Raw genomic sequence first — 57,671 nt, forward strand, 5'->3', positions numbered from 1 at the left:
TGCGCTGAAACCCGCAACCCTTCGACTGATCGGCATGGGTCTTCTGAAAAACCCGATGATCGTGTCGATCTCTGCCGGTTTGATATGGTCAGCCCTGCAGGTCCCCGTGCCTGCGCCGTTGAATGACTTCCTGACAATCCTCGGAGGTGCGGCGACACCGGGTGCGTTGTTTGCCATCGGCGCATCTTTGGCGGGCAAATCGGCCGAACGCGTGCAAATCGCCGCCTGGCTGAGCTTTTGCAAACTGATTGCGCATCCGATCTGCGTGGCCATTGCCCTGATCTGGCTGATCCCTGTCGCCGCCTTCCCCGCTTCGGTTGCAATCGCCGCTGCCGCCCTTCCTGTTGCAGGCAACGTGTATATGCTGGCAGCCCATTATGGGGTCGCACCGCATCGGGCCTCGGCCGCGATTTTGTTGTCGACGATTACCAGCATCCTGACGATACCGCTTGTCATTGCCTGGGTGGGCACTCCCTGATCTTCACCTTTTCGAAAAATACTCTCGCCGACGGCACCTGCACTTTACGGCAGGGCCTGTGACCGTTAGCCATGGGTCGAACCCAATACGAGGACAATACCTGATGGAAACCCTTTCCGAGAATGCCTGTTTCGGCGGCGTACAGGGCGTTTATCGCCATGCCTCAGCCGCGTGCAAATGTGACATGACCTTTGGGCTGTTTTTGCCGGCCGAGGCCAAGGACGGCCCGGTTCCTGTCCTGTGGTATCTGTCTGGCCTGACCTGCACCCACGAAAACGCCATGACCAAGGCCGGTGCGCAGGCCTGGGCCGCGGAACAGGGCATTGCCGTGGTATTTCCTGACACATCACCCCGGGGCGAAGGCGTCGCAGATCACGAAGACTATGATCTGGGCCAAGGCGCGGGTTTCTACGTGAACGCAACCCAGACCCCATGGGCACCGCATTTCAACATGTGGGACTACGTTGCCGAGGAACTACCCGCCCTGCTGGCTGAAAACTTCGCCATCGACAGTGATCGGCAAGCCATCACCGGTCACTCCATGGGCGGGCATGGCGCGTTGACGCTGGCGATGAATCTGCCCGGCCGGTTCCGGTCGGTTTCGGCTTTTGCACCGATCTCCAACCCGACTGGCGCAGATTGGGGCCGCAAGCAACTTGGCGCTTATCTGGGCGATGATGAAGCGGTTTGGGCCAAACATGATGCGTCCTTGCTGATGAAGGAAAAGGGCTTTGACGGCCCAATCCTAATCGATACCGGAACCGATGATCAGTTCATCGATCTTCTGCGCCCGGAAAAGCTGGCGCAGGCCATCGCCGAGCGCCGTCAACAGGCGATCTGCCGCCTGCAACCTAGTTATGATCATTCGTATTTCTTCGTGTCCACATTCATGGAAGACCACATAACCTTCCATGCCGAGGCCCTGTACGGAGACTGAGGAATGAGCAAGTTTGACTATGACCTGATCATCATCGGGTCCGGCCCTTCGGGTCGTGCTGCGGCAATTCAGGCGGGCAAACTGCAACGCCGTGTTCTGGTGATCGACCGCAAGGACCGGTTGGGAGGTGTTTCCGTTCACACTGGAACAATCCCGTCAAAGACCTTGCGCGAAACTGTTCTGAACCTGTCCGGCTGGCGCGAGCGCAGCTTTTACGGGCGCTCCTACCGGGTCAAGGACCAGATCCGCGCCGAGGATCTGAAGGCGCGATTGCACATGACTTTGGACCACGAGGTCGATGTGCTGGAGCACCAGTTCAACCGCAACCACGTGGAGACCCTGAACGGTCTGGCGAAATTCATCGGCCCGCACGAGCTTGAAGTTGCGACCGACGCGGGCGAAACAACGCGACTGACCGCCGCCAAATTTCTGATTGCCACGGGCACCAAAACATATCGCCCCGATTACGTTCCCTTCAACGGCAGAACGGTTGTCGATGGCGACGAGTTTTTGGAGATGGCCGAAATTCCACGTTCACTCTGCGTGATCGGTGCCGGGGTTATCGGTGTGGAATACGCCACCATGTTTTCGGCTCTGGACGTGCGTGTCACTCTGATCGAACCGCGCGAGACGTTCCTCGACTTCATCGACAAGCGCCTAATTCACGACTTCACCCATCAGATTCGCGAAAACGGTGTCGATCTTCGTCTTGGTTCGGCGGTCGAAAAGATCGAGGATGCCGGCGGGCATGTCGAGATCACGCTGGACAATGGACGCCACGTTCGGGCCGAGATGCTGCTGTTTGCCGCCGGTCGCATGGGCGCGACCTCGGCCCTTAATCTGGACGCGGTCGGGCTGGCAACCGACCATCGCAACCGGATTGAAGTGAATCGGAAAACCTATCAGACCGCTGTGCCTCATATCTATGCCACCGGCGATGTGATCGGGCATCCGTCGCTGGCCTCGACCTCGTTGCAACAGGGCCGCGTCGCCGCCTGTCACGCACTCGAGACGCCCACACTGCCAGAAAGCCCCTGGTATCCTTACGGCATCTATTCTGTTCCCGAGATTTCCACCTGCGGCATGTCCGAGGAAGAGTTGCAGGAACGCGGTATTCCCTACGAAGTCGGCGTGGCCCGATTCCGAGAGACTTCGCGCGGGCATATCATGGGGCTCGAGCATGGCATGTTGAAAATGCTGTTCTCGTTGAAAACCCGCCGGGTTCTGGGGGTTCAGATCGTCGGGGAAGGTGCGACCGAACTGATCCACATCGCACAGGCGGTGCTGAACCTGAAAGGCACGGTGGACTACTTTGTTCAGAACACGTTCAACTATCCGACGCTGGCCGAGGCCTACAAGATCGCCGGTCTGGACGCGTTCAACCGGATGCCCATCCCCGAAGAGTTCAAGGTCCGTAAGAAATCTACTGAACCCTCCAAGAAAGAGGCAACAAAGGCGTGACGACCCTTTACGTCGATGGCGATGCCTGCCCCGTAAAGGCTGAGGCTGAACGAGTGGCCACGCGGCACAAGGTGCCCATGGCGCTGGTGTCGAACGGCGGACTTCGTCCATCGGCGAACCCCTTGGTGCAGATCGTCATCGTCGCCGAAGGGGCCGACGAGGCAGACAAGTGGATCGCCGAACGGTGCGGGCCGGGGGATGTGGTGATCACTTCAGACATTCCTTTGGCTGCGAAATGCGTTGAAGCAGGCGCACGGGTTCTGCGCCCCAATGGCGAAGCGCTCACTGCCGCCAATATCGGGCAGCAACTTGCCATGCGGGACCTGATGGCGGATCTGCGGGCCGCCAATCCCCTGGGTTCGGGAGGCGGCGGAAAACCGTTTGGAAAAGCGGACCGGTCGCGGTTTCTAGACGCGCTGGAACGTGAGTTGCGTGCAGCAATCAGGAGCTAGTGCCCTTGCTGGGTGCGGCCACGTTGCAAACGCGCTTCTCTCTGTGGTGTCAGGCGGCACGACGTGCTGGATTTGGGCGGACCGGCTGCGTGACACAATGGAATCCCAAACTGTCACTCTGACGCAATTGCGCCGCGCGAAAACCGGAAGACCCTGCACATTGCCGTTGCAGCGACCGCGCAATTACAATCACATACGCCCATGACTCTGCCAACGATCACATCAGAGCAAAACGGCGACGGCCTGCGCATATCAGTGGCCGGTGATCTGGTGACTCAGTCGTTGGAACACATCGAGCGCGCCTTTGCCGCGATGCCCCCGTCAGGCAAAGACGTGACCTTGGACCTGTCAGCCGTTGACTCTCTGGATACCGGCGGCGCATGGCTGGTGGCCGATCTCGCGCGCCGATACAAGGCTGCGGGGGCTGAAACGCAGTTTTTGGGCGCTTCTCCCGCTCATTCCGCGCTGATCGATACCGTATCCCGAAACATGCCGAAAAAGTCCAGCACGGTGGAGGGGCGCCGCAGCTTTGTCGACTGGGTCGGTCATCTGGGTGAGAAAACCGTTGGCGCAGGAAAAGATGCCCTGTCGATTCTGGAATTCACGGGGCTGACTTTGCACCGCCTGACCCGGACACTGGTGAAACCATGGCGGCTGCGCCGCGCGGCGTTGGTCACCCATATGGAGGAGACCGGCTTCAAAGCCCTGCCAATTGTTGGATTGATGGGTTTCCTGATCGGCGTGGTTCTGGCGTTTCAGGGGGCGACGCAGCTCAAACAGTTCGGCGCCGAAATTTTTGTGGTCGAACTGATCTCGATCTCGGTTCTGCGGGAACTGGGCATCCTGCTGACGGCCATCATCGTTGCGGGTCGGTCCGGCTCGGCCTTTACCGCGTCTATCGGGTCAATGAAGGTACAGGAAGAAATCGACGCCATGCGCACGTTGGGCCTGGATCCGATTGAGGTACTGGTGGTACCGCGTGTGCTGGCGCTGTTGATCATGTTGCCGATCCTCGGCTTCGTCGCCGACATGGCCGGCCTGATCGGCGGCGCATTGATGAGCTGGATCGACCTTGGTGTTAGCCCGGGAATGTTTCTGACGCGCCTGAAGGAAAATACAGGTGTCTGGCAACTGGCGGTCGGACTGATCAAGGCCCCGTTTTTCGCCTTTGTGATCGGCATCATTTCCTGCTGGCAGGCAATGCAGGTGAAAGGATCAGCCCAAAGCGTGGGCCAGCGAACGACCGCGTCCGTCGTGCAGTCCATTTTCTTGGTGATCGCCATCGACGCCCTGTTTTCGATCTTCTTCTCCGAGATCGGGGTCTGACATGGACGGTACGGCCCCTCAGAAATCCCAACAGACGAATACCCAGCGCGAAGCGGTAATCCGAGTGCGCGGATTGAGAAACCAGTTCGGACCGCAGGTTGTGCATGACGGCCTGGATCTTGATGTCTGGCGCGGTGAGGTACTGGGCATTGTCGGGGGTTCGGGCACCGGGAAATCGGTGCTGTTGCGAACCATTGTGGGGCTGAACAGACCCGCCGCTGGTAGTATCGAGGTTCTGGGTGTCGATGTACTGAACGCGCCCGATGAAGAACGTCAGCGGATCGAAAAACGCTGGGGGGTGGCCTTTCAGGATGGGGCTTTGTTTTCGTCGCTCAGCGTGCTGCAGAATGTCATGGCCCCGCTGCGTGAACACACCGGGATCAGCGAAAAGCTGATGGAGGCATTGGGAAGCCTGAAGATAAGTCTTGTCGGATTGCCACAACTGAGCTGCGGCAAGTTTCCGTCCGAGTTATCAGGCGGTATGCGCAAACGCGCGGCCTTGGCACGGGCTCTGGCACTGGACCCCGAGATCGTGTTTCTGGATGAGCCGACCGCCGGGCTGGACCCGATCGGGGCTGCTGCCTATGACGATCTGATCGGTGAATTGCAGCAGGCGCTTGGGCTGACGGTCTTCATGGTAACGCATGATCTGGACAGCCTTTATGCGATTTGCGACCGCATTGCCGTGCTTGCAGAAAAACGCGTGCTGGTTGAAGGTCCGATTGAGGATATGGTCAAAGTAGATCATCCTTGGGTGCAGGAGTATTTCACAGGCCCCCGCGCGCGCGCAGCGCAACAGAAGGGGCAGGACAGGTAGAGGCGATGGAAACTCGGGCGAACTATATCCTGATCGGCGCGTTTACCCTGGCGGGCATCTTGGGCGTGTTTGGGTTTTTCCTGTGGCTGGCCAAGTTCGAGGTCAATCGCCAATACGCCTATTACGACGTTCTGTTCGAAAACGTGTCAGGTCTGTCAGCAGCTGGCGGCGTCAGTTTCAATGGTCTGCCCGTTGGTCAGGTGGTTTCGCTCAGGCTGGATGAGGGTGACCCCTCAAAAGTCCGCGTTAAGCTCGAGGTGGACGCCGACATTCCCGTAACATCGGAAACCGTCGCCCAGCTTCAGTCGCTTGGCGTCACGGGAGTTGGCTATGTCGAACTGACCGGGGGATCGGTCAATGCGCAGCGGCTGCCGGAAAACAGCGTCATCAAAAGCAAGCGCAGCACGATACAGTCACTGTTCGAAGGAGCCCCGAAGGTTCTGGATCAGGCGATCGTGCTTTTGGAAGACCTGAGCGCCGTGGTGGACGAAAAAAACCGCAAGGCAGTCTCGGATATTCTGAACAATCTGGCGTCAGCGTCCGGGCGGCTGGATAACACTTTGTCGGATTTCGAAAGCCTTTCAAAAGACATCAGCGGAGCCGCAAAGAACATCGGCGCGTTTACCGATCGGCTGGACCAGTTGGCAGACACCGCGGACACCACCCTGAAGGCGGGCACGGACACGCTGCAAAGCATAAAAACCGCCTCAGATTCAGCTGTCGGCGCATTGGATGAGGCCAAGACAACTCTGGCCACGGCCGATCAGGTGTTGAAGCAGGACATCAAGCCGTTCCTGGATCGTGGCTCACAACTGGCCGAACGTCTGATCGGCCTGTCTGACGAGGGCAGCGTGGCACTGGGCGTAATTTCGGAAACGGTGCTGAACGCAAATTCGACCTTGGCCACGATCTCATCGACAATGGACACGGCCAATGGGGCGCTCGCTTCGGCCGAGCGTGCCTTTGATTCAGCCAACCGTGTCATGGACGAAGATGTTTCGGTCGTCGTGGAAGACATTCGGAACGCAGCCAATCAGGTGGCGGAGACAGTTTCAAATGTCACGGAGCGGATCGACAAGATATCTGACGACATTCTCAATGCCTCGAAATCCGCATCCGAATTGCTGGAAACGATCGATGGCATCGTGCAGGACAACCGCCGGCAGGTCTCGGATTTCCTGCGGGTCGGATTGCCGCAATTCGTCCGCTTCATCGAGGAATCCCAGCGTCTGGTCATCAGTCTGGATCGCCTGGTCGACAAGGTCGAGCGTGACCCGGCGCGCTTCCTGCTGGGCACACAAGCTTCGGAGTTTCGCCAATGATTAAACGCCTCTCTCTGGCTCTGATGATCGGGGCGCTTGGCGGTTGCACGGGGTTGGGTACGCTGAAACAGGCGTCGAAGCCGAACGATCTGTATCTGCTGACGCCCAAAAGCACGTTTTCGTCATCGCTGCCGCGCATCAGCAAGCAGATCGTCGTCGAGGAGCCAACGGCAACGGCGGCCGTCAACACCGACCAGATTGCGGTGCAGCCTAACCCGTTGCAGGTCCAATACCTTCCACGTGCCAGATGGGTCGACCGTGCGCCGTTGATCGTTCAGGCCCTTTTGGTGGAGAGCTTTGAAAACAGCAACAAGGTGGCCGCAGTTGGTCGGTCCACAGTCGGTCTGCGCGCTGATTATGTGATTGTACCTGATCTGCGCGAGTTTCAGGGGATCGTGGTCGCCGATACCGAGAACACCAAAACCGTGCGTGTCGAAGTGCGGATGAACATCAAGATCATCGACGATTTCGACGACAAGATCATCGCTTCGAACTCGTTCCAGGAATTTGTCGTCTCAGCCAGCGACCAGACGCCAGATCTGGTCGAGGCTTTTGACGTCGCACTGGGAAAAACCATGCGCGACGCCGTGGAATGGAGCGTCCGCAGGATCAACAATCACGCGGCCAGTAACCCCCGCGCATTCTGATCCTGCACCAAAGACTACTCGGACAGCGACTCGGCCAGACGCATCAGCGTCACGGCTTCCGCACGGTAGCCGAACGGGTCATCGCCTTTGGCTGCATTTGCCAGTGAAATGGCGTCGTCGTAGGACCAGGTGCCCAAATATTCACCGCCGCGCAACAACTGGCCAAACCCGGCAATCGCAGTTGAAAAGCGTGCATCATCGGTCGGCACCCCCTGCCCCGGCAGGATAGGTTGCTCGATCATCTGGCTTTGGCTGGCACCGGGGACCTTGTAACGCAACTTGAAGAACCCGATCTCATCCAAGCCGTCCGGCGCGGTTTCAATTGCATAGCGCAGCGGTCCGTTTCGAATGGCGTCCGAGCCTGTGGGCGTCACCTCGTAGATGGCGGTCACGCTATGGCCCGCACCGATATCTCCGGCGTCCACCTTATCGTTTGAAAAGTCCTCGCGCCGCAGGGCACGGGTTTCATAGCCGATCAGACGGTATTCAGCGATTTGTGCAGGATTGAACTCGACCTGTATCTTGACGTCATTGGCAATGGGGAACAGCGCCCCGGTCAGTTGATCGACCAGAACTTTACGCGCCTCGCCCAGCGTATCGATATAGGCCGCCTGGCCGTTTCCATATTGCGCCAGCGCCTGCATGGTCGCGTCATCCAGATTACCCCGGCCAAAACCAAGCACGCTGAGATAGGTTCCGCTGTCCCGTTTGCGGGCAATGAAATCCTTCAGCGCGTCCGGGTCGGACAAACCGACATTGAAATCCCCATCCGTCGCCAGGATCACGCGCGTGACGTCCCCGTCATCTGCCATGGACTCGGCAACCTGATAAGCCTGCTGCAACCCCGCCTGACCGGCCGTCGATCCACCCGCCTGCAACTGATCAAGGGCGTTCATGATCTTGGTCCGATCCGCCGCTGTGGTCGGCTCCAGAACCTGACCCGCACTGCCGGCATATGTCACGATCGAGACCTGATCTTCGGGACGAAGCTCGGACAACAACAGGCGGAAGGATTGCTTGAGCAGTGGCAACTTGTTCGGCTGCTGCATGGACCCCGACGTATCGATCAGAAAAACAAGGTTCAGCGGCGGCCGATCTTCAATCTGCGGCAACGCGCCCTGAATACCGATATGCACAAGCTGAGTACCCTCGTTCCAGGGCGTCGGTGTCACCGTGATCGTCGGCCGGAAAGGCGCATCTCCTTCGGGAGCAGGATAAGTGTAGGGGAAATAGTTCACCATCTCTTCGACCCGCACCGCATCTTTGGACGGCAGCCGACCGTTCATCAGAGAGGATCGGACGATGCCATAGGACGCCGTATCCACATCAATTGAAAACGTAGAGACCGGATCGTCAGTGGTGATCTTCAACGGGTTGGTTTCGGTGTTGGAAAATGTTTCTGTGTTTTGGTCTTGTTCGGCAACCGGTGCAAGCATGCGTTTCGCAGAATGTTCGGACGCGCCGGTCGCATATCCCAGGACGACACCGCCAACGAGCGCCTCAGCCATGCCCCTCTCGGGTTTTGCAGGCGGCACGATGGCCTCTGCTGCAGGAACATCGGCAATCGGCTCCTCCAGCAGGGGCTGGGGCACAGCATGGGCAATATCCGCCTCCGGTTCTGAACCCACTTGTGGAGATGACGCGTTGCTTTCGCTGCGGGACAATGGATTGACCACGAGGTCCTGCGCCTGCGGTACAATCAGGATCAGGGCAACAGCGGCTATCGCAGTGGTCGCGGTCAGCACGCCACGGTGGGAGAGGGCATTCAACATGGATTTCGCTCCTTCAGTCATGCGGGCCAAGAGGCCTCGCTTGACAGTGGGACGCGCCCCGTTGCCCGATCCTTGGGCGCGGTAGAAATTTTTTTGCGCCATGGCCAGGTTTTCAGCCCGGCGCCGGGCATCCGGTGCGGGGGTTGCCGCATCCATCAGCGCCTTGAGATCATCCAGATCGTCGGTCATTGCGCCAACTCCTCTTGCCGCATTGCCTTCAGGCGTTTGCGGACATCCGACATCCGCCAGGATATCGTACCTTCCGAGACACCCAGGACCTGAGCCGCCTCGGCATGGGTCATTTCATCCTCAAGCGTCAGTGCCAGTGTGTCCTGCAGCTCCTGCGGCAGCGACCGCATAGCCCGTTGCAGCCAGTCCAGGGCTTTTGTGGTTTCTGCCGCCTCCGCGCGGCGCATTTGTTCGACATCGCCCCACCCCGCCGCGGCTTTTTCATGGCTTGCCCGGCGCCGTCGCGCATCTTCTGCCGCGTTGACCACGACGCGGTACAGCCACGTGGTGAACTTTGCCTGTGCCCGAAACCCCTTGATCTTGGCCGGTAGAGCGGCACAGATATCCTGCGTCAGATCCTCGGCCCTGTCCGCGTGACCGGTCAGCCGAAATGCCAATCGGAAGACAAGATCATAGTGGCGCGCCAACAAGGTGGCGAACGCGTTCGCGTCGCCTTTAGCTGCCGCCTTTGCCAGGTTTTCGTCAGACGTCGTCATCCGCATCACGTTGATAAGACGGATACCAGGCGTCAATCCTTGGCGCGTTCCGAAAAAGAATCAAAAATGAGCGGCCGAGGCTGTTTTCCAGTCTTCTGCAAACATCTCGGGTATCGCTTCAGTCAGCAGAGCACCGTCGTCGATGAACGAATACAGTTCGGCATACGTTCGCTCGCACTCATCCGCCGTGCGGCGGTGAATATCCGAAGGACGCAGGTCAGCAACCTTTTCTTTACCCATCGCGCCAAGCAATTCGCGAAAGCTCTCCAACGTGGCGTCATGATACCGGTGAACGCGCTGACGCTTCTGCGGGACGTTCACGGCCCGACCCCGGACCGGATCCTGTGTCGCCACGCCCGAAGGACAGCGGTTGGTGTTGCAGTGCAAGGCCTGGATACAGCCCACCGCGAACATCATGGCCCGCGCCGCGTTACACATGTCCGCCCCCAACGCAAATTTCTCGATCATGTCATAACCAGTCGCTACCTTGCCCGAGCAGATGACGCGTATCTGGTCGCGCAAACCTACGCCGCGCAGGCAGTTGTTCACAAAGATCAGAGCCTCATTCAGAGGCATGCCCAACCGATTGGTAAACTCGACCGGGGCCGCCCCGGTGCCACCCTCCGCACCGTCAACGGTAATGAAATCGGGCAGAATACCGGTCTCCAGCATGGCCTTGCAGATCGCCATGAATTCGGACGGTTTGCCGATGCACAGCTTGAACCCCACCGGTTTGCCACCCGACATTTCCCGCAGGTGCTGAACGAAATGCATCAGGCCCGTCGGGCCTTCAAACGCAGAATGCGTGGGGGGTGAGATGACATCCTGGTGCACCGGCACACCACGAATCTCGGCAATCTCTTCATCAACCTTGGCCGCGGGCAGAACGCCACCATGCGAAGGCTTTGCCCCCTGTGACAGCTTGATTTCTATGGCCTTGACCACCTCTTTTTTTGCTTTTTCGGCAAAGAGATCCTTGTCAAAACCACCCTCCGGGGTGCGGCATCCGAAATAACCGGTCCCGATCTGCCAGATGATATCCCCACCTTCGGCCAGATGGTGCGGCGACAGCCCGCCTTCGCCGGTGTTATGCGCAAACCCACCATCCCTGGCTCCGCCGTTCAGCGCCCGGATCGCGTTGGCGCTGAGGGCCCCAAAGCTCATGGCAGAAACATTCAGTCGGGACGCGCTGTAGGGTTGGTCACATTGCGGCCCGCCCAGCGTTACCCTTTCTTCGCTTTCGGGCACGTGTTTGGGTGCAAGTGAATGGGCAGCGCGTGTGTAGCCAACGGTGAGGATATCGTATTGTGTTCCGAAGGCCTGCGTATCCACCTGACCCTTGGCTCGGGAATAGACCAACGACCGGACGATCCGGTTGTAAGGCCGACCGCTTTCATTGGTTTCCACGAAATACTGGCGGATTTCCGGGCTTACGAATTCCAGCATATAGCGGAAGTGCCCAAGGACCGGATAGTTGTTCAGCACATTGTGCCGGGTTGTCATCAAGTCATATGCCCCAACCACGGCATAGGGCACCAGCAGGACCAGCAGCCAATGGATTGGAGACCAGAAAAATCCCAGCAGCAGGGTCAACGGCAAAACGACGAAACTGAGTGCGAAAAAAAGCCTGCGAACGATCATTTTCGGTCTCCTTGCGCTTGGCTGGCCGGGGTTTTCTTGGCTTAACGAGAGGCTTTTTGGTTATGGATTGCAAGCCCTTGTATGTCCTGCATCCTGATCAGACGAAAATGTGATGATCTGCGATGGGTCCCGACTTTGGTTGATCCCACACCAGCCAGTCTGTATGCCGAAACAGACACCAGAACAGGCCCGATCCTTGGCAGAGCGAGCAAAACAGGCAACATACCGGCACCACGCGCTTATGTTCACTGCCGTATTCGTAGGCGGAGCGGCAGGGTCACTGCTGCGCGAGGTGTTTGCCGTCAACTTACCCGGGTTGCCCTACCTAACCTCGACCTTCGGGATCAACGTGGTCGCGTGCTTTGTTCTGGGCTGGCTGTATTCCGCCCGCCACCGTGTCCACGCGCATGTGCTGCATCTGGGTGCGGTCGGGTTTTGCGGGGGGCTTTCGACCTTTTCCTCCTTCGTCGCTGATCTTGAAGTCATGGCAATGTCCAGCGGCTGGATGGCCGCTGTCGCCGCCGTGGCGGAAATTGCTATCGGTCTGGGTGCCGCAATTCTGGGTGAGATGACGGGGCGGCGGTTCCAGTCAGGTGGTTCCCGGACATGACCGACCTGTATTTGCACGCAATGTTTGGCCTGGGTGGGGGGCTTGGCGCCGTGATGCGGCATTGGCTTGCGCTCAAAGTCACGCACCAACTGCCATTGTCCACCCTGATCGTGAATATTCTGGGCAGTCTCTTTTTGGGCCTGTGGATAGGGTATCTAGGCGGCGCCGCAGACATGGGCGAAGAAGAAAAACGGCTGGTTTTTGGGTTTTGCGGCGGGTTCACGACCTTTTCCAGCTTCGCCTATCAGTCGCTGGAGCTGCACCGCGAACGTACAATCGTCTTGGCAGCCGGGAATATCCTGCTCAGCCTTGTTTTGTGCTGGGCGAGCTTGTGGCTGGGTCTGACGGTCATGCGCTAATGTGCGTGAACACTGACTTCCGTTCCCGGTTTCGGCGCCCGACAAAAGAATACCAGTGGGATCGTCGCCAATGCCAGAAGCCCAAGGTTGTTGAATACAGTCAGATAAGAGATCATCTCAGCCTGCAGCGCGATCTCCTGCCCCAGAATTGCCGCCCCTTGCGGGCTGTCCGGTGTCAGGCCAAGCGGCTTCAGATATGCCTGTGCGGCGGGATTGTACGGCGTCACGTTCTGGCTGAGGGTCGCGGTATTCGTCTGCAGACCACGCACGACCCAAGTACCAACCAGCGATATGCCAACTGACGAGCCCAACTGCCGGGTCACGTTGAACAGCCCCGAGGCTTCGTCCTGGCGGGCCTTGCTAATGCTTTCGAAGGCAAGAATGGACATGGGTACAAAAACCAGTCCCATGCCCAATCCGCTGACCGCACCCGGCCAGGCCAATTGCCAGAAACCGGCATTCAGATTGAGCGCGCCCAGCATGAAGTTCCCGATGGCTGTCAGCAATAAACCCAGACCGGTCAAAAGCCTGGGATCGAACCGTGTAACCAGCACGGAACCCGTCAACACCATCGACAATCCCGCCGCAATCCCACGCGGGATGAACAAATGCCCGGACTCGATGACCGGAAAGTCCAGAAGGTTCTGGACAAAGGTCGGCAGGATCGCGATCCCTCCGAACAGGGAAATCGCAAAACCTGCGATGATCAGATTGCACAGCGCGAAATTGCGATCCGCAAACAGCCGCAGGTCGACAACCGCGTTTTTGGCGGACAGGGCATGAACAATAAAACCCAGCGCGCCCAGAACCGAGGCGATCAACGCGACCTGAATGACCCGAGAGGACAGCCAATCCTTGGTCTCGCCCTGATCGAGTATGAATTGAAGGCATCCGATCCCGACCGCCAGCAGCGCAAGACCTTTCCAGTCAATCCGGACGTCTTCGGTCTTGTCATCAGGCAGTTCCCCGGCCAGCAGCAACAGTGCCATGGCCGCCACGGGAAGGTTGACGAAGAACACCATGCGCCACGAGAAATACTCGGTCAGGATTGCACCGACTGTAGGCCCAAGAACCGGCGCGACGACCACACCCAACCCGAATACAGCCATTGCATTTCCGCGTTTTTCCTTTGGAAACGCATCAAACAGGATGGATTGCGATAGGGGGATCAGGAACGCTCCGAACATGCCTTGCGCCAGACGGAACGCGACAATGGTCTCAAGGCTCCAGGACAGGCCACACATCACCGACATGGTGGCGAACCCGGTAACAGCGGTCAGGATCAGGCGGCGGCGGCCCACTCGCCGCGCAACAAACCCGGTCAAGGGCATAACCACAACAGCCGAGACGATATAGCTGGTCAATATCCATGTCGCCTGATCGGTGGTCGCTCCGAATGCCGCCTGAATATGAGGCAGAGCGACGTTGACGATCGTGCTGTCCAGCACCTCAAGGATGGCGCTCAGCAATACGGCGATAACGATCACCGGATTCACATGGCTGGCGACCTTAGATGTCACTTTTCAGCCTGATCAGTCGTTGTGTCCACGGTCACTTTACTGCTGCCACCGACGCGCAAGGGTGCGTCGGTCGGATCCAGCGCGATGCGCACGGGAAATCGACGTGTAACCTTGACCCAGTTCCCGCTGGAATTCTCGGACGGCAATAGAGAGAATGTATCCCCCGACCCCCGACCGATCGAGGCGACCTTGCCGGTCAGCGACACGCCCGGCAACATATCGATCCTGACGGTCACGGGCTGACCCGGACGAATGCGCGGCAATTCAGTTTCCTTGAAATTGGCATCCACCCACCAATCAGAAGACTCGACAATAGAAAATTGCGGGGCGTTGGCAGATACAGCTGAGCCGGGCCGTAGGGTCAGATTGGCGATCCAGCCGTCTGCCGCAGCGTAAACTTTGGTCCAGTTCAGGTTCGCCTTCGCAATTTCAAGCTGCGCCTGTGCCGCCAGCACATCGTCCTTTTTCGCCGCCAATCCGCTGCGCAATGCCAGAAGGCTGGACTGGCTTGTCGTCAGCCGTGCCGAGGCCTGCGCGGCATCGGTCGTGGCCTGATCCAGCGAGACCTGCGCGACATCCCCGCTGGCGAACAACGCCTTTGAGCGCTCGAAATTCTTCTGTGCAGTATCAAATGCGGATTGCGCCGACTTCACTGATGCTTCGGCTGCCGCGATCTGGGTTGAATAGGACTGGGCCTGCTGCCTGGCACTGTCCAGATCGGCCTGGGCCTGATCGACCGACGCGCTAAATTGTGTGGCATCGATTTCAAACAAAAGATCGCCCGCTTTGACCTTTTGGTTTTCTACGACAGAAAGGCCGGACACCTGCCCTGTGACCTGCGCAGCAACATAAATGATGTTGGCACCGATATAGGCGTCCTTGGTCGACGGGTAACGCTCCTCATGGCGCCAGTACAGAAGAAGTCCGGCGGCAATCGTGCCCAGCATGGCAATTACAGCCACGGTCTTCAGGGATTTCATGTGATCCGTTCCAAATGAGTGCTGAAGTTAAGGATCCGTCACATCGGGATCGTGTGCATCCGCACAGACAGATTTCCCAGAATCCAGACAGTTCCAAGGATGATGATGAGCAGGACCAATGTCGAAAACAGGACCAGATCCAGATCCTCGCGGCTGCTGCGGCGACGGTCGATGTGCAGAAAATAGACCAGTTGAACAATCAACTGCACCAGACCCAGAAGGCCAATGGTCAGATAGACCCCGGGTGTTTCGATACCGTACCGATAGGCGATCATGAATACGGCTAGGGTCAGCACCAGCGACCCGCCATACCCTATCAGATATCGGCGCCGTTCGCGGCGGAACATCTCGGTCTGCTTATCCATAAGTCAGCCCTCCGAAGTAGACGATGGTGATGATGCCGATCCAGATCAGGTCAAGGAAATGCCAGAACAGCGCCAGCCTTATGACGCGCGAGATCACCTTGTCGGTCATCCCCATCACCCGAAGCTGAATGCCCAGCACGACGAGCCAGACACAGCCAGCGGCCACATGCAACCCGTGCAACGGGACCAACCCGAAGAAGGCAGACAGAAACCCGCTGCGCTGTGGCACCCCACCCTTTTCCGCCATGGCCATGAAGTCGCGAACCTCAAGCACCAGAAAGCTGATGCCCAGCAGCAATGTCAGGCAGAACCAGAATATGACACGCACGCGCGGCCGGTTGTATTTCAACGCCAGCATGGCCAGACCAACCGTCAGACTGCTGGTCAGCAGGATCATGGTCTGGGCGAAGATGCTGTAAAGGTCGAACAGTTCATGCGGTCCGGGGCCACCCGCCTGCGCGTCGATCATCGTGATATAGATCGCGAACATCAGGCCGAAATAGACCAGATCGCTCATCAGGAAGACCCAGAATCCGAATGTTACGACCTCGCTCGATTTATCGGCGCTGGCGTGGTTTTCACCCAGATTCAGACCCGGATAGCTGTGTGAGGGTGCGCGTCTCATGTCGCAGCCTCCAGATCGGGGCCGGCAAGACCGCGGTTTTCCGAGGCGGTTTCCAGATCACGGTTCACGGGTTGGGATTTGCGCACCAGATTCAGCCAGGCTTCGTGCTGTTTGCGGACCTCTTCGGCCGGGATCACCTCCTCGGTGTCAGTGTTAAAAGTCCAGATGACGACCGACAGGATCATCAGAACGGTCATCAGGATGGCCAGCCACCAGATCCACCAGACCAAAGCGAACATCCAAACACCGCTGAGCACGCAAAGCACAAAACCGATGGCTGTATTGCGGGGCATCTCGATGTCTTCATAGGCATCCGCGGATGGGTAGGCCGTTCCGTTTTCCTTGGCTGCGGCAAAGTCATCCCGGTCGGACACCTGCGGAATGATCGCAAAATTGTATGCCGGCGGCGGTGCCGGTGTCGCCCATTCCAGCGTTCGCGCGTCCCACGGGTCGCCAACCGGTACACGTGTCTTTTCGCGATCCCTGATACTGACCCAAAGTTGCACCAGCACCGACAGAAGCGCCATCAGAATGACGAGCGAGCCGACAACCGCGACGATCATGTAGGGGTGGAAGCTCGGATCCTCCCAACTGAAGGACCGGCGCGGCATACCCATCAGGCCAACAAAGTAAAGCGGCAGGAAAGTCAGCATGAAGCCAACGGTCCACAGGGCCACAGACACCCTGCCCCAAAACTCGCTTAGCCGAAAGCCAAACGCCTTGGGGAACCAGTAATTGTATCCGGCCAACAGGCCAAACAGCACACCCGGCAACAGCACGTTGTGGAAATGAGCCACCAGAAACAGGGTATTGTGTACCTGATAATCCACGGTGGGATTAGCCAGTATCACGCCGCTAAGCCCGCCGATGACAAACAGCATCAGAAACGACAGGCCATACAGCATCGGAACCGAGAACCGGATACGGCCACGGTACAGAGTCGCCATCCAGTCATAGACCTTTACGCCGGTCGGGATGGCAATCAGCATGGTCGCGATGCCGAAAACCGCGTTGATCAGGGCGCTTTGGCCCATGGTGAAGAAGTGGTGCAACCAGACGGTAAAGGACAGCACCGCAATCGACATCGTGGCGATAACCAGTGAGTTATATCCATACAACCGTTTGGCCGAAAAGGTCGCGAAGATCTCGGAATAGATACCATAGGCGGGCAGAACCAAAAGGTAGACCTCGGGGTGGCCGAACAGCCAGAACAGGTTGGCATAGTTCATCATGTTGCCGCCAAGGTCGTTGGTGAAAAAGTGGAAGTCGAGATAGCGATCGGCCGCCAGCAACAGCGCGGCGACCCCAAGCGGCGGCATGGCGAAGATGATCAGGATCGAACTGCAGATGATCGTCCAGCAGTACATCGGAAGCCGCATGAACGTCATTCCGGGCGCGCGCAGTTTGTAAATCGTGACGGCAAAGTTGATGCCCGTCAGCGTTGTGCCGACGCCCGAGACGACAATGGCCCAGATCCAGTAATCCGGTCCAACGCCCGGATTGAAGGTTGCACCCGTGTAGGGCGGATAGGCCGTCCAGCCGCCCGTCGAGAACTCACCCACAACCAACGACACCATCAGCATCATGCCAGCCGAAACGGTCAGTCCCAACCCGATCTGGTTCATCACCGGAAACGCCACATCCCGCGCGCCAATCATCAACGGGACTAGATAATTTGCGACCCCAAAGACAAACGGAACGGCGACAAAAAACACCATTATCGTACCATGGGTGCTGAACAGTTCCGCGAAATGTTCAGCCTCAAGAAATCCGTCGCCCGGTCCCGCCGCTTGCTGGGCGCGCATGACAACGCCCTCCAACACGCCGCGCGCCAACATGACGATGGCGAAGACGATATACATGATGCCGATCTTCTTGTGGTCCGCACTGGTCAGCCAGTCCCGCCACAACGGTCCCCAAAGGCGGAACCACGTCAGCAGGCCCAAAACCGCAATGGCACCGACGATCACGATGCCCGCCGCCACATTGGCCACGATTTCATTGGCGTTGGGATCCCGGATCAGTCCGCTGATCGGAAAGGCATCCCAGTCGAGGCGGCCAAAGAACCCTGATCCGACCGTCGTCATTGACTGACCTCCTGCCCGAACTGCGCGGTTCCCGGCTGTTGATCCCGAGGCAACGGTTCGCCGCTGTGGTATCGGTGAAGAATGGACATGAACAGATCTTTGTCATCCAGAGTAAAATAGAGCGCGTTTTCCGGCATTTTCGCCGTGCCAAGCGCCGCCTGAACCTCATCCCGGTCAGTTCGCTTGGCCAAAGTCCGATAGGTTTCAGGGTCAAGCGGGATACCATTGGAACGCACACTTTCCACCCATGCATTGAAATCGTCAGGCTGCATCGCCAGCGTCTGAAACTTCTGTTTTGTAAAACCCCGACCATTGTACTGAGTGTTTTCCCCCTGCATCCGTTCAGGATGGTCAGCAACAAGGTGCAGTTTGGTTGTCATCCCCGGCATGGCATAGATCTGACCCGCCAAGGCCGGGATCATGAAGGACTGCATTACAGTGTCGGTTGTCAGCGTCATCGCCACCTGCTGCTTGACCGGGATGCCCAGCTCTCCGACACTTGCAATGCCCAGGTCGGGGTAGATGAACAGCCATTTCCAGTCGAGCCCGACAACCTGCACCTCCAACGCGGGCGCATCACCGAAAGGCGCGGCATAAGGGTCAAGACGATGGGTCGCCTTCCACAGGTAGAAGGACAGTATCGCCACTATGACAACAGGCACCCCCCACATCAGGAATTCCAGCCTGGACGAAAAGTCCCATTTTGGTCGATACTCGGCAGTGCTGCCCTTGTGGCGGCGGTAACGCAGGGCGATCAAGGGAACCAGCACGAGGACAGGAATAACCGCGACCATGATCAATATTGTCGCGCGCAGCAGATGGGTTTTCTGAAACGCCGCAATTGGCCCTTGCGGGTTCATGAAACTGCCGCTTGCTCCAGCCAATTGGGCCGAGGCAAACAAAACCACCAATGCCGCCAGTATAGAAACTGGCGCAGGAGAGATCCTGAAACTGGTCACGCCTGCCCGTCCTCTCATGCCGTTGTTTTCCGCCCAACTATCGACACTGTCACAGATTTTCTCAAGGTTTTTTACCGTACCGGAGATTGATCGGCGCGCTGGCGGCTCAACCAAAGCCGACAAACGGAGGCCATGGCTGTTGACTTGCACTGCGCCAGAGTTGAAACCGGAGTGGTGATGAAACTGTTTGTTTTTGTTCTTTCCCTTCTGTGCCTGCCAGCCGTAACGTTAGCGCAGGATCGCGCCGCGGTTGAAAAACAGTTTCGAACCTGGCTGAACACCACGGTCTGGCCTCAGGCCCGCGCCAAAGGCGTTTCGCGTCGCACGATGGAAGCGGCTTTTGAGGGCGTGACCCTGAATTGGGATCTGCCCGACCTCGTCCCTCCCGGTACGAAGGCAAAAACTCCCAGACAGCAAAAACAGGCCGAGTTCGGGTCCCCGGGGCGTTACTTAAACGCTGGTTCCGTAAACGGCGCCACATCGGAAGGGCGAAGAATGGCGGCCCGCCATTCCACCACACTGGACCAGGTCGAAAGACAGACGGGTGTGCCAGGCCGGATCATTCTGGCGATATGGGGTCGTGAAAGCGGGTATGGTCAGGTGCCGATCCGGTACGACGCGTTCGAGGTTCTTGGCACCAAGGGGTTCATGAGCACACGCGCCGAGTACTTCACAGCCGAACTGGTCGCCGCCCTGCAGATCGCGCAGGCCGACCACATGCCTGCGCGCACCATGAAAAGCAGTTGGGCCGGGGCGCTTGGGCAGCCACAATTCATGCCGTCGAACTTCCTGACCTATGCAGCAGATGGAAACGGCGACGGACGCACCGACATCTGGGGTTCGGCGGAAGACACAATCGCGTCAATCGGGAACTATCTGCACCGTCATGGCTGGATCTCTGGTCGGGACTGGGGGTTCGAGGTTGATGTTCCCGGGTCGGTCTCCTGTGCGCTTGAAGGCCCGGATCAGGGTCGCCCCATCCATGAATGGGAGGCGATGGGGATCACGCGCGTCTCCGGCAAACCGTTTCCGGCCCACGAAAGGGACGGCGTTGGGTATCTGATGATGCCGGCGGGACGGTTCGGGCCTGCCTTTGTCGTGACACCCAATTTCTATGTGCTCAAAGAGTACAACAAAAGCGACCTCTACGCCCTGTTCGTGGGCCACGTCGGCGACCGTATTCAATATGGGGTCGGCGATTTCACCGGGCGCTGGGGCAAGGTCGGCGGGCTTTATCGATCAGACGTTGCCACGATGCAAAGGGCGCTGGAGAAACAGGGGCACGATGTCGGTGGAGCGGACGGATTGCCGGGGTTCAAAACGCGCCGGTCAATCGGGCGCTGGCAGTCTTCGACAGGTCAGTCCCCTACCTGCTTTCCGCAGGCGCACATGAAAGCGGACCTGAGGGGCTGAGCGTCATTCGATCGGCACCAAGGGTGTAGCGATTCGCTGTCTCCCGGCCTTGGATGCGCAGGTCTTGGCGGTTTTCCAAAGACACATTCTGGATACAGGTTCACGAAAATGTCACGGACCCCCCGGGGTTCCTTCCTAAAATTTCCGACGCACCCACGGTTTAGGAAGTAATCCACCTTTGGTTGTTCAAACGAACGACCAAGGCTTTAACCTTTTCGAAAACAATGTCACCTTCTGCCGCAGTGAAAGGCGACTTTCGCAAACAGTTCCCGACTGCGTACCGAAAGACTGCGACGCGGTGTTCATTGCGATCAGTAACAAGACATATGGACCCCTCCCGGTTTTGTTCGGAGTCGGACAACCAAGGCAGGCGCGCGCCAACCCTATTTGGGTTTTGCGCCTTTGCTTCAAAAAACGGGAGTACATAACATGAAAAAGACTATTCGGATGTCGCTGGCGGGGCTGTTGTCCTCGACCATTATCGCAGGCGCGGCCTCTGCCGCCGGAACCCATCCTGTAACCGGTGAGGCACTGGCCGACGACCAGACCTTTACCTATCGCATTCTGGACGAACACAGTTCGGTCGATCCGCAGGTTGTCGAAGATGTCTCGGGCGCGGAAATCGTTCGCGACCTGTTCGAAGGTCTGATGAACCAGGACGAAGACGGCAACCTGGTGCCTGGTGTGGCTACGGAATATTCCGTCAATGACACCAAGGACGTCTACACCTTCACACTGCGCGACAATGCAAAGTGGTCGAACGGCGATCCGGTCACGGCCGGTGATTTCGTTTATGCCTGGAAGCGCGCGGTCGATCCTGAACTGTCCTCGCCCTACGCCTGGTTCATGGAACTGATGTCGATCGAGAACGCCGCTGCAATTATTGCCGGTGAAAAGCCCGTGGATGAACTGGGCGTCAAGGCAATCGACGACAAGACTCTGGAAGTCCGCCTGAGCGCCCCACTGCCATATTTCCCGCAGATGACCACACATTCGACCACCTTCCCTGCCCCGCAGAAAGTGATCGAAGAGTTCGGCGATGCATGGACCAAACCCGGAAACATCGTATCGAACGGTGCCTATGTACTGACCGAGCATTTGCCGCAGGAACGTTCGGTTCGCGAACGCAATGAAATGTACTGGGACAACGACAACACCATCATCGACAAGGTTGTGTCACTGGTGATCAACGACGAAAACGTCGCCCTGACCCGGTATCTGGCTGGTGAACTTGACCGCACCGAAATTCCCGCCGGTCAGTACCCGCGCCTGAAAGAGGAACACCCTGAAGAAGCCATCAGCTTCCCGCGTCTGTGCAACTACTATTACACGTTCAACCTGTCCGAGGGTGGCCCTGAGGCATTCAAGGACCCCAACATCCGTCAAGCCTTGTCTCTTGCCGTCGACCGCGCAATCATCACTGAAAAGGTCATGGCGGGCGGACAGCCGCAGGCATACACCTTTGCGCCCGAGGCCACTGCCGGCTTCACAGTCCCGGCTGTAGAAATGGCTTCGATGACCCAGCCAGAACGGGACGAGCTGGCCAAGGAACTGCTGGCCGAAGCAGGATTTGGCCCCGACAATCCGCTGAGCTTCGAGATGGTCTACAACACCTCGGAAGACCACAAAAAGGTTGCAGTGGCACTGAGCCAGATGTGGAAACAGAAACTGGGTGTTCAGGTCGAACTCGCCAACATGGAGTGGAAAGTCTTCCTGGAAGAGCGCGGCAACCAGAACTTTGATCTGGCTCGTGGCGCATGGTGTGGCGACTATAACGAAGCGTCCACTTTCCTTGACCTGCTGCAATCCGATTCCGGTTATAACGACGGCAAGTACAATAACGCGCGCGTCGACGAGTTGCTGGCCGAGGCCAAAACCTCGAACGATCCGGCACCGCTTTACACGGAAGTCGAGCGCATTATCGCGCAGGAAACCCCTGTGATCCCGATCTACCACTACGCCGGTGTCTACATGATGGACAGCGACGTCGGGAACTGGCCGGTGAACAATGTCGAGCAGAACTGGTATTCAAGAAACCTCTACAAGCTCGCTGAATAATCGTTTTTGAACCGCGCCCTGTCCCGGTCACATCCGGGGCAGGGCCAATAAAAATGGGGGCATGAAATGCTTGCCTATAGTTTGCGGCGATTGCTCGTCGCCATTCCGACGATCCTGTTGCTGATCGTCGCCTGTTTCTTTCTGATGCACTTCGCGCCCGGCGGGCCCTTCACCTCGGAACGGCCGCTGCCGCCGCAGGTTCTGGCCAATATCGAGGCGCGGTACGGGTTGGACCAGCCACTGTGGAAGCAGCTGTGGGACTACCTTTACAACATCGTCGTGCATTTTGACTTCGGCCCGTCCTTCAAGTTCAAGGACCGGGACGTCAACGACATCATCGCGCAGGGTTTCCCGATCTCGCTGACCTATGGTTCACTGTCGTTTCTTGTGGCGACTGCAGTCGGTGTGAGCCTTGGGATTGCCGCCGCGATCAAGCACAATAGCTGGATCGATTATTTCGCGGTTGGTCTGGGTATCGCGGCGCAAGCGCTGCCCAACTTCATCATGGGCCCGATCCTTATCCTGACCTTTACCCTGTGGCTGGGCTGGCTGCCGGGCGGCGGCTGGAATGGCGGTCAGTGGCAGTACCTGATCATGCCGGTCATCGCGCTGGCGACGTCCTATATGGGCTCGATCGCGCGGATTACCCGGTCATCGATGCTGGAGGTTCTGAACTCGAACTTCATCCGAACCGCCCGCGCCAAGGGGCTGCCGACCAGAACCGTGATCTGGCGCCATGCGCTGAAACCCACGCTGCTGCCGGTCGTGTCCTATCTGGGACCGGTCTTCGTTTACGTGCTGACCGGCTCGGTCTTTGTCGACATCTATTTTTCGACCGGCGGTCTGGGTCAGGCCTACGTCGGCTCGGCCCTGTCGCGTGACTATGCCGTGCTGCTGGGGGTTACGATCCTGTACGGCGCGCTGACCGTTGTCGTGAACCTGCTTACCGACCTGGCCTATGCCTGGTTCGATCCGAAAATCCGTTACTGAGGGGCAGGCAATGCTTGGAAAATCTCAAAAAGCCGCCCATCTGGCCGAGGAAATCACCGATTACACGGTCATTCAGGGGCGCTCACTCTGGCAGGACGCGCGGATGCGTTTTGTCCGCAACAAGGCCGCGATGGCCAGTGTCTTCATTCTGGGGATGATCGTCCTGTTCACGATTATCGGACCCTATTTCGCAGCCTGGAACAACGAAGAGATCGACTGGAACGTCATGGGTGACGTGCGCGGCATGGGAATGCCGTCCATCGAGACCGGACACTATTTCGGCGTCGATGATCTGGGGCGCGATCTGTACAGCCGTGTCATTCAGGCAACCACGACGTCCCTGCTGGTGGGTCTGATCGGGGCGGCAACGGCGCTGATCGTGGGCACCTGCTACGGCATCGCTGCAGGTTATATCGGCGGCCGTACCGACAGTGTCATGATGCGCTTTGTCGACATCCTGCTGGCGATCCCGGCTACGCTGGTCATCATCCTGCTGCTTGTCGTGGCAGGGCGGTCATTCTTCATGCTGTTCATCGCCCTTGGGGCGGTCGGCTGGCTGACCATGGCGCGGATCGTGCGGGGACAAACTCTGACTCTTAAAAACCGCGAGTTTATCGAGGCCGCCCGCGCCGCCGGGGTCAGCGAGTTTACCATCATGTACCGCCACATCCTGCCCAACCTGCTGGGCGTGGTGATCGTCTATGCCTCGCTACTGGTGCCCGAGATGATCCTGACCGAAAGCTTCATCTCGTTCCTGGGTCTCGGGATTTCGGAACCTTACACCTCATTGGGCCGTCTGATTGCCGAAGGGGCCGGCACGATGAGCTATGGCACGCTGTGGCAGTTGATGTACCCCCTGACATTCTATGTCGCAATCATCATCACCATGTTCTTCATCGGTGACGGTCTGCGTGACGCTCTGGACCCGAAGGATCGTTGATATGAGCCTGTTTTCCGTAAAAGACCTGAGCGTCCGGTTCGACACTCCAGATGGCGTGGTCGAGGCCGTCAACGGCATCAGCTTCGACATAAATCCGGGTGAGTGCCTGGGCATTGTTGGCGAAAGTGGGTCGGGCAAAAGCCAGACCTTCATGGCCGCGATGGGGCTGTTGCCATCTGCAGGCCACGCGAGCGGGTCGGCAATGCTGAACGGCAGGGAAATCCTGAACCTGCCGGTGCAAAAGCTTAATCAGATCCGCGGTGCCGATGTGGGAATGATCTTTCAGGATCCACTCACGGCCTTGACGCCGCATTTGCGGGTTGGCCAGCAAATGCGCGAAGTGCTGCAGGTTCACGAAGGCCTGCAAGGTTCGGCTGCTCGTGCCCGGTGTCTGGACTGGCTGGACCGTGTACGCATCCCCGAAGCCGCGCGCCGGTTGGATCAATACCCGCACGAGTTGTCCGGCGGGATGCGCCAGCGTGTCATGATCGCCATGTCGATGCTGTGCAATCCCAAGCTGCTGATCGCGGATGAACCAACGACCGCCCTAGATGTAACGGTGCAGGCCGACATTCTGGACCTGATGGTTCGACTGCAAAAGGACGAGGGTACGGCGATCGCGCTTATCACTCATGACATGGGCGTCGTGGCGCGGATGTGCGACCGCCTTCAGGTCATGCGGCTTGGTCAATTCGTCGAGGGCGGTGACACCCGGGAGATTTTCCGCGCGCCGCAGCATGAATATACCCGCACATTGCTTGAGGCGATGCCGCGCATCGACGCCGGTGATGCCCCCAAAGCTCTGGCCAAGGTCGAAGAGCCGCTGCTCAAGGTCGATAACGTCAAGGTTCACTTCCCGATCCACGTCAAGGGCGGTTTGTTCGGGTGCAAGGTTCCACTGAAAGCGGTCGACGGTGTCAGCTTCGATATCCGCAAGGGTGAAACGCTGGGCGTTGTTGGCGAGTCGGGTTGCGGAAAATCCACGCTGGCACGGGCCGTACTTCAACTGATCGAGCCAAGCGCGGGCAATGTCAGCTGGCTGGGGCATCCGATCGTCGGACTGAGACGGGCTGAGCTTAACAAGTATCGCAAGGACCTGCAGATCGTGTTCCAGGATCCGCTTGCCAGCCTGGATCCGCGCATGACGATCTCGGCCTCGATTGCCGAGCCGCTGAAAACCTACCGCCCCGACCTGACAGAGCGGGAACGCAAAGAACTGGTCGCCGAGATGATGGAGCGGGTCGGCCTCAAGGCGAACATGATCAACCGTTATCCGCACGAATTGTCTGGCGGACAAAATCAGCGCGTGGGAATCGCCCGGGCGATGATCAACAAGCCAAAGCTGATCATCTGTGATGAAGCGGTTTCGGCTCTGGATGTGTCCATTCAAGCTCAGATCGTGGAATTGTTGCGAGAATTGCAACAGGAATTTGGCCTGTCGATGATCTTCATCAGCCATGATCTGTCCGTAGTGCGCGCGGTGTCGAACCGGATCATGGTCCTGTATCTTGGCCGTATCGTCGAACTGGGCGATGGCCAAGTGATTTGTTCCGATCCGGTTCACCCATACACAAAGTCGCTGATTTCGGCGGTACCGATACCCGACCCCGATGTGGAGCGAACACGCCAACGTCTGAAATTACCGGGAGAATTGCCCTCACCCATGGATCCCAAGGCGGCTTTGCGTTTCCTTCCCAGTCGCCTGTCGGCCGGACAGTCGGACTATGTTCCACAACTCAGCGAGATCGCGCCGGATCACTATGTGGCCGAACATGACCCGCTTGAGATCATCATGGCGACGTCCTGAACACCTTCCCCCCGGGGCCTATACAGGGACTCGGGGGAGAGTTCGGCATAAATGTTCTAACGGGTTGTTTTTGACTCTCCCCCACCAAGGTGGCACCTTTTGTCCAGTTATAGCCCGGCGGCCCGGGCGACGTTGATTGTTCAGGCGTTGCAGCATAAGAGGAGAGACCGGCCACACCACACCCTGCCGGGCTCGTATTGAATTTGAGAGGTATCATGGCACGTAAGGTCACCAAGGCAATTTTCCCGGTTGCAGGGTTGGGCACACGTTTTTTGCCAGCAACAAAATCCGTTCCCAAAGAAATCATGACCCTGGTCGACCGGCCGCTGGTTCAATACGCCATCGACGAAGCACGTGCCGCGGGAATTACCGAATTCATCTTTGTCACCTCGCGCGGGAAATCCGCGCTTGAGGATTATTTCGATCACAATCTCGTGCTCGAACAGGAACTCAAGGCCAAGGGCAAGGACGACCTGCTGGAAACCCTGAGCGCAACTAACATGGAAAGCGGCGCCATCGCCTATATTCGCCAGCACAAGGCACTGGGTCTTGGCCACGCGGTTTGGTGCGCCCGGCGTCTGATCGGGGACGAGCCCTTTGCTGTCATGCTGCCCGACGATGTGATCGCGGCGGACAAACCCTGCCTGCAGCAAATGGTCGAGGCCTATGAAGAAACCGGTGGCAACATGGTTGCCGCTATGGAAATTCCCAAGGACAAAACCAGTTCCTACGGTGTTCTCGATGTTGGCGAGAATATCGGTACGGTTGTCCGGACCAAGGGCATGGTCGAAAAGCCAGACCCCGATGATGCCCCGTCCAACCTGGCGGTGATCGGGCGTTATATTCTGGGGCCGTCGGTCCTGTATAACCTCAATCAGAAAAAGAAGGGCAGCGGCGGTGAGATCCAGCTGACTGACGCGATTGCCGAAGACATTGTGAACGGTGTCCCTGTTTTTGGATACAAGTTCAACGGTCAGAGGTTCGATTGCGGTTCCAAATCCGGGTTCCTGCAAGCCACAGTGGCCTTTGCGTTGGCACGCAAAGATTTGCGCGACGATCTGAGCCAGTATCTCCATGATGTCGTTGTTGCGGGAAAGGCGGCGCAATAGACCTTTGCGCAACCCGAACCCCTCTTTCAGGGCAACTGAAATCCAAAGGCAAACGTCATGACAACTGTCCATCCCGTCATTCTCTGCGGTGGCTCCGGGACCCGGCTGTGGCCCTTATCCCGCAAGAGCTATCCCAAGCAATTTGTGCCGCTGCTTGGCGAAACCAGCCTGTTGCAGGATTGTGCCGCGCGGATGTGCGGACCGTCTGACGCGCCTTATGCCAAACCGCTGATCCTGACCAATGAAGCGTTTCGGTTCGTTGTACCCGAGCAGCTAAACGGCATTGGCATCGATCCCGGCCCGGTCCTGATCGAACCCGAGGGCCGCAATACTGCCCCAGCCGTATTGGCGGCTGCGCTATACCTGGCTGCTGAAAACCCGGACGCCATCATGCTTGTCGCCCCTTCCGATCACGTGATCCCGGACAAAGCCGCGTTCCACGCGGCTGTTGCCAAAGGTGTCGAAGCCATCCACGAACGCGGTGATCTGGTGACCTTCGGCATCACTCCGGACCGGCCGGAAACGGGGTATGGGTATCTGAAACTCAGCCACGCCCCGAACGCAGACACTGCAGTTTCGCTGGACCGGTTTGTTGAAAAGCCCGATCTCGAAAACGCCCAGGCAATGGTCGCCGATGGCAGCTATCTCTGGAACTCGGGTATTTTCCTGTTTGCGGTGAAAGACATCATTGCAAGTTTCGAACAACACGCCCCGGACCTGATCCCGCCGGTGCAAAAAGCGGTTACCGATGCGCAGACCGACCTTGGATTTCTGCGTCTCGATGCGACCGCTTGGAGCGAGGTCAACGATATTTCGATCGACTATGCGGTCATGGAAAAAGCAACTAACCTGAGCGTCGTGCCCTATGCCGCTGGCTGGTCTGACGTCGGAAGCTGGTCCGCCGTGCAGGAGTTGAGCAATCCTGACGCCGATGGCGTCGCCACAACCGGAGAAGTGACTGCAATCGATTGCCGCAATGTCCTGATCCGGTCGGAATCCCCGACGCAGGAAGTTGTGGCCATGGGGCTGGAAAACGTGATCACGGTTGCCATGCCCGATGCGGTACTTGTGGCCAGCATGGACAAGGCGCAGGACGTAAAACTGGCCGTCGCTGCACTTAAAGCGAAAGGCGCGAAGCAGGCGGAATCTCTGCCGGTGGATCATCGCCCGTGGGGCTGGTTCGAAAGCCTTGTGATCGGGGACCGGTTTCAGGTGAAGCGTATCCATGTCCATCCCGGTGCCGCGCTGAGCCTTCAGTCACACCACCATCGCTCGGAGCACTGGATCGTTGTGGAAGGCACGGCAAAAGTCACGATTGACGACGACGTGCGCCTCGTGTCCGAGAACCAGTCGGTCTACATCCCGCTGGGTGCCACGCACCGGATGGAAAACCCCGGAAAGGTGCCGATGGTTCTGATCGAGGTGCAGACCGGAACATATCTGGGTGAGGATGACATCATCCGTTACGAGGATATCTACGCGCGCGACTAGGCGACCGATTCTCGCACGCGGTTCCTGGCCCTGTGTCAGGCAACCAGCAGTTAATTAGCAAATCGTTTCGCGGGCGTTCGGCCCGGTCGGACAGGATTCATGTGTGCCACGGCAGGGTGGCGCGCAATGCAATTGTCGGACCGACAGCCACAGGAGGACGCCCGTGTCACAGACCTCACCCCGATTGGACCTGCCATTTCTTCAACCTTCGCAGGCCCAGAAACACGTCACCCATAACGAGGCCCTGCGCCGGCTGGATCTCGTGGTGCAGCTCAGCGTGGTGGCCACCAACGCGACCACGCCTCCCCCGGTTCCGGAGCAGGGCGAGGTTCATGCGCTGGGATCTGCGCCAACCGATGAATGGGCGGGTCAGGCAGGTAACCTTGCAGCCTGGCTGGACAACGCCTGGCACTTCCTTTCCCCCGGCATCGGATGGCGCGCCTGGGATCAGACCGCTGGCCAGATCAGGATTTGGGACGGATCTGCCTGGATTGATCCGCCGGTGGCGACACAGAATCCGAACGGTGTCGGCATCGCCACCAGCTATGACGACACAAATCGCCTTTCAGTGCGCGGCCCTGCCACGCTGTTCAGCCATGATGGCGGCGGACATCAGGTCAAGATCAACAAGGCCGGTTCCGGTGATACCGCATCGCTTTTGTTCCAGTCCAACTGGACCGGCCATGCGGAAATGGGGTTGGCTGGAAACACAGGGTTTTCCATCAAGGTCTCTCCTGATGGGGGCAGCTGGACCGAAGCGCTGCGCCTTGATCCGACCACCGGTATCGCGGACGGCGCCGCCGTTCAGGCCAGTGCCGACGACACAACTACAGGCCGCCTGATGCGGGCGGATTACGGATATGGTCCAGGCAATTTGCTGGGGTCTGTATCCGAATCCGGCGGCGTTCCAACCGGTGCGGTCATCGAACGCGGCAGTCCAGCAAACGGAGACTATGTTCGTTTTGCCGATGGAACGCAGATCTGCACCGCCGCATTGAATGCCGTTGCGTGTACCACCGCCGAAGGGACGATGTTTGCAAGCAATACAGACACCTGGACTTTCCCTGTAAGCTTCGCCCCGGGGTCGGCTCCAGTCATCAGTGGCTCAGCGGGTGCGGCATCCCGGTTTGTGGGCTTCGCTTCGCCTTCAGAAACGCAGGTGACCTACAAGGTACTGTCTGCATCCTCGGATGCAGCCACGCACGCGCCGACGGCCATTGCAATCGGTCGCTGGTTCTGAACATCAGGCTGCCCGGGCCTTAGTCCGGGCAATCACTTTGAACGCAGATCTACGTCGTTCTGTTCAAGAAACCACGCATAAGTCTCGCGCAAACCATCCTCAAGCGACACGCGCGAGCGCCAGCCCATATCGGCCAATCGCATGACGTCCATCAGCTTGCGAATTGTGCCATCAGGTTTGGACACATCCTGTGTGATCCGCCCCTCAAACCCGGCAACTTCGGCCACCAGCACCGCCAGTTCAGCAATCGAGATGTCCGAGCCGGTGCCAACATTGATGTGGCTCAGCATCGGTTGCGTGTTTGCCTCATATTTGTCGCGCGGCAGGTCGAGGACGAACAGCGACGCCTCGGCCATGTCATCCACATGCAGGAACTCGCGTCTCGGTTTTCCGGTTCCCCAGATCACAACCTCTTCCAGCCCGTCGCGCTTTGCCTCGTGAAATCGCCGGATCAGGGCAGGCAGAACGTGGCTGTTTTCAGGGTGGAAATTGTCCCCCGGACCATAAAGGTTTGTGGGCATGACCGAGCGGTAGTCGACACCGTGCTGACGGTTGTAGCTTTCGCACAGCTTGATCCCCGCGATCTTGGCAATCGCATACGGTTCGTTTGTCGGCTCTAACACGCCCGTCAGCAATGCATCTTCCCGCATCGGCTGCGGAACTGCGCGTGGATAGATGCAGGAACTGCCCAGTTGCAGCAGGCTTGTGACCCCGGCCGAAAAGGCCTGATGAATCACATTGCATTCAATCATCAGGTTTTCATAAATGAAATCAGCGGGGTACGTATTGTTGGCGTGAATGCCGCCAACCTTGGCCGCCGCCAAAATGACCACATCGGGTCGTTCAACCTGCATGAATTCCCGCACAGCTGTCTGGTCCGTCAGATTAAGCTCGGCTGACGTTCGGGTCACAAGCTCAATCGCTTCACCCCCAGCCTGACGATCCTGCAATCGGCGCAGGATGGCACCGCCGACCATGCCGCGATGCCCTGCTACGTAGATCTTGCGCATGGCGTCCCCCCTCAGCCGTTTTCCAGGCTAACCGGCAGCTCGAACCCGTGCTCTTTCAACAGCGCATGGCGTTTGGCTGTTTTCAGGTCTTCCAGAACCATCTCGGCGCACATTTCCTGCACAGTCAACTCCGGCTCCCACCCGAGCTTCTGTTTCGCCTTTGACGGATCACCCAACAGCGTCTCCACCTCGGCCGGGCGGAAATAACGGGGGTTGATCCGCAGGATGACATCACCGGGCTTCAATGCTGGCGCGTCGTCGCCTTCAATGGCGGTGACCGTCGCAACCTCATCCACCCCTTCGCCCGAAAACTTCAGCGAAATGCCGAGTTCAGCCGCTGACCACTCGATGAACTGACGCACAGAATACTGCTTGCCGGTTGCAATCACGAAATCCTCGGGATTGTCCTGTTGCAACATCATCCACTGCATACGGACATAATCCTTGGCATGTCCCCAGTCGCGCAAACTGTCGATGTTGCCCATATAAAGGCAATCTTCAAGCCCCTGCGCGATGTTGGCCAGACCGCGGGTGATCTTGCGCGTCACGAAGGTTTCGCCTCGGCGTGGGCTTTCATGATTGAACAGAATTCCGTTGCAGGCATAAAGACCATAAGCCTCGCGGTAGTTCACAGTGATCCAGTAGGAATACAGCTTGGCCACCGCATAGGGCGATCTGGGGTGGAACGGCGTCGTTTCCCGCTGCGGTGTTTCCTGAACCAGACCATACAATTCCGACGTCGAGGCCTGATAGAACCGCGCCTTGTCCTCGAGCCCGAGGAACCGGATCGCTTCAAGCAGGCGCAGGGTGCCAATTGCATCCACATCGGCGGTGTATTCCGGAGCTTCAAAACTGACGGCAACATGAGACTGTGCACCAAGGTTGTAGACCTCGTCAGGCTGCACCTCCTGCATGATCCGGGTCAGATTCGAGGTGTCGCTCAGGTCCCCGTAATGCAAATGCAGCTTCGGGTTCGGTACATGCGGATCCTGATAAATATGATCGATGCGCTGCGTGTTGAAGGACGATGCCCGCCGTTTGATTCCGTGAACCTCGTAGCCCTTTTCCAGCAGAAACTCGGCCAGATACGACCCATCCTGGCCCGTGATACCGGTAATCAATGCCTTTTTGGTCATATCTGCGCCTCACAAATATCAATGTGTCAGTTTAGCGTCTCAAAAACAGCAAGAAACCATGGAATGCAAGCCAAGGTCACAGTCAGGCATTGAATCCGGCGGAAGATTCTTCGAATGTGCGGTCGCCAGACTTGGTAATTGGTAAGAAGGATTTTAACGAATGCGTATTGCAATGATCGGAACTGGCTATGTCGGTTTGGTATCCGGTGTCTGTTTCTCGGATTTTGGCCATGACGTGATTTGCGTCGACAAGGCCCGGGAAAAAATCGAGATGCTGCAGGCCGGAAAGGTTCCGATTTATGAACCGGGCCTTGATGTGCTTATGGCCAAGAACGTGGCGGCCGGCCGGCTGAGCTTTACCACTGATTTGACTGCTGCTGTCGATGGCGCGGATGCCGTTTTCATAGCTGTGGGGACACCCACCCGCCGGGGCGACGGCCACGCGGACCTGACTTATGTGATGGCCGCCGCAGAAGAGATCGCACAGGCCATAACCGGCTACACCGTTGTTGTCACCAAATCGACCGTTCCGGTCGGAACCAATCGCCGGGTGCATCAGGTCGTTTCTGCCGCAAATCCCCAAGCCGATTTCGACGTCGCCTCGAACCCCGAGTTTTTGCGCGAGGGTGCCGCAATTGACGACTTCATGCGCCCCGACCGTGTGGTTGTCGGCGTCGAAAGCGACCGCGCCGCAGACGTGATGGCCGAAATCTACCGCCCGCTCTATTTGCGCGATTTCCCGATCCTGACCACCGATCTGGAAAGCGCCGAGATGATCAAATACGCGGCGAACGCCTTTCTTGCGACCAAGATCACCTTCATGAACGAAATCGCGGGCCTGTGTGAAAAGGCGGGGGGCGACGTCAAGGAAGTTGCGCGCGGCATTGGCCTGGATGGCCGGATCGGCAACAAGTTCCTGCACGCAGGCCCCGGCTATGGCGGTTCGTGTTTTCCCAAGGACACCGCAGCGCTGGCCCGGATCGGGCAGGAGCATGCGCACCCGATGCAGATCACCGAAACCGTCATTCGCGTCAATGACGAGGTCAAGAAACGCATGATTGGCAAGATCCGGGACGCCTGTGACGACAGTTTCAACGGCAAGACCATTGCGGTTCTGGGCGTGACGTTCAAACCCAATACCGACGACATGCGGGATGCTCCGTCGCTGACCATCGTCCCTGCCCTGATCGGCGGTGGCGCAAAGGTCCGCGTTGTCGATCCGCAGGGCCGGTCCGAGGGTGAAGCACTGTTGCCCGGCGTCGAATGGTCCGACGATCCGTATACCGCGGCAAAGGATGCGGATGCGGTGGTCATCCTGACGGAATGGAACGAGTTTCGCGCACTGAACCTGACGGAACTGGCCGGGACCATGAAAACCGCAAGGATGGTCGATTTGCGCAACGTCTATTCCGGCAGCACCGCGTTGAAATCCGGTTTTGATACCTATGTAGGTGTCGGGCGCTGAACGCGCCCGCCTAATCCATCAGACCTTATCCAACTGTTCCTGCAGTTTTGCCAGCTCACCTTCGTGCATCCCAATGGACTGTGCCGGATATGGAAAGGCTTTGGCCTGCACCTCGGATTGAAATTCCTTCAGCGCCGCGACCCGCTCGTGATACATCTGCTTGTGCAGACGGCCCAGATTGCCAAAGGCGTGGGCGTGACGCGGAGGATTTTCCGCTTCGCCGCAAATGTCTGCCATGAACAGGAAGATCACGTCACCCGCATTGCCCGACCCCAATGAAATCGTGACGATCGACGTCTTGTCGTTCAGCAAGTTCAACGTGTCTTCGGCGACACATTCGATTTCGCAGGCCATCGCGCCTGCGTCCTCATAGCGCTTGAAGGTCTTGTAGATCTGCATCGCCTCATCGGCGGTACGGCCAAAGGCCCGCAATCCCCCGGCCCAATGGCTGAGCGACGGAACCAGCCCCATATGAACCTGAACCGGAATGCTTTCACGCGCCAGCATTTCCACCACGTCGTACGAGCGGTTGGTGAAATACATGTCCGCGCCCTTTTCCATACACTCGATGGCATGGCGCATGATCTCGTCATTGGTGGCGAACTGGCCCCAGTTCATGGCAGTACCTGCAAAATGGTTCGGTGCAATCTCACGCGCCATGTCCAGGTGCACATCCCACAGCGTCAGTAGGTCGATCCCCGCATCGACACAGGCCTGTATTTCGGCCTCGTTCGCCGGGTTGCACATAGTCAGGCGCCGGCCGGTTTTCTTCAGGTCCAGCAGATCCTTGACGGTATAGTTTCGCCGGGCCGGGCGGCAGCCGAAAATATAGATGTTTTTCATGATCTTCCCTGTTTTCAGATCGCAGTTGCCGGGCCCAATAAGACCCGGCAATGCCCCTTTTCGGTTGGCTTACTCGACTGCCCAGATCCTACGGCGGCGTTCCTTGACCATCTCGTTGCCCTCGTCGGTTCCATCATGGAAAGTATTGAACCACTCATCCCACGGCGTTTCCCAGGTGCCGTAATTGCAGTCAAAGAACCTATGGTGCAGCTGATGAAAGAAGTCTCCGACCAGGAATTTACCCTTGCTGCCGAACTTCACGTGCTCGAACCCGGCATGAGAGGTCGGCGCGCCAATCCCGTGGTGAAACAGCAGAAAGATGGCGTGGATCGGGTGAGACGGCAGCAGGAAGAAAATCATCGTGTCGAACATCAGAAAGAAGCTTTCGACCGGATGCATCGCCAGACCTGACCATGGACCGGTATTGATGTTGCGGTGATGCCAGGCGTGCACCTTGGTATAAAGCGGGCCGACATGCAGCAGCCGGTGCAGCCAGTAGAAATGGAAACCTGCCCAGATCGGAATGAACACAACCATGGCAATGAACCAGATCGGGTTTCCATCAAAGGTAATCATCGTCACCCAGCCACTGGCGTAGGCATACAGAATGAAGCATTCCCAGAACGTCCAGAATGTCAGCGCCGGACCCAGGGTCCAGAACATGTTGTCCCAGACCTGGTTTTTGAAGGTAAAGACCTTGGCGCCTTTCATCATCGGGCGCATATCATAGCGGTATTCATCCTGCTGGGTGCGGAATTTCCACAAGGCCAAATGCAAGCCGCCTGCAACCACCATAAGGATGCAGAAATTGCGAAACCAGATCTCGGCCACCCAATCCCAGCTCAGCGTTTCGACCCGGGCCAGAGACGGAGTCAGATAGGTCCAAGTGATGATCGCGAAGACCAAAAGCAACGCGCGCAACGCCAGGGGATTCCAGCTTTGCAGCAGGTATCGCAAGGTGGCCAGTGGCTTCATCGGCCAGTCCCAATAGGGCGAGGTCTGAATTGGCAATTGCGGGGTATAGTTCCAGATCTTGCGCTTTGGACGCGGCTGGGGGGGTGAATCCGACATGATGTGGCTCGTCTGTTCAATTTGCTGATCGCCACCTTAGGATCTGTGAGGGAAAGCTCAGAACTTATTGTCTTGCCGGTCAGCCTAAGTTTTGCTTAGCCTGATTTCATGGCAACCCGAATTCCTTCGCTGAACTGGCTGCGCGTTTTCGAAGCAGCAGCACGTACCGAAAGCTTTTCCCGCGCGGCCGCACAGCTGAACATGTCCGCCGCCGCCGTCAGCCAGCAGGTCAAGGCGCTGGAAACCCGCCTTGGTACACCACTGTTTCACCGCCACGCCCACGCAGTGACATTGACCGAGGCAGGCCGCGCCTATCTGCCATCGGTTCAGCAATCGCTGCTGATGTTGGAAACGGCAACGACGGGGCTGTTCGGGGAAACACGGGAACAACGGCTTTATGTTCAATCCGTTCTGCTGTTTGCACATGGGGTTCTTGCCGGTGGTCTGCCCGCCTTTCAGGCGGAACAGCCTCGCATCAACTTGTCACTGTCCACAGGCAACATGATCTCGGATTTCGCAAACCAGTTTTCTGATCTGCAAATCGTGTTCGGCAATCCGGCCCTCTTGAACACCGAATGGGACGAGTTGCTGAAAGAGCGCCTTTTCCCGATCGCTCCGCCAGAGAAAGCCGCGCAGATCAAATCGCCCCAGGACCTGTTCAAGTTCACCTTGATCGAGGTCTCAACACACCGCGCAAGCTGGCCGCACCTGTTCGAGGCCCTGCGCCTGCCCGCCGGTCAAGCCCGCTATTTCTTCGCCGACAATTCCCTGATGGCGGCCGAGTTGTCGGCCAGTGGCGGCGGCATTGCGCTGGCCCGCGCGCCCGCATCGGACAGGATAATGCAACTGTCGGGACTTGTCCCCTGCCTGCCCGGTATCAGTGTTCCGGGACAGGAAGCCTATCATTTGATCTATCCATCGCGCACCGCGCTGCGTCCTCCGGCTCGTGTGTTTCGCGATTGGCTGCTGGACTATAGTGCAGCCGTCCAGACGCGGTAACGTCCCTGCCCCGTGACCTCCCGGATCAAGCCGCGACGTGTGAAACGGTCGAGGTTTCTCTGAACCGCCGCACGCGAGGCTTGGGTCAGTTCCTCCGCCAAAGGTGCCGATATCATGGGCCAGGCCGTCAACGCGTCAAGCAATAGCGGAGGCGTCCGGCCGCTCAGATCCTGCGTGGCGTCACGGGCGCGCTGTTCCCACGCGCTCACACGATCCAGATGCAGCAGTGCGGCCAGAACCGCCTGCCCTGCTCCGCTCAGCCATGCCTCCAGTTTTTCTCTCGGCTCGCCAGTCCCGCGCAACGCGCCCGGGCCGGACAACGCAAGTGGAAGAAACAGTGCCCCGCCCCGCCCCATCTTCGCGGCAAGGCGCGCGGCTATGATTGCCGCCTCGGTGTCCTGTCCGATGCCCTGCGCCAGACTGCGCCATGCGTGAAACCCAACTGCTGCCTGCGTTATCGGGTGCAAACTGTCCGTGTTGCGCATGACGTCAGCCAGATCGGCCACTGCTTCGGGTACTTCTTCGACCCCCTGACCCATTCGGTCCAGAAACGCGGTCAATCCAGACTCCCACCCGCCTTCTGACGGGTCGGCACCTGTCGTCAGGCGGCGCACGGCCCAGCCCGCGCGAAACAGGGCCTGAATGTCATCGCCGGTCGAGCCCAGCCGCAAACCGGTCCACAGCGCCAGACGATCGGCGCTGATCCGGTCCCCTGTCCACCAACCCAGGTCAGACACTTCCATCAAGGCCAGACGATGGCCCCATCCTTTGGGCCCTGCCCGCAGACGCTCGTCCAACGCGCCGAAAGTGACCGCGACATCGGCCAGTTCACTGGACAACTCCGACTGCCCTGCATACCAGTCGCGAGGGTCAAACAACAGGCGTTCCTGCGCCCGCGTTCCGGGCGTCAGATAGTCCGGAAGCGTTTCATCTTCGTCCGGAGGCAGGAACCAAAGGTCTTCGTCCTCGGACGGGTCCGCGTCATAGATACTTTGCGGGCCGAGCGGGTCGGCCTCATCATCCGGGTCAGGCAGGACGGTTCGGGGCTTCATGCCCGCTATTCTTCGGGCAAATTCGCGGGTTCACAAGGCTATTTCGCGGCTCAGCCAGCAAACAGCGCAGTCAACGTGTCCAACTGCCCACCAAGGTCAGTTTGCGCGTCGCTGCCCAGCAGCATGTAACCATAGCCACCCTGCGCCCATGTGGCCGTGGCCAACCCGCTGAGAACCGCCTGTTTTACGTCCTTATTCGGGGCCGCCGGTCCCTGCCGTATGACACAAAAGGCCAAAGGCTGCCCCTGCGCATCCGCGAATACAATCTGAATCAGAGGTTTGCCCTTGAACGACAGGACCTGCGCCCGCTTCAAATCAAGGCCCGGCAGCGCCTCGAGCGCATTACGGTTCAGGGACCGTCCAAGCTGTTCCTCGGCCTGTGCGAATTGCACATCCAGCGCGGCAGGAGAGTTGTCCAGCGTTGCAATCGTATCCGGCACGTATAGCGACTGATAGATCGCGGCCTGTTCCGCCCAGCCCATCTCGGCCGGGCGCGTTGCCCAGAACGTCGCCGACACCGCAATGACGGCAACCGAAGCCGCAATGGCAAGCAGACGCCATGAGCCAGCGACCGACCTTGCAGGTGTTGATACGTAGGTATCCGGCAAATCGACGTGCGGCGTTTGGGCAGGCATCGCCTCGAACACCTGCTTCACCACCGGTGCAAACGGGTCCAGCGCCATCAGACGTTGTTCCAATGTCGGATCATCCGCAACTGCATCTTCGATCGCGCGGGCCTCACCCGCGTCCAGGGTGCCTTCCAGATACGCCACTAGCGTCTCGTCGGAAAACTTCATTTGCCACTCCGTCGAACGACATCCGCTGCGCCTTGCTGCATCACGTTTTTCAGTTTCTGCCGGGCGTTGGAAAGCCGGCTCATGATTGTCCCTATCGGCACCTCCAACAACGCGGCAGCCTCGCGGTAGCTATAGCCTTCGACAAACACAAGCATTACCGTCTCGCGCTGCGCTTCTGGCAGTTGCATCACCTGTGTAAACACTTCAGTGGCGAAAATATTCGTCTCAGAATCGTTTCCGGGTGCAATTAAATCCGCCTCGGGCGTGACCGACAGTGCCTGGGCTTTGCGAACCGATCGCGCGCGCACCTCGTTCAGCCAGATCGAGCGACAGATCGTCATCAGCCAGCTGTCCAGCCGATCATGCGATGTCACCTGATGGTGACGCTCCAGCGCACGCAGGCACGTGGACTGCAAAAGATCGTCTGCAACGTCCGACGCGCCCGACAATGCCAGCCCAAGCCGCCAGACACGTTTTGAGTATGACTGGATCGCGCCGCGCACGGCCTGTTCAGAACTGATCTCACCACTCGTCGAATAATTTGCGACCTGTGTGGGTTTGTTTTTCACGGACCGGGCCCGCGGGGTCAGGATTGACACAGACTCAGGAGGAAAGAAATGAAACTTCTGCTTACAGCAGTCACGATTGCGTCGGCAATTGTTGCAGGCCCGGCGCTGGCAGACAGCTGGACACTGGCCCCGGAAGGCTCGCACCTGGCATATGGCTCGATCAAGAAAGACACGGTGGGCGAGGTCAACAGCTTTACCCGTCTCAGCGGTCACGTCAGCCCGGACGGCAAGGCGGACATAAAGATCGACCTGTCTTCAGTCGAAACGAATATCGACATTCGAAATGAACGGATGATCGAATACGTGTTTCGCAAAGCCGGAAGCGCAACGCTGACCGCCCAGCTCGATATGGATGAGGTTTCCGGGCTTGGTATTGGCAAAACCACAATCGTCGATGCCGAAGCTGTCTTGTCGCTGGCGGGCACTGACGCCGCGTTCGATGCCGAAATGTTCGTGGCGCGCCTGTCCGAAACATCGGTCATGGTCTCAACCAACGATATGGTGTTCCTCAGCACGGAAGATGCAGGCGTCAACGCCGGGATCGATACGCTGATGGAACTGGCGGACCTGCCGGGCATTACCCGAACCGTGCCGATCACCGCGCGACTGATCTTCACCAAGGACGACAAAAAGGCCGAGACAGAACCCTCGGCCCCGATCGCCCTCGCCGCCGTCGAGGGCGACATTAAGGCTGGCAAAAAGGTCTATCGCAAATGCAAGGCCTGTCACCAGTTGCAAGAGGGCCGCCACGGTGTCGGCCCCTCTCTGCACGGGATCATCGGCGCAACAGCGGGTCAGAGCGACGGTTTCAAATACTCCGACCCCTTGCAGACCTCTGAAATTGTCTGGACGGCAGACGCGCTCAGCGCGTTTCTGTCCGATCCGAAAAACACCGTTCCCGGCAACCGGATGCAGTTTCCCGGACTGAAGAACCGGACCGACATCACCAATCTCATCGCCTATCTGCAATCTGAATCGCAGGGCTAAACAGAAATCCCGCTTTTCAATCGCTGGGTTGCCACGCTATCCCTTGTGCTGAACTACCGGCGCAGGGGACAGGCATGAGCGATATGGTCAAACTAAATCTGGACGAAATCCGGCAGCTAAGCCTGAACGTACTCATAAAATCCGGGTTTGGATCGGCCCACGCAGCGGCAATCGCAGACATGCTGACCACTTGCCAGATCGATGATTGCCAGTCGCACGGGCTGTTTCGCCTGTTCATGTGTACCGAGACGATGCAGGCGGGCAAGATCGATGGCCATGCCGCGCCGGTTTTGGCCCCATCGGACAACGCGATCGTGCGGGTCGACGCGCAGGGCGGCATGTCGCTGCTGGCGTTTCAGCAGGCCTTGCCGGTTCTGATCGAAAAGGCCCGCACCAACGGCATCGCCGCGATGGCGATCAATCGATGCTTTCATTTCTCTGCGCTCTGGCCCGAAGTGGAACGCCTGTCATCGGCCGGGCTTGCCGCGATGGCAATGGTCCCAAGCCATTCGTGGGTGGCCCCCGCAGGCGGAACACGCGGCAGTCTGGGCACCAACCCGCTCGCCTTCAGCTGGCCCAGGTCAGGAAAAGATCCGTTCACCTTCGATTTCGCCACCAGCGCCTTTGCCCGCGGTGAGATCGAACTTTATAGAAGGGCAGGAAAACCGCTGCCCGAGGGCGTTGCCATCAACAAACACGGCAACCCGACCACCGATCCTCAGGCGGCCATGGACGGTGCCATGCTGACCTTCGGCAGCTACAAGGGGTCGGCCTTGTCGATCATGATCGAGTTGCTTGCCGGTCCCCTGATCGACGACCTGACCAGTCTGGAAAGCATGGCGTTTGCCGAGGGCGCGGGCGGTGCGCCCTATCACGGCGAGATCATTCTGGCATTTGACCCCGATCAGTTCAGCGGCGGCAAAACACAGGAGAATGACGCAAGGGCCGAACGGCTTTTTGCCGACATTCTGGATCAGGGCGCGCGGTTGCCGTCGCAGCGGCGATTTGCGGCCCGCGCCCGCAATACTGCACGCGGGTATGTCGAAATCTCCAAAAACCTGTACGACGATTTGCAGGCTTTGTTGTAACTGTAGAGGCGGGTCGTTTTCACCTCTTCCCCTCTTGGGCGGCGCTGGATAAGAAGTCCTTCCAACCGTAGTTCAGGAGGCCTCATTGGACCGCATCGCCCGCACTATCGCTACCGAGATCAACGCGCGTCCCGAACAGGTGGGCGCAGCGGTCAAGCTGTTGGACGAAGGGGCCACCGTGCCTTTTGTCGCCCGTTACCGGAAAGAGACGACAGGCGGGCTGGATGATACGCAGTTGCGGGTTCTGTCGGACCGCCTGACCTATCTGCGCGAACTGGATACCCGCCGCGACAGCATCCTGAACTCAATCAAGGATCAGGGAAAGCTGACCGAAGACCTGGCCAAATCCATCGCGCAAGCCGACACCAAAGCGCAGCTGGAAGACATCTATCTGCCGTACAAACCCAAACGTCGGACCAAGGCGATGATCGCCCGCGAAAACGGGCTGGAGCCGCTGGCCGATGCCATTCTGGCCGACCGTTCTGCCGACCCTGAAGCCCTGGCCCAAGGTTTTGTGAACGATGCGGTACCTACAACCAGGGACGCGCTGAACGGTGCCCGCGACATCATCACTGAACGCCTGACCGAAAATGCTTCGCTGCTGGGTGAACTGCGCAGCTTCATGCAACGCGAGGCAGTGCTGAGCGCAAAGGTGATTGAAGGCAAGCAGCAGGAAGGCGCGAAATTCAGCGATTACTTCGACCATTCCGAGCTGTGGTCCAAAGTGCCCTCGCATCGCGCGCTGGCAATGCTACGCGCCTCGAAAGAGGGGATCGTGACGCTGGACATCGCGCCCGAACCCGAAACCGGCGCAACACGGGCCGAAGCGATTGTGGCCGCACATCTGCAGACACGCAGCGATGGGCCGGCAGATAAATGGCTTCGCAAAGTGGCGGGCTGGACCTGGCGGGTGAAACTGTCACTGTCGATGATGGTCGAACTGATGGCGGACCTGCGCGGCAGGGCGCAGGAAGAGGCCATTCAGGTGTTCTCCCGCAACCTCAAGGACCTTCTGTTCGCGGCGCCTGCCGGCGCACGCGCAACGCTGGGCCTGGACCCCGGAATTCGTACCGGCGTTAAGGCGGCTGTGGTGGATGCAACCGGGAAAGTGGTAGCCACGGATACCTTGTATCCGTTCCAGCCCAAAAACGATCTGCGCGGGGCGCAGGCTGCAATCCTGAACCTGATCTCAGCCTACAAGATCGAACTGATTGCGATCGGCAACGGCACCGCCAGCCGCGAGACCGAGCGATTGGTAGCTGACACGCTGAACCTTTTGCCTAAGACGGTGAAGGCCCCGACAAAGGTTGTGGTCTCGGAAGCCGGTGCCTCGGTCTATTCGGCATCGGAACTGGCCGCGCGGGAGTTTCCCGACCTCGATGTGTCACTACGCGGCGCGGTGTCGATCGCCCGGCGACTGCAGGACCCCTTGGCCGAATTGGTCAAGATCGAGCCGAAATCGATCGGTGTCGGGCAGTACCAGCACGACGTCGACCAGCACCGCCTTTCCCAATCGCTTGATTCCGTGATCGAGGATGTGGTGAACGCCGTGGGCGTCGACCTGAACACGGCCTCGGCCCCGTTGCTGTCGCATGTTTCCGGTCTGGGGCCTGGGCTGGCCGAAGCGATTGTGATGCATCGCGACCTGCATGGCGCGTTTCAATCCCGCAAAGAGCTGCTGGATGTCGCCCGCCTTGGTCCGCGGGCCTTCGAACAATGTGCGGGCTTCCTGCGTATCCGCAACGGGGCCGACCCGCTGGACGCGTCCTCGGTCCACCCCGAGGCCTATGACGTCGCGCGCCGCGTCGTGGCGGCATGTGGACGTGACATTCGGCAAATCATGGGACATGACGGCGCCCTGAAAGGTCTGCGGGCCGAGCAGTTCGTCGACGACCGCTTTGGCCTGCCGACGGTACGGGACATTTTTTCCGAGCTGGAAAAGCCCGGACGCGACCCGCGCCCAAGCTTTGTGACCGCCTCATTCACCGACGGGGTGGAAGACATCACTGATCTCAAACCCGGCATGATGCTGGAAGGGACCGTCACCAACGTTGCGGCCTTTGGGGCATTCGTTGATATCGGCGTTCATCAGGATGGGCTGGTGCATGTCAGCCAGCTGGCCGACCGGTTTGTCAAAGACCCGCACGAGATCGTCAAGACCGGTCAGGTCGTCAGGGTTCGTGTGGTGGAGGTCGACGTACCCCGCAAAAGGATCGGTCTGACCATGCGCAAGGACGGAGGCGCCTCTGCGCGTCAGGACCAAACCTCGCGCGGCGCGGGAAAGGCCAGCGGTCAACCAAAACACCGCAACACGCAGCGACCGGGCTCAGGCGGAAACGCGCAGAACGGCGCACTGGGTGACGCTCTGCGCTCTGCGCTCAAAAACCGTTAAACGTCGCTGGCCAGCGTTCCGTGAAAAGCTGGTCGCACTGCCATTTCGTGGGCAGGACTTGCCGTTGGTTCTGAGTCGAGTCCTGGCACTCAAATTTGATTTTTTCGAAAATTAATGGCACGCGGAATGACGTTTGGTTTCGGAAACAGTTTCGGGTGCCAACAGACAGATCGTCCAGATATACGCGCGGGTATGATGGTGCAATCTACCAACAGGCCAGCGCAATTAATTGTTTAACGAAGGTTTGTTATGAGGTTTCCTGTGACTTCTGCGCTTTCTGCTGGCCAGTTGTAAAACCGTTGGATTTGACTCGACACGGCCCCGCACCTTCACCGGTTCGGCGGTCACATGACATCGGCGCGAAACGACCCGTTTCCTCAACGCATCCCCGCAATTGACTTTTGCATGGCTACAATCAACGCATCGCGTTTTTGCGACAACTCGCCCGGTGTCATGCCCCTTGCTTCGGCCTGAACGCCCTCGGTCAATTGTTGAGCGACCTGATCGGACAGATGGATCTGACCCAGATCGTCCCACCAGCCGTTGAACGTATCGGCGAAGTGATCGCAAAATGCCTTCAGCCCACCTTCACCCGCCCCAAGGTTGAACAGCATGGTCGGCCCCATGGCCGCCCACCTGAGCCCGGGACCGGCCCAGACGGCCTTGTCGACATCCTCGACAGAAGCCACACCCGAGACAACCAGACTGACGGCCTCGCGCCAAATGGCCGCCTGCAGACGGTTGGCCACGTGACCGGGCACTTCCTTGCGCAAACGGATCGTTGTTTTTCCAACGCTTTCGTAGAATCCCTGCGCCGTCTCGACCACCCCGGGGGCCGTTTTGTCGTTTCCCAACACCTCGACCAAGGGGATCAGGTGCGGCGGATTGAACGGATGGCCCAGCACAAAACGCGAGGGATCCTTCCAGCCGGGCTGCATCTGGCCCAGAGTCAGGCCGGACGCCGAACTGGCGACAATTGCACCGGGGGCCAGGGCGGGCTCGATCACGGAAAAGGTTTCATGCTTGACCGGCAGCCGCTCAGGCACGTTTTCCTGCACGAATCCGGCGCCTTCGACCGCGCTGGCCGCGTTTGTATGGAAGGTGATCGCGTCGGGCGTGCCATCTTTGGTCAACCCAAGCTCGGTCATCGTGGGCCACGCCGTTTCGATGTAGTCGCGCACCTTACGCTCAACATCGGAGGCCGGGTCGAACATCGCGACCGAACGGCCGGATGCCAGAAACAAGGCCGCCCAACTGGCGCCGATCACCCCGCCGCCAAGGCAGGCCGTGTGTTTGAACTCCATCAGAACAATCCCGGATTGAGAGGGGATGCGGCGGTCATGCCGCCATCCACAGTAAACAACTGGCCTGTGGCGAAACTCGCTTCGTCCGAGGCAAGCCAGACCGCCATGCTGGCGATGTCTTCGGGCTTGCCGAAACGGCGCATCGCATGTCGGGCAAGCGCATCCTGCCGCGCGGCCTCGGGGTTTGATGCAAGGTCGAAACCTGAATCCAACATGCCCGTTTCGATCCAGCCCGGGCAGATTGCGTTACAGCGTATACGGGGACCATGATCCACGGCAATCGACCGGGTCAGTCCATGCACAAAGGCCTTGGACGCATTGTAAAGCGCCATCGAAGGATCCGCGACCTGCCCCGAGATCGAGCCGATGTTGATGATCGACCCGCCTTGGGGCATTCGGGGGATATATGCGCGACACATATTGAACACGCCCCGGCAATTGGTCCCGATCACGGTATCCCAGTCAGCGTCGGTGCTGTCAGCCACCGTTCTTTCGACCTGAACACCGGCATTGTTGACCAGAATATCCATCCCGTCCGTCGCGCTGGCCAGTTCCTCTACGGCAGCGGCGTCCGTGACATCCAGCGGGTACCAAGTGACACTGTCTGGCAGCCCTTCGGGCCTCGGGCCACGCCCGCAGGTCGAAACCGTCGCATCCTCGCGCAGAAAGGCCTCGACAATCCCGCGCCCAATGCCTTGGCGGCCACCGGTCACAAGTGCTCTTTTTCCAGCCAGCCGCATCAGTTCGCCACCATTGCCTTGCCACGCGGACGTGTTCCGACAAGCCCTAACATTGCGCTGCGCACGATCTCGGCGCCGCCCGGATTGATAGCCAGTTTAGCCGATGGAGCGGTCCGGATAATTAGACAGCTTTGCCGCTTCCTGGCACCAAAGAAGGGGTTTCTCGTTTCGTATCCCAACGCTTCACTCATAGTTTCATCTGCTGGACCTGCGCGCTCAGCCCTCCGTCAAGAACCCAAAGCTGGCCGCTGGCATAGCGCGCCTCGTCCGATGCCAGCCAGTTGACCAGGTTGGCGATGTCGTCCGGCGTGCCATAGGTGCGCATCGGATGCACATCGCGGACCGCCTTCTGCAATTGGTCGATGGTTTTGCCGCCGCCACCCGAACCCTCGCCGGTAAAAAAGCTTTGCAGCATGGGTGTGTCGACATAGCCCGGGCAGATTGCGTTGACCCGAATACCTTCGGGCCCGTGGTCGCAGGCCATTGCCCTGGTCAGGGCGTGAACCGCGCCTTTGGTTGCGCAATAAGCCGCCAGTCCCGGGTCAGCGATGAAGCCGTCGTAGCTGCCAAAATTGATGATCGATGCCGTCGTCCCGGCGGCAGTGACCTTTCGCATCAGAGGCAGCGCATGTTTTGACGTCAGGAAGGTGCCGGTCACGTTGACGGCAAAGGACAGGTTCCATTCCTCCAGAGTGGTCTGTTCGATGGTCTTTTCGATCTCGATCCCAGCCGCGTTGACCAGAATGTCCAACTGGCCAGCGTTTTCGGCGACCTGCGCCATAGCCGCAACGGCATCCGCTTCCTGCGTGACGTCGAGTTTGACAAACACGCTGCCGTCGCCGTCACGGGTGGCCAACGATCCCTCGGGCGTCAGGTCAGCCGCATAGACCCGTGCACCTTCTCGCAGAAAACGGGCGACGATGGCGCGCCCGATGCCGCCTCGACCGCCTGTGACCAGCGCGGTTTTGCCCTTCAGCATCATTCTTGGTTCTCCTTCAAAGGTGAAAAGCGGTATCTGGCCGCGGCAACAGTCCAGTCCATGTGATTGCGCACATATTCCTGAGAAGCGTCGCGCGGCGGATTGTAATCCCAGGCCTCACCCGCCCCGGCTTCCATCGCGGCATGAAGCGCATGACGGGATTTTTGTGTTGCGATGATATCCGCACGCAGCTTTTCACTATCCCAGCGCTGGTCGGTTTCGGCGGCGAAGGCAGCAGAATGGGCGGCATAAGCCGGATCGTCCGCGACATTCACCGTTTCCAGTGGATCGACGGACAGGTCGTATAGTTGCGGTGGGTCGGGGTCACAATGGATGTATTTCAGCGGCCCGCGCCGGATCATGAAGACCGGATAAGGGGTCATCTCTGCACAATACTCACCGATCGCTTCGTCGACGATGTCAGCTTCGCCGCGGGCCAGCGGCATGAGTGAGCGACCATCCACCGGTTCGCCAAACATCTCCTCTTGCCCCCCAGCGATTTCAACGAAAGTCGGCAGCAGGTCCAGCAGCGAACAGGCGTTGAGTGCTGTCCCTTGCGCAACACCCGGCCCGGCCATAATCAGTGGGACGCGGGCAGAATGCTCGAAGAAGTTCATCTTGTACCACAACCCCCGCTCGCCCAGCATATCCCCGTGATCGGCGGTCACGACGACGATGGTGTTGTCCAGTTCGCGTATATCTTCCAGCGCCTTCGCAATCGCCCCGACCTTGCTGTCGAAATAGCTGACATTGGCCAGATAGGCGCGGCGGGCGCGGCGCACCTCCTCATCCGACAGAGAGACATAGCTCGCCTCGATTCCGTCCATTACCCTGCGCGAGAACGGGTCCTGTTCCTCGGGCGTCAGTGAGGTGTCCGGCATCGGAACATCCGCATCCGTATACAGGTTCCACCATTCAGGCTTGGCCACGTAGGGGTCATGAGGGTGGATGAAGCTGGCGACCAGGCAGAACGGCGCTTTGTCCCCGGCCGCCCGATCGCGGCCCCGGTCAATCAGCCAGCGGCGGGCTGCGAACTCGACCTCATCATCGTAATCGGTCTGGAACGTCGCGATGGCTTCGCCGCTTTCCTTGACCGTTTGCATATTGTGATACCACTTGTCGATCCGCTCGTCAGGGGCTTCCCAATCTGGTGTCCAGGCGAAATCGGCAGGGTAGATGTCGGTTGTAATGCGGTCCTGAAATCCGTGTTTCTGATCCGGTCCGACAAAATGCATCTTGCCTGACAGGCAGGTTCGGTATCCCAGCGCCTTAAGGTAATGTGCAAACGTCGGGACCGAAGCGCGAAACTCACTGGCATTGTCATAGGCCGCAATCCGGCTGATCAACTGCCCAGACATGAAGGCAAAGCGGGACGGCGCACACAGAGGAGAGTTGCAGTAAGCCGCATCAAACCGCATACCGCGTGCCGCCAGCGCATCGATGTTCGGTGTCCTGACCGTCGGGTGGCCGTAAGCCCCGCAGAAATGCGGGGCAAGTTGATCGGCCATGACCACAACGATGTTGGGCCGTGTCACGGCGCGGCCCTTGCGTAAGCGTCCAGAACCAGCCCATGGAAGTGATGCACCGCATGTTCGGACTTGCCCGAGCCGCTCGGGTCATGAACGATACGCCCTTGCGTGAAGGCAGGCGTACCCATCCCGCGCTGAACGCTTTCGACGATATCGATGTCTTCGCGCTGCAGAACCTCGTCGAGATAGCGGATCGCCTCCTGCTCTGCCTCGTCCGGTTCCGGAGTTTCGAGGAAGAAGTCATAGGTCTCAAGCGTGCGGTCAGGTCCCACGGGGATGATGTTCAGCACGATCATCGATGACCGGCCCGGGTAACGCATCAGGCAGGTGGTGGGCCACAACCACCAGACGGCATGAGTACGCACAGACGCATTCGACACGTCATAGGCAGAGTTTGCGCTTTTGCCTGCGTCGGCCATATGGCTGGAATAGATGCCGTAGGTTGTAACCTTATAGGTGTCCATATCCACCAGATCGCAAAAATCCTTATGCGCGGTCGGGCAGTGATAACATTCAAGAAAATTGTCGACGACGTTCTTCCAGTTCGACTTGATGTCATAGGTCAGGCGATGGCCAAAAGTCAGCTGTTCAATATCCGGGGCCCAATGGCGAATTTCCGTTTCAAGGTTGCCCGACACTTCGCGCAGGGGGCGCGCTTGGGGGTCCAGGTTGACATAAACGAAACCTGCAAATTCTTCGACTTGCACTTGATCAAGGCAAATGTCCCGGGTGCTGAACCCGGTCAGGCTTTCCGTTTCGGGCGCGCGCACCAATTGGCCGTCCAGCTTGTAAACCCAGGCGTGGTAGGGGCACATAATGCGGGTCGTTTCCCCCTCACCCGACAGCAGGTGATGCGCGCGGTGCTTGCAGACATTGTAGAATGCCCGTAATTCCCCCTCGCGGTCGCGCACGACGGCAATGGGCCGACCGGCGATTTCAACCGTCACATAAGATCCTGGCGCGCGCAGCTTTTCGACGTGACAAACCCATTGCCATGTCTTGGCAAGGATTTCATTCAAATCCACCTGATGCCAAACCGAATCAACATAGGCCTCGGCCTTCAACGAGCTTGTGTTGAATGGATCTGGACTGAAACCATCGGAAATCCGCTCGAATTGTTCTTGGGTTGGCAGCTCGTTCATTGGTGACTCCAAGATTTCGGACCCTTGCGGTCCGGTAGGCTGGCTTGCAAAGCGTATGATCCTTTGAAATCAACTCACGTTGTTGCCTTTTTTCGCCTCTCAAATGACTATTTTCGCCATCCGCAGAGTTGTGCATCAAGACTGCCTGGGCTTGCGATGCATCGGCCAAGCCCGGTATTCAAACGGGACCCGCCCTTCGATCCGATCCTGACTGGGCGGCAAGCCAAACCTGTCTCTGTACGAGCGGCTGAAATGCACCGGGCTGGAAAAACCCGATGCCATTGCAATCTCGGAAATCGGCATTTCTGTTTGCGTCACAAGCCCCCGCGCCCGGTCCAGCCGGATATCGCGATAATAAAGCGCCGGAGTCTTCTTGATAAAGGTGGCAAACATCCGATCAAGTTGACGGTGCGAGACACCCGCGCGCCTGCATATCTCGGGGATAGACACCGTTTCTTCCAGATGTGCCTCCATGATCTGGATCGCAGATTTCAACGTCGCCGGAACAACCGCCCCTAAAGGCTCGCTGCCTTCAGGTTGCTGCATCGAAGCGGGGCCCCGCAAGCGGTCGTGAAAAATGTATCTGGCGGCCGCGTTGGCCAGCGCGCTGCCGTGAATACCCTGCAGTATCTGCAGCGCAAAATCCACCGAAGCACTGCCGCCGCAGCACGTGATTCGGTTGCCGTCTAAAACGTAAAGGTTCTCAACCACTTCCACGCCTGGAAACAGTTCCTGAAATGCGTCGATATGTTCATAGTGAACAGTCGCCCGACGACCGGAAAGCAATCCGGCCTGCGCCAGAATGAACGCACCCGTATCCAGTGCGCCCAGCGTTACGCCACCTCGCGCCCAACCGCGCAACGTATTGCCGATCTTGGGCGTCAGATGTTTTTCCGGGGTCCAGCTGGTCGAAACGATCACGATATCCCGCTGACCTGCAGCGCTTTGATCGATCACCTTGGTTTCAATCCCTGCACCATTGCTTGAGGTGCAATATCCACCGGATGCTGAGACAAATTCCCAACTGAAATAAGACCGTCCGTCCAGGTAATTTGCCGCACGAAACGGGTCAATAAAGCTCATGGTTGCGGACAAATTGAAATTTGGCGCAACAATCACCAACAATCGGGTTTTGCCATCCATAGTCTTCACGGTCGCGTTTTCCGGCCACAAATCTCAATCGAAGTACGATCGCTCTACCTTCGACCTGCGGGTGTGGATTTGCAACGCTGCCCACCCCAAAACCTATGGATTTGGGGTGGGCGACGTGTACAAAACGGCGCGGTCAACCTGGCTGATATCTCAACCTAGGCAGCGACCGCGGCAACCTCTTGCCGTTCATCCCTTGCGAAAAACACTGCGTAGAGGACCGGCGCGGCGACCATTGTCAGGATTGTGGCAAAGGCCAAACCTCCCATGATCGTGACAGCCATCGATACAAAGAACGCATCCGTCAACAAGGGCGCCATTCCCAGAATGGTGGTGATCGCGGCCAGAATGACAGGGCGCAAGCGCGAAATCGACGCTTCGATGATCGAGTCTTTCAACGGCTTTCCGGTCGCGCGGACCAGATCGATTTCTTCGACCAGCACAATCCCGTTCTTGATAAGCATCCCTGACAGGCTGAGCAGCCCCAGCAACGCGGTAAACGTAAAGGGCAACCCGGTACCCAGAAGGCCGATCACCACTCCGTTCACGGACATGGGCACCAGCAGCCATATGATCAGAGGCTGGCGGATGGCGTTGAACAGCAACACCGATATCAGCACCATAATCAGCAGGCTCAGCGGTAATTGTTTTCCAAGGCTTTCCTGAGCATCGCGCGAGTTCTCGTATTCACCGCCCCACTCCATTTTATATCCGGGTGGAATTTCCATTGCCTCGATCGCTTCGCGCACCTCGGCGTGCACTTGCGCGGCTGTCATGTCCGGCGGAATGTCGGCACCGACGGTTATCGTAAGGACACGATTTCGGCGATGTACACGTGTATTTTGGGTTTTGTACTCAAATCTATCGACCATCTGTTCGATTGGCACCCACTTTTCGGCCTGCGTTGAATAGACAACCTGATCGACCACGGAATAGTCGCCATCAACCGGTCTGCGCAGGATGATCGGGATCAGGCGGTCGCGTTCACGGAACACTCCGCCGGTGATGCCATCGGTGGAAAACAAAAGTGTCGCCGCAACGTCTTCGCGCGTTACACCAGCGGTTTGCGCCCGTTCGGTTGCGTAGATTGGCTGAAGCGCCAGTTCCTTCTCGCGCCAGTCGTGACGAACGCCGATGACATTGTCCGAAGCATCAGCCATGCGCCGCTTGGCCTCTTCGGCGAGTTGGCGGAGCACCATCGGATCGCTGCCGGAAAACCGGGCCTGAATCGGATCACCACCGCCGGGGCCGAAGACCAGCCGCTTGGTGCGGAACTCTCCTTCGGGGTACAACGCCATGCCATACTCTTCCAGGTCAGCCTGAAGCTGCGGGATATCGTCCAGAGTTTCCGTACGTATGATCATATGCCCATAACTGGGATTGGGCTTTTCAGCGGAATAGGTCAGCATGAAACGGGTCGCCCCCTGCCCCACAAAGGTTGCCACCGAGACCACATCGTCGCGCTTGCTTAGCCAGTCCTCGATCTGCGCCAGATCCTCGGACGTCCGCGCAATCGGGGTGCCTTGCGGCAGCTTGTAATGGACAAAGAAAAGCGGGGTGTTCGAGTTCGGGAAAAACTGCTGCTTCATCAGACCGAAGCCCGCAAAACAGGCCGCCGTCACCGCGACCAGTGCGATGATTACCAGCCAGCGGAACCTGAGCGCTGCTCTGAGGATCGTGCCATAGATCCGAAACAGCAAACCGCCATAGGCGTCGATTTCGCCTTCCTTACCCTGCTTGAAAAAGTAGTGGCCCAACAGCGGGGTGACGGTCAGCGCCAGAACCCAGCTCAGCAGCAGCGAAATTCCGATCACTGCGAACAGCGAGAACAGAAATTCACCTGTAGCATCGGGGCTCAGGCCGATGCCGGCAAAGGCCATGATTCCGATCACAGTCGCGCCAAGCAATGGTATCTGGGTTTTGGAGGCCGCGTCGTCTGCGGCATCGCGCGAGTTTTTACCGCGCAGCATGGCAATCTGCATGCCTTCGGCGACAACGATGGCGTTGTCGACAAGCATTCCCATCGCAATGATCAGCGCGCCAAGTGAAATCCGCTCCATCTCGATCGAGAACATCGACATGAACAGAACCGTGCCCACAACGGTCAGCAACAGCGTGCTGCCGACAACGATTGCGGCGCGCCACCCCATGAACAGGCCAAGCACCGCAACTACGATCGCAACCGACATCGCCAGATTCACCAGAAAGTCGTTGGACGCCTGTTCAACCACGACGTGCTGCTGGTAGATTGGCAGAATATCGACACCAAAGGGGATGTTCGGATCCAGTTCTGCCATCTTGGTGTCAACGCGTTTGCCGACTTCGACAATGTTCTCGGTCGCCAGACCCGCAATACCAAGCGTGAACGCCTCGACGCCGTCAAAACGGACGATCAGGTCAGGATCGTTCTGGCGGCCGCGATAGACATCTGACATGTCGAACAGGTTGATCACGTGGCCCTGAGAGCCGACCGACAAACCGGCGATTGCGGATACACTGTCCGAGCCTTCGGCCGTCAGCAGCGTCGTAAGGTTGTTCTCGGATCGCAGTGAACCAGATGCGTTGACCGAGTTGGCGTTGGCAATCGCTTCGTTGATCGCCTGCAACGGTACGTTCTGGTTTACGGAAATGGCGAGGTCAGGTTCAATAAAGATTGCTTCCTCGGGAAGGCCCTGAACCTCGACATCGGCAACCCCGTCAACGGTCAGCAACTCCCGTCGAAGGTAAGTGGCCAGTTCGTGCTTTTCGGCGTCCGAGAAACCTTCGGCGGTCACCGCATAGAACAGGCCGAACACATCGCCGAAGCCATCGTTCACATATGGCTGGTCCACGCCCTGCGGCAATCCGCGGGCGGCGTCCCTGACCTTGGCCCGAAGCTGCGTCCAGATATCCGGCAGCTCGCTGCCGTCATAGGTCGACTTGATCTCGACCTCGATCAGAGACTGACCGGGGCGGTTGACCGAGGTGATGGTGTCCACCTCGCCCATTTGCTGGATGGCCGATTCCAGCGGTTCGGACACTTCCAGTGCAACCTGCTCGGCGGTGGCGCCGGGATAGGTTGTCACAATGACGGCCTGTTTGATGGTAAAGGCCGGGTCCTCCAGCCTTCCGAGCGAGAAAAAGCCCCAGATACCGCCAAACAGTGCGACGAGAATGATGAGCCACGTATAAAGCGGCCTGTCGATGGATGCGCGCGCGATGTTCATCGGTCCGCCCTTCAGTTCGCAAAGCCGGCAAAGCGACGCACCGCCTGTCCGTCACTCAGCGCGTTACCGCCGGCCACAACGATTTCGTCCCCGTCGGAAAGACCGGACACGACACGCACATCCCCCGATTGGGTCGGCTCGATCTCGACCGGCACGCGCTGCACGGTTCCTTCGTCCGCGCCCGCCGGGGAAAACAGCATGACACCCAGACGACCTTCGGCATCCGCAACAATGGCGGTCGGCGGGACGACGATGCCGGTTTGATTATCCTGAACCTGCACGTTTACCGTTACCGACGAGCCGGGAAGAACCTGAATGCCTTCCGGCGGTGTCAATCCGAAGTTGATCCGGAACGTCTGACCGACGCTGGACGTTTCAGCATCGAATTCGCGAATTTGCAGAGGAAAAACTTCATCGCTGGCGGGAAATTTAGCAGTGATCGTCACGTCATCCTGACTGCCCCGGCGCTGAAACAGAATTTCGGGCACATCGACTTCGATCCGCAATTCCGACATGTCGTGGATACGTACGATGGGCGTTCCGGCGGAAACGGTGGTGAATGCCTCGACCGTGCGGCTGGAAACTAGCGCGTCGAAGGGAGCCGTGAGGGTCGCATGTTCAAGCGCGTATTCCGCGTCACGTGTGGCAATTGCCGCCAGCTGGGCGTTTGTATCCGCATCATCCAGGGCCACCTGACTGACCGTGGTCCCCCTGAGCCGGGACAGGCGTGCAACCGTGCGGTCGGCCTGATCCTTTTGCAGTCGGGCGCGGTTGAGCTGCAGCTCGAACGGTTCCTGATCGAGTCTGGCGATCAGCCCACCTTTCGGAATAACCAGACCTTCGGTGACGGGCATCTCGATAATCTGTCCGGCCACCTGAAAGGCCAGATCGACCGTTTGGCGGGCCGCGACCCGGCCAAAGAACTGTCGCGAAAAGCCGGGTGACGTTTCGCTGACCATCAGCAGTTTCACCGGTTTCGGGGCTTGCTGTGCGGTCAGCGATGTCGCCAGCACGATCAGGCCAAGAGCCAAAGTTGACAGGATCTTCATTTCTTCAAACCTTCGGGTATGCCTGTTTTCAGGACGGTTTCGCGGATCTTCTGCGCCAATCGCGCGAATTCAGCGGTTTCTTCATCATTGAGCCCCGAGGCACGGCGAAACAGTTCCCCGGCTTCGGTCACAAGTTGTTTTCGGGCGTCTTCGCCCTGCCCGGTCAGAACCAGCAGCCACGCGCGGCGGTCTTCGGGATCGCGCTGTCGAACCAGGTACCCGGCCTTGGCCAGCGAATCCGCAGTCGCGGTTATCGTAGAGGGCAAAGATAACATGTCATGTGCCAGAACGCCCATCCGCTTGGGCTGTTCCAGCTTGATCAGCATGTGGCATTCCTGATGGCTCAGATCGGTCCGCAACAGATCGATGCTTTCCTCCAACTTCCAATACAGCGCGTAGACGCCCATCATCGATTGAATTTCAGGACTGTACTTCTGCGTTGATGGTTCGACCGTCTCGGTCATTTCGGTGCCCTCGGATAGGTTGGGCGCGATATACTTCAAAAAATGAAATATTCAAGATGCGAAGTGAAGATTACTCAGGATCGCGCCGGATCACTCTTGGAACCGAACGTCCTTACTCGGCGCGTTTGGGAATGCGCAAACACGAGTGGGTTTCGTCGAGGGCCGGGATTCACCTTGCCGCGGAAAGCAGATCGCTGGCCTTTTCGCCGATCATGATCGCAGGTGCGTTTGTGTTTCCGCTGACAATTTCGGGCATGATGGAACAGTCAGCCACCCGCAGGCTTTCAATGCCTCTGACCTTGAGCTGCGGATCAACGACGGCGTCATCCGATACTCCCATCGCGCAAGTGCCTGTCGGATGGTAAATCGATGCCGAGTTGGACCTGACCCAATCCAGCGTTCCGTCATAATCGTCCATGGCCAGATCGGCAGATGGCCGGAACTCTTCGGAAATCTTGGACGCCAGCGGGTTTGCCTTTGCGATGGCGCGCGCAATGTTGACGCCATCGACAATGGTTCGGCAATCCGTCTCGGTCGACAGGTAGTTCGGGAAAATCTTGACATAGCTCGACGGGTCGGGGCCATTCAGACGCAGCTCTCCCCGGCTTTCGGGGCGCAGTTGGCAGACCGACATGGTAAATGCCGAGAACGGGTGAACGCCCTCGCCAGGGCTGTCGGCCGACCAGGGTTGAACATGGAACTGAATATCGGGCGTCTGAACTTCTGGTCGCGTTTTCAGAAAGCCTGTCGCCAAACTGGCGGCCATTGTCATCGGGCCGGCACGGAACAACGCGTATTTCAAGGCTATTCGCGCCTGATTGAACAGGTTCCTCACCTCGTCGTTCAAAGTGGGTTCGTTACATTTGAACACAAGCCGCGCCTGCAGGTGATCCTGCAGACCTTTCCCCACTTTGGGCAGCGCGTGTCGCGGTTCGATACCGTTTTCCCTCAGATGATCCGGATCGCCGATACCTGACAACATCAGAATCTGAGGGGAATTGATCGCGCCGCCAGACAGAATAATCTCACGCCGTACGGTCAAAGTCTGTTCGGCACCGGAACGGTCCCGATACACCACACCGACCGCGTGTTTTCCTTCCAGCTTGATGCGCGTTACAAGGGCGCGCGTTATGATCTTCAGATTCTGTCGGTTCCGGATCGGCTTCAGATACGCAACCGCCGAACTGCACCTGCGTCCGTTGCGCGTTGTCAGCTGAAAATAGCCGACACCTTCCTGCTGCGCGCCATTGTAGTCCGGATTGAACGGGTAGCCCGCTTCTTGCGCGGCAGCGACCCAGGCATCACAAATCGGGCGCTGGATACGCATGTTGGATACGGCAAGCGGGCCTCCGACCCCATGAAAATCGTCTTCTCCGCGCTCCTGGTCCTCGCTGCGCCTGAACAATGGCAGGACATCATCCCAGCCCCAGCCGATATTCCCCATCTGCCGCCAGCGGTCGTAGTCCTCTTTCTGACCGCGCACATAGAGAAGACCGTTCAACGAGGACGACCCCCCAAGAACCTTGCCGCGCGGCCAGTCGATTGACCGACCGTTCAGACCCGCGTCTGGCTCGGTCCGGTAGCACCAGTCCACCGACGGGTTATGCATGGTTTTGAAATAGCCGACCGGAATATGAATCCACGGATTTGTGTCTGGCCCACCGGCTTCGAGCAGTGCAACGGACGTACCGGAATCGGCGCTCAGACGGTTGGCGATGACACAGCCGGAAGAGCCAGCCCCGACAACTGCATAATCCACCTCCATAACCGTCTCCTCTTAGCGAAATTAAAAAAAGTCTATGCAAGTTGCATCAAATATACTAGCATTTTTTGATACAAAACGTCTCAATAATTTTTCATCGGGAGGAAAAAGATGGAGATTGGTCGGAAACTAAGCGGAATCTCACGGAGGGATTTCTTCCGCGTGGCGGGCCGATACGGCATGAGCTCAACGCTGCTGGCCGCAGGAGGGTTCGGTGGCGCGATGAGCCTGGCGAATCTGGCGCAGGCCGCTGAATCGAATTATGAAAAACGGTTCTCGAAAGAACCCAAGCACACCCTGAAATTCGGCGCTGCCGGGTTCAACACCCGCAACCTTTTGATCGAGCGCGCAGGCGCCATCGAGTTTGCACGCGACCTTGAAGAACGGACCGATGGCGAGATTCGTGTTGAGTTCATCGGCGACAACCAGATCTGCGGTCAGCTGAGCTGTGTCGAAAAAACCCAACAGGGCATTGTCGACATCTACGCGGCTTCAACGCAGAACTCGGCAGGCGGCGCACCTTATCTGAACGTGCTGGACTATGCCTATATGTTCCCCAGCCGCGCGGCCCAGTATCATTTCTTCTACAGCCCGGCCAGTCAGCGCATTCTGCGGGACCCGCTGGAAAAACGGCACGGTCTGAAGTTCCTGTTCACCCACTGTGAACTGCGTGGACTGCAAATGGGTTCGACATTCTCGGACAAGCCGACGGTCACCAAGCTTGAGGAACTGTTCGGAACCAAGAACCGTGTTACCGGAACTCAGCTCGGCCGCATTGCGATGCAATTGCTGAACCTGAACCCGGTG

The 57,671-nt window shown here is 58.4% G+C and carries 50 protein-coding genes (2 of these 50 cut by a window edge); 24 read left to right on the top strand and 26 right to left on the bottom strand.

What is annotated here, in order from left to right; all coding sequences use genetic code 11:
• The 8 genes from ACR3EQ_RS21665 to ACR3EQ_RS21700 form a co-directional block, all read left to right on the top strand.
• Window positions 1-478, top strand: partial view of an AEC family transporter gene (locus ACR3EQ_RS21665; protein WP_170611342.1) — the 3' portion only. 452 nt of this gene lie to the left of the window's left edge; 478 of the gene's 930 nt are visible here — the last part of the coding sequence; its start codon lies beyond the left edge, outside the window; its stop codon occupies window positions 476-478.
• Between the two features lie 103 nt (window positions 479-581).
• Window positions 582-1,415, top strand: a complete 834-nt coding sequence (gene fghA, locus ACR3EQ_RS21670; protein WP_170611344.1) for an S-formylglutathione hydrolase — start codon at window positions 582-584, stop codon at window positions 1,413-1,415.
• A gap of 3 nt (window positions 1,416-1,418) precedes the next feature.
• A complete protein-coding gene (gene sthA / locus ACR3EQ_RS21675) occupies window positions 1,419-2,876 on the top strand; it encodes a Si-specific NAD(P)(+) transhydrogenase (protein WP_170611346.1) in 1,458 nt (485 codons plus the stop codon).
• Window positions 2,873-3,328: a YaiI/YqxD family protein gene (locus ACR3EQ_RS21680; RefSeq protein WP_170611348.1), complete on the top strand. Its 456-nt coding sequence runs from the start codon at window positions 2,873-2,875 to the stop codon at window positions 3,326-3,328. The genes sthA and ACR3EQ_RS21680 overlap by 4 nt, the downstream gene beginning before the upstream one ends.
• 201 nt (window positions 3,329-3,529) lie before the next feature.
• Window positions 3,530-4,654: an ABC transporter permease gene (locus ACR3EQ_RS21685; protein ID WP_480492080.1), complete on the top strand. Its 1,125-nt coding sequence runs from the start codon at window positions 3,530-3,532 to the stop codon at window positions 4,652-4,654.
• A gap of 1 nt (window position 4,655) precedes the next feature.
• Window positions 4,656-5,471, top strand: a complete 816-nt coding sequence (locus ACR3EQ_RS21690; protein ID WP_170611352.1) for an ATP-binding cassette domain-containing protein — start codon at window positions 4,656-4,658, stop codon at window positions 5,469-5,471.
• Window positions 5,472-5,476: 5 nt separating this feature from the next.
• Window positions 5,477-6,793 (top strand): MlaD family protein, encoded by a 1,317-nt coding sequence (locus tag ACR3EQ_RS21695; protein ID WP_170611354.1) that lies wholly within the window; start codon window positions 5,477-5,479, stop codon window positions 6,791-6,793.
• A complete protein-coding gene (locus tag ACR3EQ_RS21700; RefSeq protein WP_170611356.1) occupies window positions 6,790-7,440 on the top strand; it encodes an ABC-type transport auxiliary lipoprotein family protein in 651 nt (216 codons plus the stop codon). Before ACR3EQ_RS21695 ends, ACR3EQ_RS21700 begins: the two co-directional genes overlap by 4 nt.
• A 14-nt stretch (window positions 7,441-7,454) precedes the next feature.
• Here the strand turns inward: ACR3EQ_RS21700 and ACR3EQ_RS21705 are convergent, their stop codons facing one another.
• Genes ACR3EQ_RS21705 through ACR3EQ_RS21715 form a run of 3 tightly spaced genes read right to left on the bottom strand, consistent with a single transcriptional unit; the run spans window position 7,455 to window position 11,578 of the window.
• A complete protein-coding gene (locus ACR3EQ_RS21705) occupies window positions 7,455-9,401 on the bottom strand; it encodes a vWA domain-containing protein (protein ID WP_480492082.1) in 1,947 nt (648 codons plus the stop codon).
• The gene (locus ACR3EQ_RS21710) at window positions 9,398-9,937 is read right to left on the bottom strand and encodes an RNA polymerase sigma factor (RefSeq protein WP_480492083.1); all 540 of its coding nucleotides are present in this window, start codon (window positions 9,935-9,937) and stop codon (window positions 9,398-9,400) included. Before ACR3EQ_RS21710 ends, ACR3EQ_RS21705 begins: the two co-directional genes overlap by 4 nt.
• 60 nt (window positions 9,938-9,997) lie before the next feature.
• Window positions 9,998-11,578 carry an FMN-binding glutamate synthase family protein gene (locus tag ACR3EQ_RS21715; RefSeq protein WP_480492085.1) on the bottom strand — a complete coding sequence of 527 codons (1,581 nt, stop codon included), beginning with the start codon at window positions 11,576-11,578 and terminating at the stop codon, window positions 9,998-10,000.
• 163 nt (window positions 11,579-11,741) lie between these two features.
• Between ACR3EQ_RS21715 and ACR3EQ_RS21720 the strand changes: the two genes are divergently transcribed.
• Both ACR3EQ_RS21720 and ACR3EQ_RS21725 read left to right on the top strand, forming a co-directional pair.
• Window positions 11,742-12,188, top strand: coding sequence for a fluoride efflux transporter FluC (locus ACR3EQ_RS21720; RefSeq protein WP_480492087.1), 447 nt, complete (start codon window positions 11,742-11,744; stop codon window positions 12,186-12,188).
• Window positions 12,185-12,547 (top strand): FluC/FEX family fluoride channel, encoded by a 363-nt coding sequence (locus tag ACR3EQ_RS21725; RefSeq protein ID WP_170807545.1) that lies wholly within the window; start codon window positions 12,185-12,187, stop codon window positions 12,545-12,547. Before ACR3EQ_RS21720 ends, ACR3EQ_RS21725 begins: the two co-directional genes overlap by 4 nt.
• Here the strand turns inward: ACR3EQ_RS21725 and ACR3EQ_RS21730 are convergent.
• From ACR3EQ_RS21730 to ACR3EQ_RS21755, 6 genes are read right to left on the bottom strand one after another with little or no spacing between them, the layout of a single operon-like run.
• Window positions 12,544-14,067 carry a DHA2 family efflux MFS transporter permease subunit gene (locus ACR3EQ_RS21730; RefSeq protein ID WP_170611368.1) on the bottom strand — a complete coding sequence of 508 codons (1,524 nt, stop codon included), beginning with the start codon at window positions 14,065-14,067 and terminating at the stop codon, window positions 12,544-12,546. The two genes, ACR3EQ_RS21725 and ACR3EQ_RS21730, sit on opposite strands and share 4 nt — an antisense overlap.
• Window positions 14,064-15,047, bottom strand: coding sequence for an HlyD family secretion protein (locus ACR3EQ_RS21735; protein WP_170611370.1), 984 nt, complete (start codon window positions 15,045-15,047; stop codon window positions 14,064-14,066). The genes ACR3EQ_RS21730 and ACR3EQ_RS21735 overlap by 4 nt, the downstream gene beginning before the upstream one ends.
• A 38-nt stretch (window positions 15,048-15,085) precedes the next feature.
• The gene (locus tag ACR3EQ_RS21740) at window positions 15,086-15,412 is read right to left on the bottom strand and encodes a cytochrome o ubiquinol oxidase subunit IV (RefSeq protein ID WP_480441590.1); all 327 of its coding nucleotides are present in this window, start codon (window positions 15,410-15,412) and stop codon (window positions 15,086-15,088) included.
• Window positions 15,405-16,037: a cytochrome c oxidase subunit 3 gene (locus ACR3EQ_RS21745; RefSeq protein ID WP_170611372.1), complete on the bottom strand. Its 633-nt coding sequence runs from the start codon at window positions 16,035-16,037 to the stop codon at window positions 15,405-15,407. The genes ACR3EQ_RS21740 and ACR3EQ_RS21745 overlap by 8 nt, the downstream gene beginning before the upstream one ends.
• On the bottom strand, window positions 16,034-18,124 hold the full coding sequence (locus tag ACR3EQ_RS21750; RefSeq protein ID WP_170611374.1) for a cbb3-type cytochrome c oxidase subunit I: 2,091 nt from the start codon (window positions 18,122-18,124) through the stop codon (window positions 16,034-16,036). The genes ACR3EQ_RS21745 and ACR3EQ_RS21750 overlap by 4 nt, the downstream gene beginning before the upstream one ends.
• The gene (locus tag ACR3EQ_RS21755; protein ID WP_480492090.1) at window positions 18,121-19,083 is read right to left on the bottom strand and encodes a cytochrome ubiquinol oxidase subunit II; all 963 of its coding nucleotides are present in this window, start codon (window positions 19,081-19,083) and stop codon (window positions 18,121-18,123) included. Before ACR3EQ_RS21755 ends, ACR3EQ_RS21750 begins: the two co-directional genes overlap by 4 nt.
• Before the next feature lie 177 nt (window positions 19,084-19,260).
• On the opposite strand from ACR3EQ_RS21755, the gene ACR3EQ_RS21760 reads away from it, so the two are divergent.
• The 8 genes from ACR3EQ_RS21760 (at window position 19,261) to ACR3EQ_RS21795 (ending at window position 30,131) form a co-directional block, all read left to right on the top strand.
• On the top strand, window positions 19,261-20,496 hold the full coding sequence (locus ACR3EQ_RS21760; RefSeq protein WP_170611376.1) for a lytic murein transglycosylase: 1,236 nt from the start codon (window positions 19,261-19,263) through the stop codon (window positions 20,494-20,496).
• A 429-nt stretch (window positions 20,497-20,925) separates the two neighbouring features.
• Complete coding sequence (locus ACR3EQ_RS21765) at window positions 20,926-22,554, top strand: peptide ABC transporter substrate-binding protein (RefSeq protein WP_170611378.1); 1,629 nt, start codon at window positions 20,926-20,928, stop codon at window positions 22,552-22,554.
• Between the two features lie 66 nt (window positions 22,555-22,620).
• Window positions 22,621-23,544: an oligopeptide ABC transporter permease OppB gene (oppB, locus tag ACR3EQ_RS21770; protein ID WP_039543927.1), complete on the top strand. Its 924-nt coding sequence runs from the start codon at window positions 22,621-22,623 to the stop codon at window positions 23,542-23,544.
• A 10-nt stretch (window positions 23,545-23,554) separates the two neighbouring features.
• On the top strand, window positions 23,555-24,484 hold the full coding sequence (locus tag ACR3EQ_RS21775) for an ABC transporter permease subunit (protein ID WP_170611380.1): 930 nt from the start codon (window positions 23,555-23,557) through the stop codon (window positions 24,482-24,484).
• 1 nt (window position 24,485) lies between these two features.
• The gene (locus ACR3EQ_RS21780; protein WP_480492092.1) at window positions 24,486-26,291 is read left to right on the top strand and encodes an ABC transporter ATP-binding protein; all 1,806 of its coding nucleotides are present in this window, start codon (window positions 24,486-24,488) and stop codon (window positions 26,289-26,291) included.
• A 215-nt stretch (window positions 26,292-26,506) separates the two neighbouring features.
• On the top strand, window positions 26,507-27,400 hold the full coding sequence (gene galU / locus ACR3EQ_RS21785; RefSeq protein WP_170611383.1) for a UTP--glucose-1-phosphate uridylyltransferase GalU: 894 nt from the start codon (window positions 26,507-26,509) through the stop codon (window positions 27,398-27,400).
• 57 nt (window positions 27,401-27,457) lie between these two features.
• The gene (locus ACR3EQ_RS21790; protein WP_480492094.1) at window positions 27,458-28,891 is read left to right on the top strand and encodes a mannose-1-phosphate guanylyltransferase/mannose-6-phosphate isomerase; all 1,434 of its coding nucleotides are present in this window, start codon (window positions 27,458-27,460) and stop codon (window positions 28,889-28,891) included.
• A gap of 163 nt (window positions 28,892-29,054) precedes the next feature.
• Window positions 29,055-30,131: a DUF2793 domain-containing protein gene (locus ACR3EQ_RS21795; protein WP_480492095.1), complete on the top strand. Its 1,077-nt coding sequence runs from the start codon at window positions 29,055-29,057 to the stop codon at window positions 30,129-30,131.
• Between the two features lie 32 nt (window positions 30,132-30,163).
• On the opposite strand, the gene fcl is transcribed toward ACR3EQ_RS21795, so the two are convergent.
• Window positions 30,164-31,141: a GDP-L-fucose synthase gene (gene fcl / locus ACR3EQ_RS21800; RefSeq protein ID WP_170611389.1), complete on the bottom strand. Its 978-nt coding sequence runs from the start codon at window positions 31,139-31,141 to the stop codon at window positions 30,164-30,166.
• An 11-nt stretch (window positions 31,142-31,152) separates the two neighbouring features.
• The gene (gene gmd, locus ACR3EQ_RS21805) at window positions 31,153-32,277 is read right to left on the bottom strand and encodes a GDP-mannose 4,6-dehydratase (protein WP_480492097.1); all 1,125 of its coding nucleotides are present in this window, start codon (window positions 32,275-32,277) and stop codon (window positions 31,153-31,155) included.
• Window positions 32,278-32,437: 160 nt separating this feature from the next.
• Here gmd and ACR3EQ_RS21810 point away from each other — a divergent pair, with 160 nt between their 5' ends.
• Entirely contained in the window at window positions 32,438-33,742 is a 1,305-nt protein-coding gene (locus ACR3EQ_RS21810; RefSeq protein ID WP_170619394.1) for a UDP-glucose dehydrogenase family protein, read from the top strand.
• 18 nt (window positions 33,743-33,760) lie between these two features.
• Here the strand turns inward: ACR3EQ_RS21810 and ACR3EQ_RS21815 are convergent, their stop codons facing one another.
• A complete protein-coding gene (locus ACR3EQ_RS21815; protein WP_480492098.1) occupies window positions 33,761-34,585 on the bottom strand; it encodes a 3-methyl-2-oxobutanoate hydroxymethyltransferase in 825 nt (274 codons plus the stop codon).
• 69 nt (window positions 34,586-34,654) lie between these two features.
• Window positions 34,655-35,656, bottom strand: coding sequence for a sterol desaturase family protein (locus ACR3EQ_RS21820; RefSeq protein ID WP_480492100.1), 1,002 nt, complete (start codon window positions 35,654-35,656; stop codon window positions 34,655-34,657).
• A gap of 108 nt (window positions 35,657-35,764) precedes the next feature.
• Here ACR3EQ_RS21820 and ACR3EQ_RS21825 point away from each other — a divergent pair, with 108 nt between their 5' ends.
• Window positions 35,765-36,655, top strand: a complete 891-nt coding sequence (locus ACR3EQ_RS21825) for a LysR family transcriptional regulator (RefSeq protein ID WP_170611399.1) — start codon at window positions 35,765-35,767, stop codon at window positions 36,653-36,655.
• Here the strand turns inward: ACR3EQ_RS21825 and ACR3EQ_RS21830 are convergent.
• The 3 genes from ACR3EQ_RS21830 to ACR3EQ_RS21840 are packed head-to-tail and all read right to left on the bottom strand — an operon-like array spanning window position 36,628 to window position 39,073.
• Window positions 36,628-37,707 (bottom strand): hypothetical protein, encoded by a 1,080-nt coding sequence (locus tag ACR3EQ_RS21830; protein WP_170815953.1) that lies wholly within the window; start codon window positions 37,705-37,707, stop codon window positions 36,628-36,630. The two genes, ACR3EQ_RS21825 and ACR3EQ_RS21830, sit on opposite strands and share 28 nt — an antisense overlap.
• Before the next feature lie 50 nt (window positions 37,708-37,757).
• On the bottom strand, window positions 37,758-38,504 hold the full coding sequence (locus ACR3EQ_RS21835; RefSeq protein WP_170611403.1) for a hypothetical protein: 747 nt from the start codon (window positions 38,502-38,504) through the stop codon (window positions 37,758-37,760).
• A complete protein-coding gene (locus ACR3EQ_RS21840; protein WP_480492102.1) occupies window positions 38,501-39,073 on the bottom strand; it encodes an RNA polymerase sigma factor in 573 nt (190 codons plus the stop codon). Before ACR3EQ_RS21840 ends, ACR3EQ_RS21835 begins: the two co-directional genes overlap by 4 nt.
• Before the next feature lie 48 nt (window positions 39,074-39,121).
• Between ACR3EQ_RS21840 and ACR3EQ_RS21845 the strand changes: the two genes are divergently transcribed.
• The 3 genes from ACR3EQ_RS21845 (at window position 39,122) to ACR3EQ_RS21855 (ending at window position 43,540) form a co-directional block, all read left to right on the top strand.
• Entirely contained in the window at window positions 39,122-40,060 is a 939-nt protein-coding gene (locus ACR3EQ_RS21845) for a c-type cytochrome (protein ID WP_170619397.1), read from the top strand.
• Between the two features lie 74 nt (window positions 40,061-40,134).
• Window positions 40,135-41,148, top strand: coding sequence for an Ldh family oxidoreductase (locus ACR3EQ_RS21850; protein ID WP_480492104.1), 1,014 nt, complete (start codon window positions 40,135-40,137; stop codon window positions 41,146-41,148).
• Window positions 41,149-41,233: 85 nt separating this feature from the next.
• On the top strand, window positions 41,234-43,540 hold the full coding sequence (locus tag ACR3EQ_RS21855; RefSeq protein ID WP_480492106.1) for a Tex family protein: 2,307 nt from the start codon (window positions 41,234-41,236) through the stop codon (window positions 43,538-43,540).
• Window positions 43,541-43,917: 377 nt separating this feature from the next.
• Here the strand turns inward: ACR3EQ_RS21855 and ACR3EQ_RS21860 are convergent, their stop codons facing one another.
• The 10 genes from ACR3EQ_RS21860 to ACR3EQ_RS21905 form a co-directional block, all read right to left on the bottom strand.
• Entirely contained in the window at window positions 43,918-44,844 is a 927-nt protein-coding gene (locus ACR3EQ_RS21860; RefSeq protein WP_170611410.1) for a 3-hydroxyacyl-CoA dehydrogenase NAD-binding domain-containing protein, read from the bottom strand.
• Entirely contained in the window at window positions 44,844-45,584 is a 741-nt protein-coding gene (locus ACR3EQ_RS21865) for an SDR family oxidoreductase (RefSeq protein WP_170611412.1), read from the bottom strand. The genes ACR3EQ_RS21860 and ACR3EQ_RS21865 overlap by 1 nt, the downstream gene beginning before the upstream one ends.
• A gap of 187 nt (window positions 45,585-45,771) precedes the next feature.
• The gene (locus tag ACR3EQ_RS21870) at window positions 45,772-46,566 is read right to left on the bottom strand and encodes an SDR family oxidoreductase (RefSeq protein WP_170611414.1); all 795 of its coding nucleotides are present in this window, start codon (window positions 46,564-46,566) and stop codon (window positions 45,772-45,774) included.
• On the bottom strand, window positions 46,563-48,098 hold the full coding sequence (gene betC / locus ACR3EQ_RS21875) for a choline-sulfatase (protein ID WP_170619399.1): 1,536 nt from the start codon (window positions 48,096-48,098) through the stop codon (window positions 46,563-46,565). Before betC ends, ACR3EQ_RS21870 begins: the two co-directional genes overlap by 4 nt.
• The gene (locus tag ACR3EQ_RS21880) at window positions 48,095-49,234 is read right to left on the bottom strand and encodes an aromatic ring-hydroxylating oxygenase subunit alpha (protein ID WP_480492108.1); all 1,140 of its coding nucleotides are present in this window, start codon (window positions 49,232-49,234) and stop codon (window positions 48,095-48,097) included. The genes betC and ACR3EQ_RS21880 overlap by 4 nt, the downstream gene beginning before the upstream one ends.
• A 135-nt stretch (window positions 49,235-49,369) precedes the next feature.
• On the bottom strand, window positions 49,370-50,377 hold the full coding sequence (locus tag ACR3EQ_RS21885; protein ID WP_170611833.1) for a GlxA family transcriptional regulator: 1,008 nt from the start codon (window positions 50,375-50,377) through the stop codon (window positions 49,370-49,372).
• A 164-nt stretch (window positions 50,378-50,541) separates the two neighbouring features.
• Window positions 50,542-53,589, bottom strand: coding sequence for an efflux RND transporter permease subunit (locus ACR3EQ_RS21890; protein WP_480492110.1), 3,048 nt, complete (start codon window positions 53,587-53,589; stop codon window positions 50,542-50,544).
• Between the two features lie 11 nt (window positions 53,590-53,600).
• A complete protein-coding gene (locus ACR3EQ_RS21895; protein ID WP_170611422.1) occupies window positions 53,601-54,638 on the bottom strand; it encodes an efflux RND transporter periplasmic adaptor subunit in 1,038 nt (345 codons plus the stop codon).
• Window positions 54,635-55,102 (bottom strand): MarR family winged helix-turn-helix transcriptional regulator, encoded by a 468-nt coding sequence (locus ACR3EQ_RS21900; protein ID WP_480441606.1) that lies wholly within the window; start codon window positions 55,100-55,102, stop codon window positions 54,635-54,637. The genes ACR3EQ_RS21895 and ACR3EQ_RS21900 overlap by 4 nt, the downstream gene beginning before the upstream one ends.
• Window positions 55,103-55,271: 169 nt before the next feature.
• Window positions 55,272-56,867, bottom strand: a complete 1,596-nt coding sequence (locus tag ACR3EQ_RS21905) for a GMC family oxidoreductase (RefSeq protein WP_480492112.1) — start codon at window positions 56,865-56,867, stop codon at window positions 55,272-55,274.
• Window positions 56,868-56,975: 108 nt separating this feature from the next.
• On the opposite strand from ACR3EQ_RS21905, the gene ACR3EQ_RS21910 reads away from it, so the two are divergent.
• On the top strand, window positions 56,976-57,671 hold the 5' portion of the coding sequence (locus ACR3EQ_RS21910) for a TRAP transporter substrate-binding protein (protein WP_170611426.1). Its footprint extends 543 nt past the window's final position; only the first 696 of its 1,239 coding nucleotides appear in the window; its start codon is at window positions 56,976-56,978; its stop codon lies beyond the right edge, outside the window.

It is taken from the genome of Ruegeria sp. AN11 (assembly GCF_056536005.1).

Excerpts from the sequence above, each read along its gene's own strand:
- ACR3EQ_RS21700 (WP_170611356.1), top strand. The coding sequence starts at position 6,790 with ATGATTAAACGCCTCTCTCTGGCTCTGATGATCGGGGCGCTTGGCGGT.
- ACR3EQ_RS21815 (WP_480492098.1), bottom strand. The coding sequence starts at position 34,585 with ATGAAAAACATCTATATTTTCGGCTGCCGCCCGGCCCGGCGAAACTAT.
- ACR3EQ_RS21735 (WP_170611370.1), bottom strand. The coding sequence starts at position 15,047 with ATGAAATCCCTGAAGACCGTGGCTGTAATTGCCATGCTGGGCACGATT.
- ACR3EQ_RS21845 (WP_170619397.1), top strand. The coding sequence starts at position 39,122 with ATGAAACTTCTGCTTACAGCAGTCACGATTGCGTCGGCAATTGTTGCA.
- ACR3EQ_RS21865 (WP_170611412.1), bottom strand. The coding sequence starts at position 45,584 with ATGCGGCTGGCTGGAAAAAGAGCACTTGTGACCGGTGGCCGCCAAGGC.
- galU (WP_170611383.1), top strand. The coding sequence starts at position 26,507 with ATGGCACGTAAGGTCACCAAGGCAATTTTCCCGGTTGCAGGGTTGGGC.
- ACR3EQ_RS21740 (WP_480441590.1), bottom strand. The coding sequence starts at position 15,412 with ATGGATAAGCAGACCGAGATGTTCCGCCGCGAACGGCGCCGATATCTG.
- ACR3EQ_RS21860 (WP_170611410.1), bottom strand. The coding sequence starts at position 44,844 with ATGGAGTTCAAACACACGGCCTGCCTTGGCGGCGGGGTGATCGGCGCC.
- ACR3EQ_RS21715 (WP_480492085.1), bottom strand. The coding sequence starts at position 11,578 with ATGATCGTTCGCAGGCTTTTTTTCGCACTCAGTTTCGTCGTTTTGCCG.
- ACR3EQ_RS21725 (WP_170807545.1), top strand. The coding sequence starts at position 12,185 with ATGACCGACCTGTATTTGCACGCAATGTTTGGCCTGGGTGGGGGGCTT.
- ACR3EQ_RS21825 (WP_170611399.1), top strand. The coding sequence starts at position 35,765 with ATGGCAACCCGAATTCCTTCGCTGAACTGGCTGCGCGTTTTCGAAGCA.
- ACR3EQ_RS21870 (WP_170611414.1), bottom strand. The coding sequence starts at position 46,566 with ATGATGCTGAAGGGCAAAACCGCGCTGGTCACAGGCGGTCGAGGCGGC.
- ACR3EQ_RS21750 (WP_170611374.1), bottom strand. The coding sequence starts at position 18,124 with ATGACGACGGTCGGATCAGGGTTCTTTGGCCGCCTCGACTGGGATGCC.
- ACR3EQ_RS21760 (WP_170611376.1), top strand. The coding sequence starts at position 19,261 with ATGAAACTGTTTGTTTTTGTTCTTTCCCTTCTGTGCCTGCCAGCCGTA.
- oppB (WP_039543927.1), top strand. The coding sequence starts at position 22,621 with ATGCTTGCCTATAGTTTGCGGCGATTGCTCGTCGCCATTCCGACGATC.
- ACR3EQ_RS21890 (WP_480492110.1), bottom strand. The coding sequence starts at position 53,589 with ATGAACATCGCGCGCGCATCCATCGACAGGCCGCTTTATACGTGGCTC.
- ACR3EQ_RS21905 (WP_480492112.1), bottom strand. The coding sequence starts at position 56,867 with ATGGAGGTGGATTATGCAGTTGTCGGGGCTGGCTCTTCCGGCTGTGTC.
- fcl (WP_170611389.1), bottom strand. The coding sequence starts at position 31,141 with ATGCGCAAGATCTACGTAGCAGGGCATCGCGGCATGGTCGGCGGTGCC.
- sthA (WP_170611346.1), top strand. The coding sequence starts at position 1,419 with ATGAGCAAGTTTGACTATGACCTGATCATCATCGGGTCCGGCCCTTCG.
- ACR3EQ_RS21835 (WP_170611403.1), bottom strand. The coding sequence starts at position 38,504 with ATGAAGTTTTCCGACGAGACGCTAGTGGCGTATCTGGAAGGCACCCTG.
- ACR3EQ_RS21690 (WP_170611352.1), top strand. The coding sequence starts at position 4,656 with ATGGACGGTACGGCCCCTCAGAAATCCCAACAGACGAATACCCAGCGC.
- ACR3EQ_RS21850 (WP_480492104.1), top strand. The coding sequence starts at position 40,135 with ATGAGCGATATGGTCAAACTAAATCTGGACGAAATCCGGCAGCTAAGC.
- gmd (WP_480492097.1), bottom strand. The coding sequence starts at position 32,277 with ATGACCAAAAAGGCATTGATTACCGGTATCACGGGCCAGGATGGGTCG.
- ACR3EQ_RS21745 (WP_170611372.1), bottom strand. The coding sequence starts at position 16,037 with ATGAGACGCGCACCCTCACACAGCTATCCGGGTCTGAATCTGGGTGAA.
- ACR3EQ_RS21885 (WP_170611833.1), bottom strand. The coding sequence starts at position 50,377 with ATGGATGGCAAAACCCGATTGTTGGTGATTGTTGCGCCAAATTTCAAT.
- ACR3EQ_RS21710 (WP_480492083.1), bottom strand. The coding sequence starts at position 9,937 with ATGACGACGTCTGACGAAAACCTGGCAAAGGCGGCAGCTAAAGGCGAC.
- ACR3EQ_RS21695 (WP_170611354.1), top strand. The coding sequence starts at position 5,477 with ATGGAAACTCGGGCGAACTATATCCTGATCGGCGCGTTTACCCTGGCG.
- ACR3EQ_RS21685 (WP_480492080.1), top strand. The coding sequence starts at position 3,530 with ATGACTCTGCCAACGATCACATCAGAGCAAAACGGCGACGGCCTGCGC.
- ACR3EQ_RS21895 (WP_170611422.1), bottom strand. The coding sequence starts at position 54,638 with ATGAAGATCCTGTCAACTTTGGCTCTTGGCCTGATCGTGCTGGCGACA.
- ACR3EQ_RS21765 (WP_170611378.1), top strand. The coding sequence starts at position 20,926 with ATGAAAAAGACTATTCGGATGTCGCTGGCGGGGCTGTTGTCCTCGACC.
- ACR3EQ_RS21810 (WP_170619394.1), top strand. The coding sequence starts at position 32,438 with ATGCGTATTGCAATGATCGGAACTGGCTATGTCGGTTTGGTATCCGGT.
- ACR3EQ_RS21790 (WP_480492094.1), top strand. The coding sequence starts at position 27,458 with ATGACAACTGTCCATCCCGTCATTCTCTGCGGTGGCTCCGGGACCCGG.
- ACR3EQ_RS21720 (WP_480492087.1), top strand. The coding sequence starts at position 11,742 with ATGCCGAAACAGACACCAGAACAGGCCCGATCCTTGGCAGAGCGAGCA.
- ACR3EQ_RS21880 (WP_480492108.1), bottom strand. The coding sequence starts at position 49,234 with ATGAACGAGCTGCCAACCCAAGAACAATTCGAGCGGATTTCCGATGGT.
- fghA (WP_170611344.1), top strand. The coding sequence starts at position 582 with ATGGAAACCCTTTCCGAGAATGCCTGTTTCGGCGGCGTACAGGGCGTT.
- ACR3EQ_RS21830 (WP_170815953.1), bottom strand. The coding sequence starts at position 37,707 with ATGAAGCCCCGAACCGTCCTGCCTGACCCGGATGATGAGGCCGACCCG.
- ACR3EQ_RS21900 (WP_480441606.1), bottom strand. The coding sequence starts at position 55,102 with ATGACCGAGACGGTCGAACCATCAACGCAGAAGTACAGTCCTGAAATT.
- ACR3EQ_RS21775 (WP_170611380.1), top strand. The coding sequence starts at position 23,555 with ATGCTTGGAAAATCTCAAAAAGCCGCCCATCTGGCCGAGGAAATCACC.
- ACR3EQ_RS21820 (WP_480492100.1), bottom strand. The coding sequence starts at position 35,656 with ATGTCGGATTCACCCCCCCAGCCGCGTCCAAAGCGCAAGATCTGGAAC.
- ACR3EQ_RS21705 (WP_480492082.1), bottom strand. The coding sequence starts at position 9,401 with ATGACCGACGATCTGGATGATCTCAAGGCGCTGATGGATGCGGCAACC.
- ACR3EQ_RS21780 (WP_480492092.1), top strand. The coding sequence starts at position 24,486 with ATGAGCCTGTTTTCCGTAAAAGACCTGAGCGTCCGGTTCGACACTCCA.